At 40.3% G+C, this 52,922-nt stretch carries 26 protein-coding genes; all 26 read right to left on the bottom strand.

The features are described 5' to 3' along the window. Window positions 1–526, bottom strand: a 526-nt coding sequence (locus tag ABZB17_RS00130) for a RagB/SusD family nutrient uptake outer membrane protein (RefSeq protein WP_372647273.1), incomplete at its 3' end; no start/stop codon positions are given. A 12-nt stretch (window positions 527–538) separates the two neighbouring features. Continuing rightward, the gene (locus ABZB17_RS00125; RefSeq protein WP_372647272.1) at window positions 539–3,562 is read right to left on the bottom strand and encodes a SusC/RagA family TonB-linked outer membrane protein; all 3,024 of its coding nucleotides are present in this window, start codon (window positions 3,560–3,562) and stop codon (window positions 539–541) included. Between the two features lie 39 nt (window positions 3,563–3,601). Then, entirely contained in the window at window positions 3,602–5,473 is a 1,872-nt protein-coding gene (locus tag ABZB17_RS00120) for a RagB/SusD family nutrient uptake outer membrane protein (protein WP_372647271.1), read from the bottom strand. A gap of 18 nt (window positions 5,474–5,491) precedes the next feature. Beyond that, the gene (locus tag ABZB17_RS00115; RefSeq protein WP_372647270.1) at window positions 5,492–8,692 is read right to left on the bottom strand and encodes a SusC/RagA family TonB-linked outer membrane protein; all 3,201 of its coding nucleotides are present in this window, start codon (window positions 8,690–8,692) and stop codon (window positions 5,492–5,494) included. 213 nt (window positions 8,693–8,905) lie between these two features. Further along, a complete protein-coding gene (locus ABZB17_RS00110) occupies window positions 8,906–10,330 on the bottom strand; it encodes a glycoside hydrolase family 27 protein (RefSeq protein ID WP_372647269.1) in 1,425 nt (474 codons plus the stop codon). Window positions 10,331–10,743: 413 nt separating this feature from the next. After that, window positions 10,744–12,171, bottom strand: coding sequence for a sulfatase (locus tag ABZB17_RS00105; protein WP_372647268.1), 1,428 nt, complete (start codon window positions 12,169–12,171; stop codon window positions 10,744–10,746). Window positions 12,172–12,187: 16 nt separating this feature from the next. Continuing rightward, window positions 12,188–13,657 carry an arylsulfatase gene (locus tag ABZB17_RS00100; protein ID WP_372647267.1) on the bottom strand — a complete coding sequence of 490 codons (1,470 nt, stop codon included), beginning with the start codon at window positions 13,655–13,657 and terminating at the stop codon, window positions 12,188–12,190. Window positions 13,658–13,770: 113 nt separating this feature from the next. Next, window positions 13,771–15,156, bottom strand: a complete 1,386-nt coding sequence (locus ABZB17_RS00095; protein ID WP_372647266.1) for a glycoside hydrolase family 27 protein — start codon at window positions 15,154–15,156, stop codon at window positions 13,771–13,773. 375 nt (window positions 15,157–15,531) lie between these two features. Continuing rightward, window positions 15,532–17,214 carry a sulfatase gene (locus ABZB17_RS00090; RefSeq protein ID WP_372647265.1) on the bottom strand — a complete coding sequence of 561 codons (1,683 nt, stop codon included), beginning with the start codon at window positions 17,212–17,214 and terminating at the stop codon, window positions 15,532–15,534. Window position 17,215: 1 nt separating this feature from the next. Beyond that, window positions 17,216–18,652 carry a sulfatase gene (locus ABZB17_RS00085; protein ID WP_372647264.1) on the bottom strand — a complete coding sequence of 479 codons (1,437 nt, stop codon included), beginning with the start codon at window positions 18,650–18,652 and terminating at the stop codon, window positions 17,216–17,218. 33 nt (window positions 18,653–18,685) lie between these two features. Then, entirely contained in the window at window positions 18,686–20,215 is a 1,530-nt protein-coding gene (locus ABZB17_RS00080) for a sulfatase (RefSeq protein ID WP_372647263.1), read from the bottom strand. Between the two features lie 18 nt (window positions 20,216–20,233). After that, on the bottom strand, window positions 20,234–21,622 hold the full coding sequence (locus ABZB17_RS00075) for a sulfatase (protein WP_372647262.1): 1,389 nt from the start codon (window positions 21,620–21,622) through the stop codon (window positions 20,234–20,236). 6 nt (window positions 21,623–21,628) lie between these two features. Continuing rightward, entirely contained in the window at window positions 21,629–22,951 is a 1,323-nt protein-coding gene (locus tag ABZB17_RS00070) for a family 43 glycosylhydrolase (protein ID WP_372647261.1), read from the bottom strand. A 46-nt stretch (window positions 22,952–22,997) separates the two neighbouring features. Then, on the bottom strand, window positions 22,998–25,703 hold the full coding sequence (locus ABZB17_RS00065; RefSeq protein WP_372647260.1) for a family 78 glycoside hydrolase catalytic domain: 2,706 nt from the start codon (window positions 25,701–25,703) through the stop codon (window positions 22,998–23,000). A 201-nt stretch (window positions 25,704–25,904) separates the two neighbouring features. After that, window positions 25,905–27,590, bottom strand: a complete 1,686-nt coding sequence (locus ABZB17_RS00060) for a hypothetical protein (protein WP_372647259.1) — start codon at window positions 27,588–27,590, stop codon at window positions 25,905–25,907. A gap of 24 nt (window positions 27,591–27,614) precedes the next feature. Beyond that, window positions 27,615–29,399 (bottom strand): RagB/SusD family nutrient uptake outer membrane protein, encoded by a 1,785-nt coding sequence (locus ABZB17_RS00055; protein ID WP_372647258.1) that lies wholly within the window; start codon window positions 29,397–29,399, stop codon window positions 27,615–27,617. 27 nt (window positions 29,400–29,426) lie between these two features. Then, a complete protein-coding gene (locus tag ABZB17_RS00050; protein WP_372647257.1) occupies window positions 29,427–32,291 on the bottom strand; it encodes a SusC/RagA family TonB-linked outer membrane protein in 2,865 nt (954 codons plus the stop codon). 56 nt (window positions 32,292–32,347) lie between these two features. Next, the gene (locus ABZB17_RS00045; RefSeq protein ID WP_372647256.1) at window positions 32,348–34,294 is read right to left on the bottom strand and encodes a RagB/SusD family nutrient uptake outer membrane protein; all 1,947 of its coding nucleotides are present in this window, start codon (window positions 34,292–34,294) and stop codon (window positions 32,348–32,350) included. Window positions 34,295–34,324: 30 nt separating this feature from the next. Continuing rightward, entirely contained in the window at window positions 34,325–37,441 is a 3,117-nt protein-coding gene (locus ABZB17_RS00040) for a SusC/RagA family TonB-linked outer membrane protein (protein ID WP_372647255.1), read from the bottom strand. Window positions 37,442–37,615: 174 nt separating this feature from the next. Further along, on the bottom strand, window positions 37,616–41,599 hold the full coding sequence (locus tag ABZB17_RS00035) for a two-component regulator propeller domain-containing protein (RefSeq protein WP_372647254.1): 3,984 nt from the start codon (window positions 41,597–41,599) through the stop codon (window positions 37,616–37,618). Between the two features lie 99 nt (window positions 41,600–41,698). Next, entirely contained in the window at window positions 41,699–43,177 is a 1,479-nt protein-coding gene (locus tag ABZB17_RS00030; protein WP_372647253.1) for a sulfatase, read from the bottom strand. A gap of 111 nt (window positions 43,178–43,288) precedes the next feature. Next, the gene (locus ABZB17_RS00025) at window positions 43,289–44,713 is read right to left on the bottom strand and encodes a sulfatase (protein ID WP_319503372.1); all 1,425 of its coding nucleotides are present in this window, start codon (window positions 44,711–44,713) and stop codon (window positions 43,289–43,291) included. Window positions 44,714–44,771: 58 nt separating this feature from the next. Continuing rightward, window positions 44,772–45,782 (bottom strand): NAD(P)-dependent oxidoreductase, encoded by a 1,011-nt coding sequence (locus tag ABZB17_RS00020; RefSeq protein WP_372647252.1) that lies wholly within the window; start codon window positions 45,780–45,782, stop codon window positions 44,772–44,774. A 33-nt stretch (window positions 45,783–45,815) separates the two neighbouring features. After that, entirely contained in the window at window positions 45,816–46,661 is an 846-nt protein-coding gene (locus ABZB17_RS00015; protein ID WP_372647251.1) for a hypothetical protein, read from the bottom strand. Window positions 46,662–46,670: 9 nt separating this feature from the next. Beyond that, window positions 46,671–48,611, bottom strand: a complete 1,941-nt coding sequence (locus tag ABZB17_RS00010) for a glycoside hydrolase family 97 protein (RefSeq protein WP_372647250.1) — start codon at window positions 48,609–48,611, stop codon at window positions 46,671–46,673. Window positions 48,612–48,637: 26 nt separating this feature from the next. Then, a complete protein-coding gene (locus tag ABZB17_RS00005) occupies window positions 48,638–51,883 on the bottom strand; it encodes a glycosyl hydrolase (protein ID WP_372647249.1) in 3,246 nt (1,081 codons plus the stop codon). Between the last annotated feature and the right edge of the window lie 1,039 nt (window positions 51,884–52,922).

Here is a 52,922-nt window from a genome sequence, read left to right as displayed (position 1 = left end):
CGTCCTGACTTATAACCTTGTCAACTATTGGAAAACCAAGCAATTCTCCATTGGTACCAACACCCGAATGTTTTTGCAATAACATAAAGTTATACCAGGCACGCAAAGCATGTGCTTCACTGCGCAGTTTTTTTGCAAACAATTCGTTTTGCATGGTATTCTCCCACGACCATTCAACACCATCCATACTTTCAAGGAAAGTATTTATATAAAGAATGCGCTCGTATGCACCGCCCCAGGTTCCTATTGGGTTATTCTGTGCGTTCCATCCCCCGTTTACCATCGATACAATATTCGAAGCCGGGTCATTGGTAACTGCATCATCGCTGGCTACAGCTTCATTAAAATTATAATTTGTTGGAAGCCCTTTGTAGGCCTTCATTATAAATCCTTCTGCAAACTCAGGATTAGCCAAAACTACATCGAGCGTCAATCGGTTGTCGTCATTCGGCTCTAAATATTCCTGGCACCCCGCAAATACGAGGCTAAAGAATAGTACAGCTATTAATGATATTCTTGTCTTCATAATTTTCATCTTTTAGAATTTAGTTACGAATCCGATTGAGAAACTGCGCGTTTGTGGCGCTTTATCGAAATTCACTTGAGTTAGGTCTTTGTTTTTGCTGATAGTGAGCAAATCGGCAGCACGAACAAACACTTTTGCATCTTTTAAAACTCCGCTTACATTGTCGCTTTTTATGTTGTATGCAATTTGAAGCGTAGGAATTTTAAACCAGTTGTTTTTGTATAACCAGTAACTTGAATTACGGTAGTTATTATTATTTTTTGTAGATGATAAACGTGGATATGCCGCGTTTACATCTTTATTGTTCGGACCGTAAGCCTGGTTGGCAAATTCAGGATATTTCATTTCACCGTAGAAACGATAATAGTTATTCCAACGGTTATTGTAATTACTAGTTTGTCCAATACCCAATGCATAAAAATCAAATGCTTTCACTTGTAATTTTATGTATAAACTATACTGAAAACGAGAAGTACTGTTACCTATTTCCTTTTGATCTTCGTTGTCGATAATACCATTTCCGTCCTGATCGACATATTTAATATCTCCAGGCTGAACATTGCCATACGAAGAAGTAGGCATTCCGTCTTTTAGGCTGAACACCTGATTAACGTAATCAACAGTTGTAAAATCACTTTCAGCATATAAACCATCAGCTACTAATCCCCAAATTGCATCGGTAGCTGTACCGTCTTTACTCAAATAAGTATGTGCAGCGTCGTACATAGGTTCTTCTATTTGCGTAATTTTAGGAATAGAATACACAAGGTTAGAGCCCACTGTTAAATTCCAGTCGCTACCACCTGTTGTATAACTTATACCTAAATCGAAACCGGTATTGCTTTCGGCATTGTAATTACTGTAGAAAGGAACTGCTCCCATTAAACTGGGGTAAGTGTATTCCATTTCGGTTACAATATCGCCTAATTCTGAACTGAAAACAGATGCCTCTAACCATAATTTTTTACTAAAAAGTGCTGCATCTACACCCAAAACAAACTCGGTACGTTTTTGCCAGCCAATATTACTTGAACGGGTTACAATGTTCATCTCTTCGTTCGAATTATTTCGGTTATTGTAGAAGAAATTAGCTCCACGTTGGTAAGCTGTTTCATACAAGAAATAATCAGAATAAGAACCATTGTTATTCATTGCATCTGCAGCGGTATACCAAAGGTCATTTTTCAATATACCAAAGTTGGCACGTAATTTCAGGAAGTCAAAAGTTTCATTGTCGCTCATAAAGTCTTCTTCCGAAAGAATCCAGCCCAAGCCTATTGCTGGCGTGAAAGCCATATTTTCGCTATCAGAAAGTTTTTGCGAACCCACTGCTACCAAAGCCATGTCGGCCAAATATTTACCTTTGTACGCATAATTACCTGAAACTCCAAAGGTCAGGTTTTTGAAATCCTGTAAATGGCTTCGGAATGAAATCTGGTCGCGGTAAGCCAAACCAACTATCGACAGGTCGCTGTTTTCGGTTTGTTTTTCATACGAAATGGTTCCGTAGGCACCAAAGCGACGGTGAAAAGTTGCCGAAGAAGTTTCGGTTGCAAAATTACCAACCGACTTGTCTTCGCCAATTACTTGCGCACTAATTGTACCATCTTCGTTCATTACAGGATTGTAAACAGCATATTTACTATCCTGGAAAGTTGACAGCCGATTCATAAAATCGAAAGTAAAGTATGCACTTGCTTTTAGGCCTGGTGTAATTTTATTTAAATCCCAGTCTAAACCCGTGTTAAACTGCATGTAACGATCCATTTCTTTTCGCTCGCCTCCTTTAACAAAATCCCCATAAATGTTTTGCGAGTACGTATTGTTACCACCCAAAAGCATACCGTCAATCAATTTAGCCTTCCCCATAATCTCTTCACGTTCGGCATCGTCAGTTATATAACTTGGATTCCAAAGTGCAGGATATGCGTTGGGTACAGTTGAAGAAGCACGGCTCCAATAATCGGTGATGTTTGGCATATTTCTAAAATCAATTTTAGCGATACCATCCAATTTCATCGAGATATTATCAGTAATATCAAAATCAACAGCACCCCGAAGATTCAGGTTATTTTCAGTATCATCGGCCAGTTCAAACCAACCTGATTGATGATTCCATCCCATGGTAACAAAGTATTGCGTTTTCTCGTTACCTCCCGATGCTACTCCACTAATATTCGTAAAGTTTGTACTTCCTTTCAGATAAGTATCACTGTAGAAATCTTCATCAGGATAGAATGGATTTTTACCGGCCATACCAACATCCTCTGTTGAATATTTAGCTAAACCTCCATCGTTTTCCAACGCCTGGTTATATGCTTTCATATAATCTGCAGCTCCTAAAAACTCAGGAAGTGCCTTTTCTATGCTCATACCTGTTTCTGCTCTGAAACTTAGTACACGCTTATTGGCTTTGCCGCGTTTTGTCGTGACCAGAATTACTCCCTGATCAGCTTGAGCGCCATACATTGCTCGTGAAACCGGGTCTTTTAAAACCGTAATTGATTCCACCTCATTTAAGTTGTAAGTATCAGCTTCACGAGGGATACCATCAACCACAACAATAGCTTCGCCACGCCCCCAAATATTCCATGCACCTTTTAAACCGGCAACTTTACCATCAAGCGCTGAATTTAGACCGAGGCGTTGGTCGAATTCCATTTCGTCAGCAATGTTTACCTGAGTTACAGCTCCTGTTGTTTTTCGTTTTTCAACAGTTGTAAACGGCACGTTTACCGTATTGATTTTTCCTGCAAGAATTTCAGGTTTTGTAAGCATAATATCAGTTGCATTGGCATCAACTAAAATCGGATTAAATCCTTTTGCTTCAACCAATACCTTAGTACCTTTTATCTGAATGGTATATTCACCATTCTCGTTTGCAAGAACCTGTACCGAGCCTTCGTCGCCCGAAATAAGGGCACCGGCAATGGCAGTTCCATTTTCGTCGGTTATTGTTCCTGTGCAGCTTTTTTGCGCAAAGGCAATGGTAACACTAAACAGAAGCAATGATATCATTAATATTGATCTTTTCATCTTTGTAATTTTCATTTTAAATTTCTGTCTTGTTTACTACTACCATCCAGGATTTTGTGGCCATCCTTCATACATTAAAGTCACATTGGTTTTAAATGGTAACCAGTAATGACGTGTTTCAAACAGGTATTCCTGCACTACTTCTCGCGATGTATAGGTCACATCCTTGTCAAAATCCAAGCGATACAGATTTTTATCGAGTTTATCTGCTATTTTCCAGCGGCGTATATCCCACCAGTAGTGTCCTTCAAAACATAATTCTACGTTACGTTCATTGCGAACCAGTAAGCGGAAAGGATGGTCGGAAGAAGTTTCGCCATGACCTTCCAATATTGTCTGATAAGCCACAGGATTTGCAGTAGCTGGTGGCATTCCTGCACGTTCGCGCACTTTATTTACTGCTTCAACGGCACTCATACCTACTCCGGAAACAGAAGCATTAGGATCGCCTGTTCCTTCAAATATGGCTTCAGCATAAATCAGATATACTTCAGCCAAACGAATCATTGGCGTTGAGAAATCGAATTGTCTCCAGTCTTTATTTCTATTATCTACACCCTTTGGCCAGTATTTATGTATAAAATACGGATTCAATACAACAGCACTGTTTTCTTTTCCTCCTACATGACCTTCCAGTTTAAACTTACCGAAATCGTCGCCATGTACCCAGAAAGTTTTACGGAAACGAGGGTCACGGTTTTCCCAACGCTTATCGGCATCATCGTCGTAACCACCTTCTGATGCTTTACCTGGCTTATAACGTGTTCCATCGGCCATTTCCCATTTATCCAAATAATTTTGGGTTGGCGTTTCAATAGGTGCATTTCCTCCAAACCGCACGCCACCATTACCAGTTGAGTATAAACGAGCTAATGAGTTATCAAAACGTCCTTTTCCTTTTCCTCTGTCGCGGATACGCCCTAACAGCGTTTCTTTCGCACTGTAAGGATAAGTTCCATCAACAGTAGCAAACATCTGGCGATAAGGGTCGAGGTCTTCTCCTGGAATCATTTCTTCCAGACCATAAATTCCTTTATCGGCGAGTTTAATTACTTCGCCGGCTGCTTGTGCCGCACGGTTCATATAATCGGTATCGAATGTTGCCGAACCTCCTGATTCTTCGTTGAACAATGGGCTACCTGCAAATAATAAAGCTTTTGCTTTAAGTGCCAGTGCTGCACCTTTTGTAATACGACCCAGATTTGGCTGGTTGGTTCCGGCCAATGCTTCGGGTGCATCCCAAATTTCGGGAAGTAAGCCTATTGCTACATCTAAATCATCAACAATACGTTCGTAAACTGCTTGGGTATTTTTATAGGTTTTACCGTTTTTCTGGTATTCCCAAAAACGAGGCATTTTTAAATTATCAGCCGTTAAAACGGTATCTACATACGGTATTGCACCATACGCACGCACTACTTCCCAGTGCAAAAATGCACGGAAGAAATGCAACTGCCCTTCAATAATGTTCTTTTCTTCCTGGGTGGCATCCGTTAACATATCAAGGTTAGTTAAACCAATGTTACAAATACGTGCACCGTCCCAACAAAAGTCCCAGATTCCGTTTTGATGAATCCCGTTACCTGAATTGTAACCGTTAAAAATAGAACGTTGGCCACCATCGTTTGCCAGGCTCCAGTATAAACCGTAAGAACCATGATAACCCGAAATCCAGGGTTTTGACCCCATTACCTCGCCACCAAGGTTTCCACTTACACAAATGGCGTGGGTATTATAGTCCACAATAAACTCGTAACACTGGTCTACAAATCCTTGAAACGAGTTGTAGCTGCTAAAAATATCTTCTTCCGAGATATTTGCATCGGGTGGAACATTCAGGTAATCCTCACAGCTCCATGCCCCCAAGGCAACTATCATTACAAATATGATTTGTTTATATAACTTTTTCATAATCATAAACTTTAATCGTTAAAACTGTAGGTTTAATCCCAGTGTAATCTGTTTCTTCACCGGATAATTCTTTATATCGAAATTTGCCCCTTCTCCATCGGTTGGCATATCGGTCCAAACAAACAGATTGTTTCCGTTTACAAATACCCTTAGCTGACTTAATCCAATTGGGTCCAACCATTTGTCGGGTAATGAGTATGAAAGTTCTGCCGTTTTTAAGCGTAGGAACGAAGCATCCCAAAGGTTATAAGCACCAGTACCATTGTTTTGCTTTTTATAAGCTAAATGCGGATAAGTTGGATTTTCGTTTCCGTATTCGGGAGTCCAGGTATCTTCCAACATATTCTCGTAAATGGTTGGAGAATCAAATGAGTATCGGTCTAAACGAATGTTTTTGGTAACATTGTAAACACCATAAAATTGTACATTCAAACTAAAACCTTTATACGACAAACCACCAGAAAAGCCATAGGTATTTTGCGGATATACCGGATAACCGTATGGCACTCCATCGTTGGGGTCAATCTCTCCGTTTGCATTAAAATCTACAAAACGGAAATCGCCAGGCAATACATCACCGTTGTTCGAATAGTCCACAACCCCGGTATAAACATCATCCCAGCTTTGCATAATTTCGCTTTCAAGCGTAGAACGGTTCTGTCCGATGGCATAACCTTCCTGCTTTTGATAATCAGGTTTTAACTCCGGGTCTTCTTTTTCTAAAATTTCGTTTTTGGCAATGGTCCAGTTTCCTGAGACATAAAAACTAAATGAATTTTTATAGCTTTTGCGTACACTGGCCTCAACTTCCATACCATTCGATTTTACTGCACCGATGTTTGCTGCTGGAGCTGTTTGGCCAAAGGTTTCAGGAATATTTCGCTGATTGGCTGCAACCAACATATTATCGCGGTCTTCCCAGAACACATCTAACGAACCTGTAAATACGTTTTTAAAGACACCCCATTCGAAACCAAGGTTTTGTTTACGGGCAGTTTCCCATTGTAGCCCAGGATTTCCAGGCGTACCTTCGTTATATTTTAATGGCCCCTGAACCAGGAATGTATCTCCAAATTTCTCCTGTGATTGTGTATTTCCACTCCACATAGAGCCTTGGTCCCAAATAGTTGCATAGCCCCACTGGATTCCACTTAAGCGGTCGTTACCTACTACACCGTCAGAATATCTAATCTTGAAAAGATTTACAAACTTTACATTTTCTTTAAAGAAGCTCTCGTTTGAAACAGTCCACCCCACTGCAACCGATGGGAAAAAGTCGAACTTATAACCGGGGCCGAATTTCTCGGAGCCGTTATACGAACCATTCAATTCTAATAAATATTTTCGGTTGAAATAATAGGTTGCACGACCTACCCAGTCTTCGCGTAACTGTGCCCAGTTGCTGCCCACTTCGGTACGCTGGCGGCTGAACAGGGCCAGACCTGTCACTTCATGCTTTCCAAAAGTTCTGTTATAGTTTAATCCCACTTCATAATAAAGGTTTCTTCTTGTGCGGTTTAAATTACCACCCGAAACATTCTCCGATTCATATCCCAAAGGATTTTCTTCCCAGTTAAAACCCGAACTTGCATTGTAACCTTCAGGATAATAATAGGTAGTATAATCTTCCACATCTAATCCATTCGGATGCTTGTAACTTTGCGAAGCTTCATCCCAATAACCTCCTGAAGTATAAAATTCTGGGTCTATGGTTTTTGTTAAAACACCGTCGTCATTGATGTTTTCACCATTGGTTACAAACGAGTTATCGTAAGCAAATTTACCTGCTGCTGATAATCCTTCGGTAATAAAATCAAGTTTCTGTTTAAGTTTGAAATCCGTATTAATCTCAGTGGTATTGAATTTGTTGTATCCTTGAAAAAGAAGGCCAGCCAGTTCATTTTCACCTACACGTTCGTATGTACCTTCACTATTTCCGTATATACCATCTTCATATACCGTAACGGGCCAATTAGGCGCATGGTTGTATAAGCCATACCACACGGTATGATAGTTGGCACCTGAGGTTTGTTGAGCTCCGTAGAAGCCACTCAAATTAACCGAAAAATCGGTAGTTTTTGTTAAGCTGAAATCCAGATTAGAACGAAAGTTAAACCTATCGTACGAATATTCAGGATTGTAGCCCTGCCCCACATCTTCGGTGGCCATAATATCTCCCACATGATTATAACTTAACGAACCAAAATATTTTACAAAGTTGGTACCCCCAGCAACGTTCATATTAAATCGGTGCGAACGTGCATAATCTTTTAGCATGGTTTCGGTTAAATCCAAACTCGGATAAGCGTATGGATAGGTATTATCGCGATAGTATCCAAGAATTTCATCAGGGACATAGTCGTTCCAACTGTCAGTATTTACCGCCGCTTCGTTAATAATTGCACGGTTACGTGACAAGATACCTGTGTAAGCATCTTCAACCTGGGCAATTTTACTTATGTTTTCCCAGGTAGTGTTGGCTTCGAAAGTAAATTTTGGTTTACTAACCGAACCTCGTTTTGTGGTAATAAGTATAACTCCGTTACCCCCTTTTACACCATAAACCGCTGTGGCCGAAGCATCTTTTAATACCGAAATATTTTCTACTTCATTAACGTCAATGTCGTCCATGCTACGCTCAATACCATCAACTAACACAAGTGGCGATGAGTTATTCCAGGTAGCTTTACCACGGATTAAAATTTCAGTTTCTTCGTAACTGTTTCCGGTTAGGTTACCACCACCACCAGGAAGCCCTGTTCCGGTCATTACAGAAACACCGGGCATGGCACCTGCCAAAGCATCGGATAAATTCGAAACATTACCTTGTTTCTTTAATTCTTCACCTTTGGTCTGGGTTATTGCCCCAACAACACTCTCCTTTTTCTGTGTACCATAACCTACAACAACTACTTCCTCGAGCTCTTCGGTATCAGCTGCCAACGTAACATTAATTACTGTTTGTTCTCCAACAGCAATTATCTGTTCGGCAAATCCAATAAACGAAAAACGAAGCTCATTTGCTGATTCTACACCGAGGGTAAAATTCCCGTCGATGTCGGTAATCGTTCCTGAAGTTGTGCCAACCACAACCACAGTAACTCCGGGCAAAGGCAGCCCGTCACTGTCGACAACAGTTCCCTTAATCGTTTTTGTTTGGCCAAAAACAGTCTGGGCGCTGATAAACAACAGAATGATTAAAAGTTTTAGTTTTTGCATCATTTTTGCTTTAGTTATTCAATTCTTTTTAGAAAGCCACTTTTTTAGGTAGTCGGTTTGAACAATGACTTTCAGAAAACTTATTTTGGTAGAATTTTGAATTGACCTTGGATAGTCATAAAATAAGAAGTTAAGGACTTCTCTTTACAGCTTTAGTGAATGATTTTTTTAAAATACTTTTTTTCATAATTCATAGTTTTTGATTAGATATTATTACTTTTTCGAAAGTCGATATAGTGCAGCCCCATGTGCAGGAAGATTTGCTTTAACTTCACCTTTTACCGTTCCAATATTTTTACGAGCCCATAAATCGCGCACATTGTAGGTATCTCTTAAATAATCCCATTCCAGGTCAAATACAACTTCTTTTTCCGTATCATTTAAGTTGAAAAGTGCAATAAACTTGTCCCCGGTTTCCTTATCGGTTGATATCCAAAAACGTTGTCCGTTACGAGCGAAAATCTGACGGGCATTGCTGCCGTTTTGGTTAACAGTAAGAACTTCAGGATTAGTGATAAGCGACAAAGTAAATTCATCCACATCCAACATATCGTTACCCAACATTAATGGCGATTGAGCAATGCTCCATAAACTCATCATTGTTATTTGTTCATCTTTTGTGAATTTGGTCATACGCTCCGGTCCATGCGGGCGGTCGTCCAACGAAATTTTTCCAATTGGAATCATATCGGCATCCGGCCAGGTGCCTGGTTCGGCGTGTGGTGCCCATACATTTAACAAATCGAAATTGTGTGCCAGGCTTTCCCATTTGTCCCAATAATCGGCAGAAATGCGCCACATGTTGGCATTTGCTTTAAGGTGGTCGGCTTGTCCAAGCGGCGCTTCTCCGCACGATAAACTAAGAACCATCGGGCGGCCACAATTTTCAATGGCCTTACGCATCATGGCAATTTCCCCTTCGTGGTACGGAGGAAACATGGTGTCGTCTGCCTTAATAAAATCGACACCCCAATCGGCATACAATTCGAAAAGCGAGTTGTAATATTCCTGAGCTCCCGGTTTGGTTGGATCTACTCCCCACATGTGGTTACACCAACCGCAAGTATCCCAGGGTTCTGCAATATCTTTTAGTGTATAATCAGTTCCTTTTATGGGTAAATCCTGAAAAGCACAATATCGATGCACTCCACGCATAATATGAATTCCGAATTTCATGCCTTTACTATGTACATAATCGGCAATTGGTTTAAATCCTTGGCCATTAGCTGAAGATGGAAATCGTTCAACTGAAGGAATCAGCCGACCATATTCATCGTGTGTAGTATACTCGGGATGTAATGGTTCACCCGGACTTTTGTATCGTAAGTTTGGATGTCCTTTTCTACGTGGAGTATCCCAGTTACCTGGTTCGGGGTGCCACCAGATATAATCAATTACGGCGTATTCCCAACCGTATTCCAACAAGTTATCGGCCATATAGTCTACTACACCACGAAACTCTTCTTCGTTAATGCGGCAATCGTAAGCATCAAAACTATTCCATCCCATTGGAGGCGTTTGAGCAACTTTTATTTCAGACGCAGAGATTTTTGATTTTACATTTTGCGAAGCGGAATCGACACAAGCATTAAATGCCAACAGAATAAAACCAATTCCCAGATATTTTAGCTTCTTCATAAGTTTGTTATTTTATCGTTTTAATGGTGTTCTTACACGAATTCAATAACAAATATATTTTCTACTCAAATAAAGCTTTTATACGGTTGTACATTTGTTTTGCTCTTTTGTATACAACACATATAACACTAACTATGTGACACTTACAAAATATTAAATTTCAAATATTTTATATAATCAAATGCAATTATTCCAATTAGGTGGTCGGAATTGGTAAGAATCAGAAGTATGATTTTAGAGTTTGTGAGTTAATAATTATTAGTCCATAGACACGATGGGCACCAAAAGTTTTTTTCAATTAACATGTACTATTTATGTTTATGCAATAACAAATAGACGAACAAAAAAGAGCCTTTCAAATAATGAAAAGCTCTTTTAAAACTAACTAATTAAACTAACTACTTTATCATAAATTAATCTTCTGAATTTTGTACTTCAGGATGATTAATCGTTGGAAGATATTTCGACATTTCATGTTTCACTGAATTATATTGTGGATCATTCGCCAGATTCTTCCACTCCAATGGATCATTTTCATGGTTGTACAATTCTTCTGCACCATCTTGATATTTTGTGTATCGCCATTTTTTATTTCGAACTGTGTGGCGATTAAATCCAAGTGTTGTTAAAGCCGGCTTATCCCAGTTTGTATTTACATTACTCAGTAACGGGACAATGCTGTTCCCCTCGTTTTCAGGATTTATCGGCAAACCACATAGTTCTGAAAGCGTTGGATATAAATCCATTAAACTTACAGGATTGTTGCAACGAGAACCAGCCTCAGTAACACCGGGAACTTTAAAAATAAGTGGCATGTTGCAAGCTTCCTCCCAAAGGGTAAATTTCTTGTAACGAAGCTTTTCGCCCAAATGCCAACCGTGGTCGCCCCAAAGTACAACAATAGTATTCTCGGCATATTTACTTTTTGCCAGTGCATCAAGAACAACTCCCACACAAGCATCAGCATAATTTATGCAGGCCAAATAAGCTTGAACAGCCGCTTGTTGCTTTTTATATTTTTTTGCAGCAAAGTAATTTTTAGATGGCCCAAGAGCTGATTTTGGAATATCGTCATAGTCATTCTCATTCACCTCGGGTAAAATCATTTTTCCCTCCGGAAACTTGTCAAAAAACTCTTGAGGGACATGCCATTTAAGGTGCGGACGAAAAATACCACAGGCCAAAAAGAAAGGCTTGTCGTAATCTTTTTCTAACTGGTCGGCTGCCCACTTTGCGGTAATGTAATCCTGAGTATCTTCAAAAGTGGCATCGGTAGGTCCCCAGTCGAAATTTTCATCGGCTTCTCCTACTGGTATTCCATTTGCCAAATAACCAGATTCTCTTTTAACAGCTCCATACCCCCCTGTGGTTCGTATCCATTTATCCCACGAAATGGTATCTGCTTTTTCGCCGTTTGCTGAATGAAAAATCTTACCTCGCGCCGTTGTAAAATAACCATATTTCGAAAACCATTGCGGAATGGTTAATGCATCTTTCAACACTTCGGAATCCCGCATTTGGGTACCATTTCCATATACACCTGTTGTTGATGGTCGATATCCACTCATTAAAGCTGCACGCGAAGGATTGCAAACCGAAGCGGCACAATAAGCATTTTCAAAAACAACACCTTGTTTGGCCAATTTATCCATATTTGGGGTTTGGGCTTGCGGATGTCCTCCTGCAAATCCAGTCCAATCGTTTAGATCGTCGATGGCTATAAAAAGGACATTATAGGGTTGTTTATTTTCTTTATGGTTGGCCACTACCTCGCCTTCACTACATGATAAAATAGTTAAACCGATAAGAAAAGTTATTATTAATGTTCTTGTGGATTCCATTTTTTAACTTTAGGTCCTAAAACGGGGTTTCTACTTCCTTACCATCTGACTCGAATAACGGCGTTACTGCGAACTCATCACGGGCAGAAAGGAATAATTCTTCAAATTCTTTTACTAACTCAGGATACTGTTCAGCCACATTGTTTGTTTCTTCTGGATCCGATTCAAGATTATATAATTCGAAAATCACTTTCTCTTTTGGCCCACGAACATTCAACTTCACAGCTTTCCAATTTCCCTTCAAAATGGCTTGTTTACCTCCCAATTCGAAAAATTCCCAATATAAATAATCGTGCTCTGCCGTTTGTTCTTCTCCAAGCAAAGTTGGAAGGAAAGAAATACCGTCTGTTTCAACAGGCTTTTCGCCTCCAACCAGATCGGCAAACGTTGGTAAGAAATCCCAGAAAGCAAAAGTTTGTTCCGATTTTGAACCAGCTTCAACTGAACCAGGCCAACGAACGATAAATGGCGTTTTAACACCACCATCATAAAAATCGCGCTTCATTCCGCGTAATTCACGATTTGAATTAAAAAATTCCATGACATGACGCCCCTCTTGGTGTGGCCCATTATCCGAACAAAAAATTACCATGGTATTTTCATCCAATCCTAGTTCTTTAACCTTATCCAATAACATTCCTACTGAATTATCTATGTTCCGAATCATCGATGCAAAACCTTTCTCGGGTTGTGGCCAATCTTTTTCAGCAAACTCATAATAATCGGGAACTTCCATTCCATCGCCTGCAAAAGGCCCTCCTTCGTTATTGGCATGCGGAACATTGTATGCCATGTATAAGAAAAATTTGTTGTCCTTATTCTTCTCAATAAAATCAATTGCTTTTTTATCAAAGAGATTGTGGACATACTCCTCGCGAACAGCAGCCACACCGGTTCCTTCGGGCATGTCGGCCCAAGGGTTTTTTCCATCAACCAAAGTAGTTTTGTTTTTTAATGGAACTTTTTCCCCGTTTTCGATTAAAAACTCAGGATAAAAGTTATGCGCATGCCACATGTTTATGTAACCGTAAAAATAATCGAAACCCTTTTTTTGTGGATCATCGTATGGAGGTGGGTGACCAATACCCCATTTACCAATTCCTCCGGTAGCATAACCAGCATTCTTAAATACTTTGGCAATGGTTAACTCATCGTCACTAAGTAATTGAGCTGGTAAATTTCCACGGACATTAGTGTGTCCGGTATGCTTTCCGGTCATTAGTGAAGCTCGCGATGGTGCACAAACTGTTGAACCGGTATACATATTAGTAAAATGCATACCCTCGGTAGCCATTTTATCAATGATTGGGGTTGAAAGCGTTTTCTGACCATAAAAACTCAGGTCGCCGTACCCCATGTCGTCCACCAATACCAGAATAACATTTGGTGATTCAGGCACTTTCTTTTCTTGCTCTTTTTGCGTTGGAGTGCAGGCCATGCTAAAAAGCATTATACCGATAAGCAATCCATTAATTAACTTTTTCATTTTATTGATATTGTTTGTTTTCTACAGAATAAGATAGAACTCGCTTGATTTTACTATTTCCGTATGTACGAAAGTTTTCACCCTTTACACTAAGTCCTATATACCACTAAATTCTATTTTTTACTTATTTTAAAAATTTGTGCACCATGCGAATTTACTTCGTGGCTAAAACTTTTACTGAAGTTGCCAACATCTTGTTTTTCCCAAAGATCGCGCACATGGCACTTTCCTTTTAATCCAAGTTCCTTGAAATCAACAGAAACAGTTTCCGTTTTTTCATTCAGATTAAAAAATGCCACATAAATATCTTCTGAATCAGGGATCTTTGAAGTCCAAACCACATGGCCGTCTTTTCGATACAACTGCCTGGCATCATAAGAATTCTGATTGGCTTCCAATACTTCATCAGCCGTTAAAAGTTTTTCAACAAATGGAGAGTTATCTGGCATATCTCCCCCCATCATGAGTGGCGATTTGGCAATACACCACAATGTCATATGTGTTATTTGCTCGTCTTTTGTAAACTGGCTTTCACGTTCCGGACCATGTGGCCCACGTCGGGAAATCCACCCCAATTGTAACATATCGGCATCAGGCCAATTTCCAGGTTCGCGGGCTGCTTCCCAATTGTTGAGTAAATCAAACTGGTTCTTAAGTAAATCCCAATCGTCCCAAAAGTCTTTTGAAATACGCCACAGATTTGAAATAGATTTTACGTGCTCCATATTTTCCAACTTCATATTTAGCGAAAGACTTAACACTATTTCTCGTCCACTATTCATAATTGCTTTGTGCATGGCTTCTGCCTCGCTACCACGATATGGATAACCTTCTTTTAAGTCGATATCATCAATTTTTATATAATCAACTCCCCATTCGGCGTACAACTCAGCTAAAGAGTTATAATACTCCTGTGCACCGGGTTTACTCATATCAACACCGTACATTTGGTTTAACCACGGACAAACTGACGTAGTGTCGGCAATCATATCGGCAGTAATTCCATCTGTACCTTTAATGGGTGTTTTTGCCCAGACTGCCTGGCGGGGAATTCCGCGCATTACGTGAATACCAAATTTCAACCCCAGGCTATGCACATAATCAGATAGCTCCTTGTAGCTACCATTTCCAAGAGTTGATGGAAATTTGCGAGGATCGGGTAAAAGTCTTCCCCATTCATCCATGGCCAACCACGGCACAGGCGCATTATCTTTGCTTAATCGAAATTGTGGCGGATTATTTTGTGTACTGTTTGGCGGATGCGGGTACGACCAGCAATAGTCAATTACTACGTATTCCCAACCTAAATCCTTGAGTTTTTCAGCCATATAATCGGCATTGGCTTTTACTTCTTTTTCCTGAACAGCCGCACCATAACAGTTGTAACTGTTCCATCCCATTGGAGGTGTTTCGGCCCAAAGTTTAAAGTTGTTCGTTTGTGCTAAAGCTGCACTCCCAAATAATAGAATTGAAAACGTAACAAGAAACAATTTCTTCATGGTTTATTTAGTTTATTTTGATGTTGTACAAAACTTGAATTTTAACTACAAAACTAAACGAACCAGAATTTTCTTCTTTGTTTTATTGGACGGATGTTTTGTTCCAGGGTACAAAGTACAATTCTGTTATACTATTGTCTTGGCAATACCTCCATGACTTTTAGAAAATTGTAGAAAGAAGAACTCCTCCTTTTTATTCGCGTTGATAAAAGCAACTTATTGCTGAATTGAAAGAACTAGCTTTGTTCTCATAAGCTCCATGCATCTGCCGAATTTAAAACACGCCCGAAGCTCTATACCTAAATTATTTTGTAATGAAATTAGTTCACTTTAAGTAGGAAATTATTCTGTACTCACGTACCTCACTTCAGCATATCAATAGGCCCCCGTTAAATCAACATAAGGCTCAACGTGGGCATCATTAGACGGATCGTACTCCGGGTTTGTTTGAGGCCAATACGTTTCTTTTACATTTTTCTTTAACCAGGTCATCAATTTTACGAAAAGCTCATTGGTTTTTTCTGGTATTTGTTTGGCCAGATTATTGGTCTCCGAAAGATCTTCGGCCAGATTAAATAGTTTTAAGCGGCCATGCCAGTCAAAAATCAGCTTAAAGTCGCCTTCCATAATTGCAGAATGCGGTGTGAGAGGTAAACCATCGTAAGGATTATTGTATATTACATTAAAAGGATAATGCCAGTAGCGGGTATCTCGCATATACGTTCTTTTTTCATTTTTAACATCATATAACAGACCTAAAATACTCCGCCCATCAATGTTTTTATCATTGTAATAGAACTTTGGCTCGTATCCTGCCACTTCCACTAAGGTTGGAAAAATATCAGCACAGTCAACGGGCACCGTCGACCACTTGTTTCCCTTTAACTTGCCTTTCCAACGAAAAACAAGGGGCACCCGTACACCTCCTTCGGTTAGACAAGCCTTTCCTCCCATTAACGGAAAATTATCAGTAACATGGCCATGGGGAGTTATTTTGGAATCAATTCCACCATTGTCCGACATAAACACCACAAGTGTATTTTCCTCAAGTCCGGTTTCTTGTAATTTATCCAGAATTTTGCCTACTGAATTGTCCAACGATTTTATCATTGCTGCATAAGTAGCATCTTTATGCCCGTTCCAACCTTTTGTTTTCTTATTCTCGAAATATTCAATATCTTCTCCTGGTGCTTGCCAGGGACTATGTACTGCGAAATGACAAAAATAAAGGAAGAAAGGTTCATCTTTAATTTTTGCCCTTTTTTCAATATAACTTAAAGCTTGCTCTGTTAGGTCATCTGTTAAATACGCTTCTCCGGTTTCTTCTCCTGAGCTTCCCATCAACCATTCTTCCTGAGGAGTATTTGGAATCATTTCTTTTGAACGGTTATTCCATTTATCGCGCCAGTTAAAATATTTCGAACCACCGGCATCGAACCACACCAATGCTTCAAATCCCTGATCTTCCGGCGCATAGCCTTTTGCTCCATGTCCTCCAACATGCCATTTCCCTATAAATGCCGAATGGTAATCTGATAATGCCTCGGCAATTGTAATTTCATCCTGCCCATTATCGTAGACAGTTCCGGACGGCAAAGCTGTATTTGTTTTTCCGTTCAGCAAAGCCTGTTCAATTTCTATTTTGTCGCTATGATACAACACATCGTGGGCATAACTTCCATCTGGCACATCCAAGCCCTGATTGTAATAGGTTTTTCGGAAGGGTGTTGCGGTTGTAAAACCAAGCCGGGCTGCATTTTTTCCCGTTAATATACTTGCGCGCGTTGGCGAGCAAAGCTGGCATGCATAAGCTCGTTCAAAAGCGACTCCTTCTTCCAATAACCTATCGAGATTTGGAGTTTCATAAAACATTTTGTGTTTCTTGGTCCCAAGGGTATGTTTGGCATACTCCTGAATATCCATATACCCAAGGTCGTCGGCAAGAATAAAAATAATGTTGGGAGCATCATCCCCTTGATTTTTAAAAGCTGTTTCGCCAAATGCTGTCATTAAAAAAAGGAAGAGGAATAATCCTGTAATCCGATATTTTAGTTTCATTTTACTCTTTAAAATAATAGTCGTACCAATGCTTTTCCCTTCTTATCTCTCCGTCGGGTATACCTGGATTCTTTAGTTCTGCCCCCCATTTAACGAGCTCCTTTTTCATTTTATCTGCTTTTTCGGGATACTGAAAAATCAGGTTTTCTGATTCAGGTTCTTCTGAATTTAAATCGAACAAGAACTCGCGATTACCTGCTTTTAAAAACTTCCAGTTGTCCATTCTAATTGCACTCTGATCCCAAAAGCGCCAATAAAGCTGCTCGTGAGGCTGGCCTTTTCTTTCTCCTGTTAAATACGGAATCAGGTTTGTGCCGTCAAACGCTTTGGGCTTCTTTCTGCCGGCCACTTCAACTGCCGTTGCAGCCATATCAAGCGATACAACAGGTTTGTTATACACTTCGCCTTTGGGCAATACTGCCGGCCACGAAACAATGTAAGGTACGCGGATACCACCTTCAGAAATCATTCCTTTTTCGCCAACAAAAGGTTTATTTAACGAGCCGTCCCAGGCACCACCTTTGTGTGTTAAAGGAATATCTTCTTTATATATTTTTAAGGGAGCTCCATTATCGCTCATAAAAAATATAAGCGTGTTTTCATAAACCCCATGTTCTTTGAGCTTATTAATAATCTTCCCTACACCATCGTCAACTGCCGACATCATAGCCAAACAATACCGCCTACGTTCGGGCATTTTGCCGGGGAAACGGCTTAAATACTTTTCGGTTGCTTCCAAAGGAACATGCGGGGCATAATAGCCGAGGTAAAAGAAAAATGGTTTTTCGTAATTACGGTCGATAAAAGTTGTTGCGGCATTGGTTTGGTTATCCAGGCGATAACCATCGGCATTTATCCATTGTGGTTCAATCGAATTCCCGCACAAGTCGTAGTTTGCCCAAATATTATACATTGTACCATAATAATATTCCTGAAACCCTCGCACATGGGGATAATATTTCATCGTTAATTCCAGGGGAACATCCTTAGGCGAGTAACGCGCCTTATCCGGAATACCGGGTACATTTTGGCGAACCCAATTGGTTTGCACATACAATGGCTGTAAATGCCATTTTCCGGTCATCCCGGTAACATAACCTGCATTTGACATGTGTTCGGCAATTAGTGTTTCATCCAGCGGAACCGGTTGAACACCATTATCATCGGAACCAAAACGCTGCTGGTAGCGTCCGGTTAGCAAACCTGCCCGCGATGGGGCACATTGTGGCGCAGTAACATAACCAGATGTCATGCGTATCCCATTTTCTGCCAGTTTATCAATATTCGGAGTTTTTATATCGGGAACCATCCCATTTGCACCGATATCGGCATACCCCAGGTCGTCGGTAAAAATTACAATAATATTGGGACGTTGCTGTGCAAAAATGAAATTGATTGCACAAAACGCCATAACAAATGTTGCTACTATTTTTTGCATGATTAACGTTAATTCTGAATTTTATTTTTAAACCTATTGGGGAATTATATCATTGGCTGTTTTCGGCTCGGGCTTCTTAAAAAGTGTCTTTGTATCAGGATGCTGCTTCCAAAGTTTTCTTTTTTTTTCATCAAAGTCGTGATTTTTTACAGGCAACGCGGCGCCGGTGTTTGTCTGCCAGGCTTTCAGTTCTGTTTTCAATTCCTTTAGCCTGGCAATATTTACTTCGGCCAAATTATTTGTTTCTGAAATATCTTCTTTCAGGTTATACAATTCAAAAGAACCGTCAACCAAATTTTCTATCAGTTTCCAATCGCCTTTTCGAATAACACTTTTGGGCACATCGTGATGGTACACCGGGTAGTGCCAAAACAACGCCCGTTCAGGTTCTCTGTTATTTCCCATTAGTTCAGGAAGAATGTTTTTTCCGTCGAACACCTGTATTTCGGGCATGTTGGCTTCTGCCAGTGCCATAAAGGTGGGGTAAAAATCAACGCTGCTTATTAATGCATCAGAAACCAAACCTGAGCCTATTTTACCGGGCCAGCGTACAATAAAAGGTTCGCGAATACCTCCTTCGTAAACCGTACCCTTTTCGGCCCGCAACGGAGTATTCGATGACGCAATGTATAACAACGAATCGTTTTCGTAAATATGTTGTTTGGATTTATCGATTAGTGGAATCTCATCGAAACGGCTCTTTAACCCTCCATTATCGGAGAAAAAGAGAACAATTGTATTCTCGGCCAAGCCCAGTTCATCCAACTTATCGAGTACCCGGCCAACACTTTTATCAACACTTTCAACCATAGCCGCATAAATGGCATTACACGGATAATTATCAACTTTCTCTTTTTTCAGGTACTTGTCGATTAAGGCCGAATCGGCGTCTAATTGCACATGCACATCGTAATGCGAAAGGAAAAGAAAAAATGAAGAATCCTTATTTTCTTCCAAAAAATTAACACTCATATCTGTAAGAACATCAGAAAGCGGTTGTTTAGGGTTATTCACTTCGTAATGAGGGCTAAACTTCGAATTAAAAAAGCCGCCGCCCTTGTATTCGTAAGCACTATCATAACCACGTTTCGAGGGGTGATGCTCGTCCCAGAATCCCAGGTGCCATTTTCCGAAATACCCTGTTCTATAACCGGCAGTTTTCATAGCTTCGCCCAAAGAAGTTATGTCTGTTGGCAAGTGCTGCGTTCGGTTTTTGGGTACAACAACTTCCTCAAAAGGCCTCCAGTGCCCCGGTATAAAATCGATTACCCCAACTCTTGCCGGGTACTGCCCCGATTGTATACTGGCACGCGTTGGCGAACAAACCGGACAAGCAGCATAAGCATTGGTAAATCGAGTTCCCTCTTCGGCAAGTTTGGCTAAACGTGGTGCTTCGTTAAAGCGGTTTCCGTAAACCGGCAAATCAGCCCAGCCCATATCGTCGGCCAGAATAAAAACAATGTTGGGCTTTTTTGTTTTTTGTTTCTCTGTTTTTTGCAACGAACAGGAAAACAGTAATCCTGCCACGCCAATTATAAGTATCCAACAAACTTGTTTCTTCATTTCAGCTTTATGTTTTGTTTACTTTAAAATACCTTCCGATTTCATTAACAAGTGAAGTTTTTCGGTTACAGATTCATTTTCATCTGCAATGTTTTTATTCTCGTCCTTGTCTGTATTATGGTTGTAAAGCATTTGTGAAATTCGTTCTCCCTTAACCCGGTATTCGGTATAAAGGTAGTCTTTGGTTTTTACCGATTCGCCATTTTTAAAGCGTGAGAATACAGCTTCTTTCCATTCTGTATCAGGATTTTCGAGCAATGGTTTCATACTTTTCCCCTGCAGATGTTTGGGTATTTCAATACCTGCCAGTTCGCAAATACTCGGGAACAAATCAACAAATTCAACCAAAGCCTCAACCTTTGCATTTTTAGCAAAACCCGGAGCCCGAATGATTAAGGGCACTTGTAATGAGGTATTAAAATTACTGTGCTTACACCATAAACCATGCTCGCCCAGTTGCCAGCCATGGTCGCCACACAAAATAACTACTGTATTTTTATCGAGTTCCAGTTGCACCAGTTCGTCTAAAATCCGACCAATCATGGCATCGGAAAAACTTACGCATGCATTATAGCCATGAATAAGATTACGTGCCACTTCGTCTGACACTGGTCCGGTTTGTGGGATTCCGGTGTATTGTTTTCGTAACTCTCCCCAATTGTGAAGTGCTTCTTTCGGGCATTTTTCGGGAGCAAAAGGATTTTTTGCCAATTCAATTTTGTTGTGGTCGTACATGTCCCAATATTTTTCGGGAGCAATAAATGGCAAGTGGGGTTTTGTAAAACCGGCTGTTAAAAAAAAGGGGTTCCCGCTTTTTTTCAGGTTTCGCAGGTCGGCAATAACCTTATTGGCAATTTTTCCCCCCTGAAGCGAATCATCAGGAACCGGGGCAATTTCCCAGGCAGCGGCCATCCCTTTTGTCTTCATCAGCTCAAAATTTTCAGGCGTTTTATAATCTCTGAAATCTTTGGGCTTGTAATTGTCATCCCACGAAGCTGCATTATCAAACTGATGATGATATATTTTTCCGTTACTTATGGTTTTGTATCCGTTTTGTTTTAAATAACCCGGAATATCAACTAAATCCGGAACATCTTTCTCGGCCCAGGTAGCGGCATTGGTAAAACGTCTTGCAGTTGGTCTTGTGCCCGTTAATAAACTGGCTCGTGATGCCCCGCAAACCGGAACATTACAATAGGCGTTGCAGAACAACAATCCTTCTTCGGCCAGCCTGTCGATATTGGGACTCAATGTTTCAGCATTCCCGTAACATCCCAATTGTGGCCTCAAATCATCAACAATAATGAACAAAAAATTAGTCTTCGGTGGTTGAGCTTCCTGCCCAGGAGAAACAATGCAAAACAACTGCAGGGCAATAAAACCTATAATTCCTAAAATATTCTTCATGGTAACCTACTTATTTAAAGGTAAAACACGAAATGAATCAATACGAATAAGTTCCCTTTCAGAACTACTATCAAACACAAGCGATACAGAATATTGGCCCTCGGGGGTGTGATTTAAAGGAACAATAACTGTTTTGTATGTTTCCCACGACCCGGTTGTTCCGAAGGTTGCCCTGCCAATTTCAGGCCCATTTGGGTTAAAGGCTTTTACAACAATATCGCCTCCGTTGATATTATCGCAAGCGTAGGTAAATTCAATCTGAGCACTGTAGGGCATGTTTCTTATGTTTGTAAAATTCAGGTAATCGCCATTTTTAAGGTTACGAATAACAAACTGGTTTTCTTTAAACTCATACTTTTCGGGGCCATCGGGCATTCCCATAAACCATTCGGCCTGAATTGCCGGCCAGTTGGCATCAAATTGTCCTACCCCGTTTTCGGCAATAATATCTTCCATTGGAGCAATTGTACCGTCTTTTTTATAATGCACATAGGCCAGCGAACAAAAGCGATAACGCCTGCGCATATCTTCTTTCAAAGCAGTATAATTTACAAAATTCTGGTTGTTAAAGTCGAAATAGCCCAGATGACCTTTTGCACTGGCTTCGCCAATGTACGTGTAGGGGCCATAAATGTTTTTTGAAATGGCGTAAGGGCTTCTCCACGAAAGGTAGTAATAATCGCCGTGTTTATGAATAAAAGAGGCATCAACAGGAATTACGCCTTTTGAATAATCGCCGATAACCTCAAGCTTACGCGGCTCTTCTTTTAACGAAACCATATCATCGTTAAGCGCAACAATGTAGTAATTTATTTTTTTGTTTTTATGATTACCAAATGACATGTAGGCTTGTCCATCGTCGTCAATAAACACGCAATTGTCATATTCGTGCGCATCGGTAAGTTCTTCAGGCAGCAGGGGTGTTCCCAAAGCATCTTTCCATGGCCCCCGGGGCGAATCGGCAATAGCAACGCCCGTGTTTTTATTAAAATTACTGAAATACCAATACCACTTTCCGTTTCTTTCAATACCGTGACCGGCAAAACATTTATCACTCTCGCCCATGTATAAATCTTTGGGGTCGAGCATACTTTCAAACTCCCAGTGTACCAAATCGGTTGACGAAAAGCAACGCCAATAAGGCATAATAAAGGTTTGTATGTCGAAATTATAGGGTTCTACATCGGTGCCGCCAAAAGCATAAGCCCTTTCGCCCACTTGTACAATGTTTAAATCTGGCCAGGCAAATGGCGGATTAATTTGCCCCTGAACGTTTACTACCTGCATAAATAGTAACAAAATAGCGATAGGAAGAAATCTGATTTGCATTTTACTTATCTTAATTTTTATATAAACTTAGTTGATTATTTCAGTATTATTTAGCTTGGTTGTACGCATTTTTATTCTTCTGAACCAAATTTGCAGAAGCTACTTCGATAGAATAAGCGCCGGAAAGCTGGTTCTGCAAAACAAAATACCTGTTGCCATCTTTCGAAGTTTTAACATCGTGAAATTTTAGAATTGAACCATTCACCAGTATCTCGCCCGCCGAAGCATTTACCGGAATATAAAAATCTGCCACACTGTTTGGAGGAACAGAAATACTCCACCGAAATTTTTGGTCGGTATTTTCCCAGCTGCTTTTTATAACTCCAAATGGTGAATTATAATTGGCCCCGGCATTTTTCAGAAAATTGAACATTCCAGGCTTAAATGTAATTCGTTTAAACCCCGGTTCTTCTTCAACGGGCCTTATTCCGGCAATTCCATAAAAAAACCATGCATCGAAACCAAACTGAATGCTGTGGTTGAACGAACGGCGTTGGTCATTCTTTTCAGGATTGTCGTAATAATCATCCACAGGGAGTACTTCCCACATGGTAGTTGCATCGTAATGTTCCCACATGTACGGAAAACTGTTATAACCTGATTTGCTGAAAATAAAATCGGCAGCCTCTTCGTTACCATATTCGCACAAAGCACTAAAAATCCGTCCGGTACCAAACATTCCGGTATGTATAAAACCGTCGTATTTCGTATTTATATTTTCGACAATTGCATTCGACACCTCTTTTTCAAGTCCCTCCGGAACCAGCCCAAACTCCAAAGCCAGTGCATTGGCAGTCTGGCTGCCGTAACTTCTCGAATTTTCAGCAAAAAAATGTTGATTAAAACTTTGCTTCACTTCATTTTTCATTTTCCTGTAGAAAATTGCATCATCTTGTTTTCCTACAATTTTTGCAGTTTTAGAAAGAATGTCGATATCGAGGTAGTGAAATGCTGTTGAGGTCACAGGAATCGGGGTATCGACTGCTTTATGTGCTCCCGGCGGACACCAATCGCCCAAACCGTATTTAATTATTCCCTCCTCACCTTGCTCATGAATATAGTCAACCCATTGTTTCATCAGCGGATAAAAATCATTCAGTACACGGGTGTCGGCATAATAAACGTACAAAAGCCAGGGGAGCTGAACCACCGCTGTTCCCCAGTCTGCTGAAGCCATTCCGCTATTACGTTTACCCGGAGCAATCATAAAAGGAATTCCTGCGGGCTTTTCTTCAACCACACGGTCGTGAAAATTGGTTTTAAATGCTATTGTTGATTTGTTGATGTTTGCAGAGGAGCGAATATCGTATAAGTATTTTTTCAGAAAGGCATGGCTGTTGAAATTCTGAATTAATGTTGGGGCAACAACATGTGCATCGCCCAGCCACCCGCACTTCTCACGATGCGGGCAATCGGTTGGGATGCCATGGAGGTTACTTCTAAGCGACCACAAACTCATTTTATGCAAGCGATTTATGGTTTCCGAAGAACAGGAGAAACTGCCACTTTGCTCCAAATCGGTATGCAGCACTTTCCCTGTCAATACCCCTTTCGATGGATTTTCAATACCTTCCAATTCAACATACCTAAAACCATGATAAGTAAATCGGGGCATCCAATTTTCGGTTGAATTTCCACTGCAGATATACGAATCGCACTGTTCCTGATTTGTGGCAAAAACACCGGTGCTTCTTATATCGAGCGTACTATCAGGATACAACTTTTCGGCATAACGCAAGGTAATTTTAGTTCCGGCCAAAGCTGATACATTTAGTTCAACCACACCGGCAAAGTTTTGGCCAAAATCAAATATTGTTTTATTCCCGTTTCTGATGATTTTTTGTGCCTGTATGGTTTCCGTAACCCGAATGGGTTTAATGGTTTGAGGAATTACTTTGGGAGGATACGATTTTGCCAGGCTGACCGGCAACCAATTCCCGTCCATTGAATTTTTTAAAACCGATTCTTTGCTTGCATTATAATGTTCACCTGCATAAATGTTGCTTCTTTCAATCGGTCCGTTTGTCCACATCCAGTTCTCACCGGTATCAATTACCTTCAAAGTTCCATCATTGAATGTTAGCTGTAATGAGGCCACAACTTTTGGTTTTCCGTACGACATTGCCGGTGTCCACACCAGGTTTTGATTGTAAAAACCATCGCCTAGTAATATTTTAATTTCGTTGTCTTCATTGAACGATTCTGCCGGTACCGGATAATGCACATAAAATGCATATTCGTTGTAGTTTGTTTGAGCCGGATCAAGAACATGGTCACCAATCTTTTCGCCATTAATACACACTTCGTAATATCCAAGACCCGCCACCAGCAGTTGTGCATTTTTTATCTTTTCGCTATTTTCAATCTTAAAAGTTTTTCCAAACACCGGTTGTGCATTTGCTATATCTGCCTGATAAGTAATCCATTTAGCATTCGTGTGTTTCGAAAGCTCATCCAGAAAACAGAAGTGTTCATACTCACTCCATTCCGATGTTTGGCCTTTATTGCCAATTACCCTTACTCTCCACTTGTAATGTTTTCCCGGAGTTAGTTCTTCCCCGGAATATTTAATTCCGAATTGCTTGTCTGAATTTTCACTTTTCAAGTGCCAGTTAAAGCCCGATTCTTCTTCGGCTTCAACCATTTCTATTTCAAAGGCTGATTGTACGAAACTATCTATTTCGGACCGTGTCTTCCAACTAAATACAACTTCGGTATCCGTTAAATTGAAAGGATTCAAACTAACTTGCAAATCTATTATTTTAAAATTTTTTGCCGGATTACAAGCAACAAAAACACTAATACACAATATTATCAATATACTAATACGCATTCTTTAATATTAAAAATAACGAAACACAGAAAACTTTATACGGCAGGGAAGTTTCAACTTCCCTGCGTATAAATGGTTAAATCATTTTTTCGAACAGCTGTTAACAATTCTCCTTTGGTTTTATAAAGGCAAAGTCATGTCTGCTATTGTTTCGTAATTAAAACCTTTGAGGTATGGTCTTGGATTTTCATTAATTTCGGGAACCGTTCTGATTTCCCAAATCTCGTCACTCATTTCGGGGAAATTGGCCAAATCATCCCACTGAGCAGTAGGGAATCCAACTGCCTCCATTCCCGGCTCCAGATAATTCGCTTCCGAATCGTAATAAACACCTGAAAACTGTAGAGTGGCTCCCGCATTAGCGGCAAGTATAACCTTTATATTCTTCCCTTCTTTTCCGGGTGCAGGTACAAGAGAGCCCGCCATTAGCACATTGTTCAGGTTTATTGCTCCGGTAATTAAACCAATAATGCCACCATTGTGATTATTGGGAGGATTGCCAATTCCATCGACATACGAAACACAATTTATTAAATCGCCACCGTCAATACGCCCCGTAAAACATCCTGACTGACCGCTTTGCATGTGTGTTTTTCCGGCAACAAAGCAATTTTCAATTCTGCAAGCCGCTCCTAATCCAACGATAACACCTGCGTGATTAACGCCTGAAGCTGTAACAAAATCGACATTTACCAAACCGAGGTTTTTTACCGTCCCTCCGCTTAGTTGTGCAATAAAAGCTGTTTTTGGATTGGCCTGTTCGTTTATATAAAGCCCCGAAATAAAATGATAATTACCATCTAAAATTCCGGCATAATCACTTATAGGCATAAACCCAGCACCACCATTCCAGCGACGTGTTTCCGCAGCATCAATATCGGCAACAAGTTTCCACTCACCTCCCCATGCTGAGGCTTCTGTGCTCAGCCACTTTAATTCTGCAATTGTAGCAATTTCACCAGCAACAGCAGGCATTTTAGCATCAGAAATATAGCCGTTATCAACATAACTGACGAATTCTTCTACAGCAGCCTGAAACACCAGGATTGGCGCATCAGCTGCAATTATCTCATCATCTGCAAGTAAAGCTTCAATTTCGTCAATATCAGTTTGTAACAATGCATAAACCTCTCTCTGCACTTTGGTAAATTCAGGTTTTACTATTTCCGACTCCAGCCAGGTATAGTATTCTTTTGTAGTGCTAAACCGCTCTGTAATTCCATTAATATATGCATTTACCTCATCACTTGTGAGCTCGTTAAATTCTAATAATTCCTTTACATTATCAACCTGTGCAATAATCGATAAGGCATTATAATCTCCGTCTTCTCCTGTTCCACATAACCAATCGTAAATTGCGGCAACTTCGCCGGCAGTATTAGCATAAAGTTTGGCTTTCAATCGCTGTATTCCCGGATTTGTTGACCCTATCGTACTAAAATCGTCACCTACATACATTCCCCAAACAGAATCGATTGTAAATTGAAGCTGTGTAAGCTGTTCCTGAATGAAAGCACCTGTCAGCTCTTCATCGTCGATTCCATACTCATCGCCATCATAATCTCCCTGATAACCGTTGTTACCAAAATAACTCTGTACTCCCTTTAACCTCACGTTGTGTTCGCGCAATAAAACAAGTGCTTCGTTCCATTCATTTTCAGAAACAATAACAGGAATGGCTTCTTTTGTAACGTTGCCTATTCCAATAAGCATTGAATCGATGGGCTTAAACTCTTCTTTGCTGCAACTACCAAGAATGCTTGCTATAGCAAAAATAAAAAGCAGATATCTGTATTTTCGTTTCATTTCTAAAAGTTTTATATGATTAGTTTAATAATACTCCGAAGGCTGGCCAATTCCCGTTAAGCGTCGTGCCTCCTCAACAGACAATGGCAGGTAATAATACTTTTCGCTTCCGGCCTCTCTGGGGAGGTTAATTTTCACACGTTCATAGGAGAACTCACCATCATCGTTATTGTTGCTGCTGGTTATTTTCATTCCGGTAACAATGTTAATCCCGCTTAAATCTTTCCACCTTCGCTGGTCGTAGAAACGATGCCCTTCAAAACATAATTCCACCCGGCGTTCGTTCCGAATACGGGCCTTAACAAAGGCCTTGGTATTTTGAAAACCCGGAACATCTTTTAATCCGGGCTGGCCGGCACGATTGCGAATTACATCAAGGGCATTAATGGCATCGTCTAAATTACCCAACTCACATTCAGCCTCAGCCAGGTTTAAATAAAGCTCTGCCATTCTGAAATAAATTTTTCGAGCCTGGGTATTTCCCACTGTGCTTCCCCAGTAGGCCGCCTGCTTGAATTTTCGTCCGTAATATCCGGTAACCGAACGTCTTTTATCCGCCTCTTCCTGAGATAGAGGATTAGCATTAAATCCTGTAAACTCTTTGCCCTCGTATGTGTATATTACAATATTGGGGTCACCTTGCGGCATACTTTTATACCTTCCATAATCGCAACCGTTAAATACAACTGCATAATTTAACCGGGCATCTCTGTTTTTGTATATTTCATTACCTGCATTCTCGCTATATCCATTCGAAAAAGTGGGATTAACATGCTCTGAGTCATACTGACTTACGGGCAATGTACCATCCAGCATCTCAAAACAATCCACGAGTTCCTGTGATGGTACTGCTCCGCAGTTATTTGTACGGTCGTTGGTTAAGAAACCATATAAGTCGACACCATCGGATTTGTTGATTGCCTCCTGGTTATTCCCGCGGAAGAGAACTTCGATATTTTTTACATCAATGTTTTCGGTAAACAAATTCTGATAATCCTCAATGGAAATTAGCCCGTATTCTCCCTGCAAATTTGTTATTGCACCGGAACTATACTGTTTTGCAAGTTCCCACCAGTATGTATCGTTGTTCGGATTATTTAGAGCACTTGCAGCATATAATGCAACCCTAGATTTTAATGCATGGGCAACTGCCAGATTAATTTTACTGTATTCGCTCGGATATGCCGAACGTACCGGCAATATTTCATTGTTGATAACCTCATCCAGTTCTGCAATAATTTCTGCTGCTATCTCACCAAATTCCGGTCTAACGATGTCCTGAAATCCGTCATAATCATCATATATTACTTCACGGATAAACGGTAGTGGACCAAAATTCCGGATTAATTCGAAATGATACCACGCCCGCAGTACTTTTACTTCGTCCATCCATCGCTCAATATCAGCCGGACTAATTTTATCTTCGGGTACTTGCGATTGCGGCATGTATTCAAGAGCAAGGTTACATTTTCGTATTCCGCCCCAGTAACGGCTCCAAAGCCCGTTTGCAAATATGGTATTATCAGCCGACAAATTACCTGAATGCCAGTTGTAACAAGCTCCGCTACCGGCTCTTACAGCATCGTCGGTGTATACTTCCAGCATTTCGCCTGAATGATGCGAAGTAAAATCATTGTCAAGATAACTATAAGCCTGGTCGCGAAAACCGTTGATTCCGCTTTCGCTTTTCAACAAGCGTTCGGTACTTAATTTATCTGAAGGAGTTTCGTCCAGAATATCCTGGCATGAAACCAATGCTCCAAACGCCAGGAGAACGAAGTAATATTTTTTTGTAAGAAAATTTTTCATGTCTAATTTGTCTAAAATTTTTCCAAATTAAAATTTCAAAGTAAGGCCGGCATTAAAATCTTTCATTATTGGGTAATTGGTCCCGTTAGAGTTGGCCATCTCAGCATCAAAATCGGTTGTAGGAAGATTGTCGGTTACAAAAAGGTTTGTAGCATTTATATACAATCGTAAAGAACTCGCATGAATGGCTTTTACTACCTTTTCGGGTAGTGTATAACCAAGCTCGGCATTCTTTAAACGAAAAAGATTTCCATTCGCCATCCAATAATCGCTTCGAACAAAATTTTGCGATTCGTTACCTAAGCGCGGATATGTTGCAGAAGTGTTTGTTTCCGACCACGCTCCTTTCATATATTCGGTAAAATTGTCGTTGTTCGACCAGCGCCCAAAACCATGTAAGTACACCTGGCGGTTAGCCATTCCGTTGAAAAACAAACGTACATCGAAACCTTTGAAGGCTGTTTCAAGCTGGATTCCGTAATTAATGTGTGGTATTTGTTCGTCGCCAAGCGGAGCTTTATCTTTATCATTAATTACACCATCCTCGTTTAAATCTTTATACTTAATATCTCCGGGAATTGGGTTGTGTCCGAATATTGAGTAATCAACTCCGTAGTCGATAATTTCCTGTTCCGACTGAAACAAGCCATCGGTAAGGTAGCCCCATTGCTCCTGAACCGCATAACCGGCCATACGGTACATATAGGCATAAGTGTCGTCGTAGGGCATCTCCCCCATTTCAATTTGTTTGTTTTTATTGTATGCAACGTTACCGGCAACAGTAAACATTAAGCCATTATTTAGCACCTTATTATAACTAGCAAACAACTCAAAGCCCTTGTTTTCAATTTCACCCAAATTTCGTGGAGGTGTAATCCCTGAGGTTTTATCCAATCCTATAAATCCTCCGGGTGCGGTAGCTATTTTATCAATTATAATGTCTGTATTCTTATTGTAATACACATCGGCACTTAATGTTAAAGCGTTAAACAACTGTGCATCTAATCCAATATTTGTTTTTTTCGATTTTTCCCAGGTAATATCCATGTTACCCAGTTGGTCTTCATTCGAATTTTGGTGCCATGTTGTAAGGTATAAATACTGGTTTGCACCTCCATAGTTATAAACACTATTGCCAATTACTCCGAACGAAGAGCGTAGTTTCAGGTAGGTAAAAACATTGTTATCCTTCATAAAATTCTCGTTCGAAATAATCCATGCTCCTGAAACCGATGGAAACAACCCCCATCGTTTACCCGGTGCAAACTGCTCTGACCCCTGGTAGGAGGCATTTACCTCAAGTGCATATCTTTTATCGTAGGAATATGCCACACGGCCGGCCAGGTTTAAATAGTTTGTTGATAAATAACTTTGTTGCTGATTTAACTGACGCTCGAAAAACACCAAAGCGGTAACATCATGTTTATCAAATTTTCTGGCGTAATCAATCTGCCCCCGAAAATTATACATGTAGCTAAAGAATTTACCTTGTTTATCAGATAGGCCGCTATTTGAAGTACCGTCAATCTGAACATACCCTAACGAATCAATTCCGCCTGCGCCAGGTAAAGCTGCAACTTCCCATGCTTCGTACGAGCGACTTCGGTTGGCAATACTATTCGAAAATACATCGAACGACAGTTGCCCCGTAGCTTTTAATCCCGGAGTTATGTTTGATAACTTTTGTTCCAGGGTAAATGTATTCCCCAACCGGGTGCTGCTTTCGTGTACAAGCCCGGTTCGGTTTAAATAAGCATACACCGATTCTTTGGGCCGAAAACCTAATCGGTTTTGTTTTGTCAACACCTCACCACCTGGTGTCAGGTCGTTAAAGGCATTGTTGGGTGTTTCGTACAATTTGCCAATTAAATAGCCCCAGCTTTCATCTTTTTTAATGTAAGGTCGGTTATAGCTTTGCAAATACCCGCCAATGTTTACTTTAAAAACGAGTGTAGGATTTAAGGTAATATCAAGATTGGTTCTGAAATTAAACCGATTGGTACGTTCCTGATTGTTGTAATAGTATTCATCAAAATCTTGTGTTTCAAATATCCCATCTTGTGTTAAAAAACCCATTGAGGCAAAATATTTCACCTGTTGGTTTCCCCCGGTAAAATTTATGTTTGCCCGTGTGGTTTGCATAAAATCCTTTGTAAAATCTTTTATTACGTCGCGTGTTGGGTAAAACTCCTGGCTATCGCCCAGTTTATACCGTTCAATTTCGTAATCAGAATACAAAAGTCCTTTGGGAACTTCCTCGCCCAGCGCGCGATAGTCGTTTACCACTCGCTGATTATGCATATTTACGTAATCGTAGGCCTTTACCATTTCGGGCATTCGTGTTGGGGTTTCAAATGCGTGATTAACAGAAATATCGATTTTTGATTTTCCATCAAATCCGGTTTTTGTTGTAACCATTAAAACCCCGTTAGAGCCTCTCATACCATATAAAGCAACAGCAGCCGCATCTTTTAATAACGACACCCGCTCGATATCGTGAATATCAACATCAGCTACCTCTCTTTCTACTCCATCAACAATCGTTAATATTTTGTTCGATTTATCTGAATCTTTTCCACGGATATCTACATATAAATTTGTTGTTCCTCCTGCTTCTCCACATAATTGTACTATCGACAGGCCGGGAATCCGTCCTTGCAGGGCAACAAATAAATTTGATGTTGGTATTGTTCTTAATTCATCTCCGCTAATAGAAAAGATAGCTGCAGAAACCTGGTCTCTTTCCTGTATCCCGTAAGGGACATACTCTTTTTGATTCGTTTTCGACACCTTAACTGAATCCTGGTCAACATTTCCATTACTGGCGAAAACTGAACAGAATGTTAAAATGGAACAAATTGTAATCAGTAGTTTATTCTGTATTTTTTTCATTTTATTTAAGTTGTATGTTTAAAAACCCTCGGTTCGTATCCGTAATATGGAACTCGTTATTCGAACTTAAAAGGTGTTCCTCCCCAGGCAACCGGTTGTTGTATACTTCGCAAAAACTTTTTGTCGCTGTTAGGAATAGGAAGGATTTTGTGCTTTTCGTTATGGCAAACCCACAACCAGGGCATTTTATACCTTACATGCGTGAATGTACCATCGTCGTGTTTAAGCACCTCCATACCGCTTATAGTATTGTTATCTTGATTACTAATTACATCCCAGCGACGAACATCCATAAAACGGTGCATCCATTCCATCATTAATTCTACTCTGCGTTCGTTCTGAATTCGTTTCATTAACCACTCTTTGTCTCCAATTTGAGCATTGGGAACATCCTGAATTCGTGGCTGTTCGGCTCTTTCCCGGGTTTTGTTCAACGCTTCGGCTGCTTCGTTTAACCTTCCGGCTCCACATAAAGCTTCGGCATAATTCAGATAAATCTCGGCATATCGCATCCGGGCATTTCTGCACGGAACACCACTTCCGGTTCCACCGTAGTATGCCGCACCTTTATCTTTCCCGCCGTAATAACCGGTGTAAGTGCGCTTTTTGTCGCCCGAAACCGAGTTCCCATTCGAACCCGTACCGTTTGCTCTTTTATTTCCATCGGCCGAAATCCATGTCATCACGTAAATACTGTCGGTTGGTGCTCCACCTGCAATTGACGGAATATTAAATCCAAGTCCGTAAAAACCTCCGTTATGAATAATATCGCGGTAAAAACGTTTGTCTCGTTTGGGCGAAATTCCATATTGTCCGTAAGGGTCGTTATAGTCGTCGTATCCTGCTGCCAGGGCTTCATTTGTAAAAACCGGATTTTCATGTACTTCATCATAACGGTCGATTAGCAATGCCCCGTTTTCAAGTTCGTAACAATCAACAATTTCCTGCGTTGGGCACTCGCCTGCCTTATTCCCCATCTTAACAGCCTGTTTTCCGAATTCGGTTGCAGTAAGGTTCATTCCATGAACATTATGACCAGCTCCGCCATAGCCCCAGATTAATTCTTTCTCCTCCAATCTTTCCGATACTTGTGAGATATACAGTTTTCTGGAATCAGCTCTGTTGTCCCAGTCCCATGAATCGAGTTCGTAGGCATTCAGATTTAAGAATTGTTCGCAGGCATTGGCTGCTGCCTCATACTTATCAGCACGATTACCCGGGTTATTTAAAGGACTGGCATTGTACAACAAAACCCTTGTTTTTAAACCGTATACAAATCCAAGACTTATTCTTTCTTTATCGTCATTCGATTCGAAGTTCCGTTTCATTGGCAGTGCCCCCGAACTGATAACCTCATCAAGCTGGGTAATAATAGAATCGGTTAATGCCTGATAAGAAGGGCGCTCCATATCCTGCCATTCCGAAAAATTCACATCGATGTTTTTCCCCATAAAAGGTACTGGCCCGTAAATACATCCCAACATAAAGTGATAATAGGCACGCAATGCTTTTGCTTCGGCTACCATCAGGTTAATCTCCTCCTGTGACATTTCCGACTTTGAAACGGTTATATTTTTAGCATTTTCCATTAGCGTATTACAATGCCGGATTGCGCCCCAATAGGCACCCCACCAGCCGCCATCCCACCAGCCGGTTGCGCTTGACTGGCCGGTACTCCTGTTAAACCAAACAGGGCTGTAATCGGGAGATAATTTTCCGGAGCGCCAATCGCCACTCGATTGCCCTTGCGCATCGAATGCATTATCAGTTAACGATTCATCGGTACACCAGAAGCGATGCGGATTCCTATCAGCTTCCATTCCGGCGTAACTTGCCGAAAGTAAACCCCTCACTTTATTGGCATCGTCTAACACACCATCAAGTGTTTCGCGCGAATTTGCTTCTCGGTTAAGTGCGTCTTCAAATACGTCTTCGCAGCCTGTAAGCATAATAGCCAGAAGACAAACAAGTGATAAGTAATATGAGTATTTTATATTTTTCATTATTCTCAATTTTTTGCGTTGTCCATAGAATTAAAAAGTAACATTCAGTCCTACGTTTACAGTTGAAAGCACAGGATGAGCCAATGAATTGGTTACCTCGGGATCGAAATACTTAAAAGGCATATTATCGAGTGTGAAAATATTTTGGCCATTTACAAATACACGAGCCTTACTTATTTTCATACTATTACATGCACGCTCCGGAATAGAATAACCAAATTCGATGTTCCGCAGCCGGGCAAACCACATTTCTTTCATCCAATAAGAGCTTGGATTTTTACTGATTGTTATTCCGTCGTGATGCAACCTGGGGTATTCAATTCTCTCTCCATTTTCATAGCGCTCGGGTGTCCAGGCGTATTTATGAAGTTCGAAATAGTTTTTGTAGCTTCCAATTTCCTGGTTCTCCCAATCCAATACGCCTCTTCCGTAGAAATTATACATATAGTTGGTGGCCACATCAATCAAAACCGAGAAATCGAAATTTTTGTAACCAGCAGAAAACGTATACGAATAATTCCACTCCGGAATGTTCGGATAATCCATTGGTATCAAGTCTTTCGAGTCGATATATCCATCGCCGTTAACATCGCGGTATTTTAAATCGCCCGGTAAAACGTTTGTGGATAATGCCGACATATCAGCCCAATTCTGGATTTCCTCCGTACTCTCGAAATAGCCTAAACAATCGTAGCCCCACATTACACCACGGCTGAATCCCTCTGTAGTGTATGGATAAGCATAAGAGTCGTCCAGTGGAGTTTCATTCATTTTTACAATTTTATTACGGGCAAAAGTTGCACTAAACCTGGTGTTTATCCACAAATCGTTTTTAAACGACTTTGAATAGCCAAGCGTTACTTCAAATCCTTTGTTACTCATTACTCCGGCATTGGTTGGAGGCAAATTAGATTGCCCGTACATGTATTCAGGAATAAGCGACACGCCGGTTAATATCGACGAACGTTTTTCATAAAACACATCAACATCTAGTTTTATGTAATCAAAAACACGGGTTTCAATAGCTGCATTATATTTATTGGCAACTTCCCAGGTAATATCCATGTTGGGCATTGTACTTTCGTAGGTAGCACTGGGCATACCATTGGGTCTCCACATGCCGGAAAAATATCCGTTCTGGGCCTGTGTCCAGTTGGGTAAATATAAAAACCGCTGACCTCCCATTCTGTCGTTTCCAACCTGGCCAAAAGAAGTACGTATTTTCAGATAATCGAGGAAACCAACATTACTCATAAATTCTTCCTCGGTAAGTGTCCATCCCAGTGATACAGATGGAAAGAATCCAAACCGTTTCCCTGGAGCAAACTGTTCAGAACCGTTCATCCCAAAGTTGAATTCTGTCATATACTTCCGGGCATAGCTGTAGGTAAGCCTTCCTACAATACCAACATAATTTCGGGGAATATCAATGTTATTAACTGACTGACTTTGTTTATACAGCAACATTCCGGTAATATTATGCTGCTCAAACTTACGCGCATAATTTAATGCCCCTTCAAGATCGAAATTTGTTGAAAAGCTTTGTGTTAGTGCCGATGATAAATCAGAATCGGGATCGCCATTGTTCGAAACATATTCAACTACCTGTTCTCCATCCACTTCATCAAGTACTGCAATATATGTAGCATAGGTTCTTCGGTACCCTCTAATGTGGGTAGCCCTGCTATCGTACGATACCTGCGCCCTTGCACTTAAACCTTTTGTAATGAATGGTAAATCCATATTTAATCCCACAGTAGTTTGAAGGGTATTTGTGGTAGCTGTACGGTAACCTGTTCGGTTTAATGATCCAAAAGGTACCCGATCTTTACGCCCCGGAGCTGATAATACCTGATCATATTCATTAACATCGGCAAATGAAATTGATGGAATATCGGTGAACTGGGCCATTAAGGTTGAATAATTGGCTCCATAAGTATTAATTGATCCGGAAGAGCTTCCGTTTACTGTTGGATCATGTTTATCCTGTAAATATCCTGAAAGGTTCAAATAAACTTTCAATAAATCATTAATCTGTAAATCAACATTAGCCCGGTAGTTAAAACGATCCAGGCGCTGACTGTTTTTGAAGTTATATTCGTCCCATCCTTCGGTTTTAAATGGTCCGGTTTGCCCGGTATAGCCCATACTTGCAAAATATTTGGTTTTTTTGGTCCCACCTCTCATGTTTACACTTGTCTTTAACATTGGAGTATAGTCTTTCATGTACTCTCCGTAAAAGTCACGATCGACATAATAGGTTGGGAATCTAGCCATGTAATCAGTGTAATTATCAACTAGTTCCTGTTCAAAGGCTAATGGAGAATTGCCACCGGTGGCCTGATTATGCATTTCGATTGCGCTGTTTCGCACGGTCATGTAATCGACAGCATTTAAAGGTTGGGGCAAACGTTCAACGTACTGCATTGAATAGTTGGCGTTGGCGGTAACAATGGGTTTACCAACCTGCCCTTTCTTTGTTGTTACCAAAATAACACCGTTGGCCCCTCTTACTCCATAAACAGCTGTAGCTGACGCATCTTTTAAAACATTTACTGATTCAACATCATACGCATCTACGGTTGTAAGTTCACGCTCGATACCATCGACCAATACCAGCGGCTGTGTATTGTTGATTGTTGCCTGGCCGCGAATGTACATGTTAATGTCCTCGTTACCCAGCTCACCACCTTTGAGCATTACAGTTAAACCCGGCATTTTACCAGCCAAACCGGTTGCCAGGTTAGAGGTTGGTGTACGCACAATTTCGTCGGCACCAATGGAAGAAATGGCCGCAACTACACTTGCTTTTTCTTGCTGACCATATCCAACTACCACGACCTCTTCCAGTCCGAGAACATCTTGTTTTAAGGTTACATCGATAACTGACTTTCCGTTTACAGGAACAACCAGTGTTTTCATTCCAATAAACGAGAACCGGACTAATGCCTCTGAATTATTAACAGACAATTGAAACTTGCCATCCATATCTGTTAATGTACCATTAGTAGTCCCCTCTACAAGAACAGTTACGCCAGGTATCGGCTTTTTTTCTTCATCGACTACCGTACCTGAAATCTTTTGTACTTGCGCCCATCCGCATACTGATATAAGGAATAGGAGAAGCATCAAAAATGTTTTCTTCATAAGTCTATAAAATTGATTTTGAATTATTTTAACGGTTTGAACCTAGACAAATTGAAGTGATATTTTGTCTGTAATAAGTTCAACTATTTACGTTATTGTCTCAAATAACAAGGGAGTTCTAAAATTGTGTCTTTTTTCTAAAATTGCGTCAAATAAAAATGAACGGCAGGCTGCTTACACGTTTTTCTTTACAAACTCGCTGGGGGTTAATCCCATTTCATTTTTAAAGGTAGTAGAAAAGTAGCCTTGTGTAGCAAAGCCGGCCAGTTCGCTGGTTTCAGCAATGGAATAACTTTTGGTTTTTAATAACTCAACGGCCTTGTTCACTTTAAACTTCTTAACATAATCGTTGGGAGTAACGTTGGTAAGCCCAATAAACTTGCGGTAGAAAGTAGAGCGGCTCATATTCATTAATTGAGCCAAATCGGCCACATTAAATGCTGTGTTCCGGTAATTTTCTTCAATTAGTTTATTTACTTTTTTCAAAAAGAGAATGTCGTTTTGATTGAGCTCATCTTTTTCGAATTTAGGCATTGCCCCATTCATAAAAATCTGATGAATTTTTTCGCGATTACTCATTTGACTGTCTACTACTGCAAGCAGGTAATTCATCTCAAATGGTTTTGTAATGTACAAATCGGCTCCAGTGTTTAAACCCGAAATCTGGGTCTCGATATCGGTTTTTGCCGACAATAAAATAAAAGGAATGTGCGCCCATTTTTCACTTGTTTTCACTTGTTCACAAAACTCAAAGCCATTTACGCTGGGCATCATTACATCGCTCACAATTAAATCAATTGCTTTATTTTCGATAAGTTCGAGTGCTTCACTTCCATCAAACGACGACAATACTGAATAATACTCCTTCAAACTTTCGGTAAGCAACTGATTGAGTTCAGCATCATCTTCAACAACCAGTACTGTTTTATGCTTTCTTTTTATAATTTCTTTTGTTTGACTTGTTACTGAAACCGCCCCGCCATTTTCGACCACCGCCTCAGTAAGACTGGTTGCCATATTATTTTGATTTACGGGCAATACAAAAGAAAAAACTGCGCCTCGCTCTTTCGCATTTTCGGCCTTGATATATCCATTGTGTAGGGCAATTAGTTTTTGACAAAAATCCAGGCCAATTCCGGTTCCTGAATAATCGGCTTGTTCTGAATCAAATTTTTTATACCGCTGAAAAATGGTCTTCAAATTAGCGGATTCAATTCCCGGCCCGTTATCTGCAATTTGTATCTGTATAAAACTTTCTGTTTCCTGAAGCGTGGCTGTTTCGTAAGCACTTTTAACCTGGTTGGCATTTAAAATCTGCGAACTTATTTTAATGTTTCCACCGGTTGGCGTAAATTTTACTGCATTCGCTATTAAATTACTCAACACCTTGTCTACTTTATCATCGTCAAGCGCCAGGTTGTAACTGTCAACGTTTGAATAATGAATTGCAATATCCTTTTTCGCTGCATAAAATTCAAAGGGCTTAACAGCATCGGCCACTAAAACTGCAATATTTTGCGTTTTCAGTTTTAATTCCAGGGTATCGTTCTCCAACTCACGAAATACCAAAATTTGGTTCACCAGTTTTAGCAAGCGTTTAATGTTAAGTTGCAGGCTTTGTATTACCTGGCTTTTTTGCTGTTCGCTTTTGTTACTATCGGTTAACTGTTTGGCCAGCCCCGATATGATGGTTAATGGCGTACGAAACTCGTGCGAAATATTCGTAAAAAAACGCAGTTTCATTTCTTGGATATCTTTTTCGCGCTGATGCTCGTACTGTTCCATTTCAAGTTTATGGCGGTATAATTTCAGCCTGAACAAGAACCGGAAAACACCCCATGTTGTTAACGCAATAATAAGGACATACAAACTTAATGCCCACCAGGCAAACCAGGGAGCTGGCCTTATTTCAATTTCCAACGGTTTTGATGGTTTAGACCAGTCGCCATCGGTTGATTTTGCTTTAAACTGAAATGTATAGGTACCGGGTTTTAAATAAGCAAAAGATACCAGGCGACGTGTCCCTATTTCAATCCAGTTTTTATCTAAACCTTTTAGCCTGTATGCATATTGCACTTGTTCTGAAGAGAGAAAGTCGAATGCAGTTAATTTTAAACTGAACTCTTTTTCTTTATGCGACAAGGTAATTTTTGAAGCAAATGAAACGGATTCCTTCAGAATGCGACTATCAGAAGAAGGCATAACCCTGTTGTTTAAGACTTGTAACTCTTCCAGTATTAAGCGTGGCGGAGCAACATTGGGCAGAACCAACTGCTCGGGATAAAAACATGTTACCCCGTAATTTCCGCCAAAATAAATCATTCCATCATCGCTCCGAAAAGCCGATTTTTCGTGAAACTGCGTATTATTAACGCCTTCGTTTATGAAATAATTTTTTATGGTGCCCGTAATTTTGTTCAGCCGCGACAATCCATACGAGGTACTTAACCACAACTGGTTGTATTCATCTTCTACAATACCGATTACATCGTTACTGGGCAAACCTGTACCTTTATCGAAGCTCGATATTGTTCCGTTTTTAGGGTCGACACAATACATTCCCCACAAGTAACTTCCTAACCAAAAATCACCTGTTTTGTCAATATGTGCCGTAACAATTCTGTTTAAGCCCTCAACTTCGGGAAATTTTTCATGAAGGGGAATAGCGTTTTTAGTATTTTTATCATACAAATAAACACCTCTGCCAAAGCTGGTTAACAACAATTCATTTTCATTAACTTCTACAATCTTTGTAATATTGGGGCCACACTTTTCAATGTGGTAGATTAAGCTTCTGTCTTTGTCAAAAACCATCAATCCAAGCCCGGGAATTCCCAAATAAATCCACTCTTTATCGCAAAAAATAGTGGAGTACCCAATTTTAATTTCAGGAGATAGGTTATAGAATGTTTGAGTTGAAAGATTAAAAACCTGTACTCCAGACAAACTTCCAATCCACACCTGGTTGCTATTATCGAGGCAGGTATTTTTTAAAAAGTTGCTCCCCAAATCGCTATTCCCGCTTGTATAATGACAACTGTTACCGCTTGTTTTATTGTAGGTGTAAAAACCATCCCCACGTGTAGAAATAAGTAATGAACTATTTCCAAATGAACTGATACTGGTAATGAACTTATTTTTTGTCAGGCGATTTAGATTGGCATCGGGATTAAAGTTTTTAAAATATTTGAAATTAACGGCCAAACCATTGTCGAAAGTCCCCAGCCAGGTATTACCACAATTATCGACCAACACTGATGAAAAACTTTTAGAATTTAAGCCTGAAATAACATTATCGGAGTTTAACAAACCTAGTTTTCCTGTAGATACATTGTATTCGTACAACCCCGAATTATAGGTGCCTATCCAAATTATTCCGGCAGTTTTCTCAATAATAAATTCAATTTTACACCCCGGAAGCATACCATCAGGCGTTGTTCCGTTCAAGTTCTTTGCTGCATTCATTGTTGCGGTACCGAACAGGGTAATTCCGTTATTGGTTCCAAGCCATATTTGATTTCGCTGGTAATCCTCGTAAATTGAATTTATAATGTTTGGACCATGCAGAAAAGCTTCATTTCCGGTAAAAGCATGTACAACCGAATTATTTTCTACAAATAACAATTCCCGGTTGCTGCCACACCACAGGCGCTTCTTTCTGTCAACAAACAATACATTAATTCGAATCCGTTCGGAGATAAGAGTTTCTTCGCCTGATTGCAATACTTTATACAAACCACTATCTGTTGCAACATACAACTCTCCTTTCCATTTTTTTATGTCCAGTATGTATCTTGCTCCAATTTCAGTAAAACGCCTGATAAATTTTTGCTCCCGAATATTGTAGCAACTAAGTCCATTGTTGGTGCCCACAAATAAGTAATCATCCGAGTCGCAATAAAGTGCCGTAATTAAATCAGAACTTAGTCCCAGCGAATCGTTTCTATCGAAATAATATTGTTGAAATTCGTAGCCATTAAAACGGTTAAGCCCCCGTTGCGTGCCAATCCAAATGTACCCCTGATTATCCTGGCAAAGTGTATTAATGTTCAGATTTGATAAACCGTGTTCGATAGAAATGTTCTGGAAATGTGCATTCGTGCCCAAAGCACTTAAAACACTAACATAAAAACAAAGAAGTATTACTGCTATTTTCATCACCTTTTTCATCCAGTAAGCACACGCTATCTTAAAACAATCATCACTATTTATTGCACATATTAATTATCATTATGCTGATACGCAACAACAGCACCACTATTCAGGCCTGATATAATGCGGATTGGGAACGGGAATCAAAGCCCCTGTTTCGTTGAGCCAGTTCGCCAATTTTGATTTAAGGTTAGTGGCAATCTCAGGCAAATACCCTATCGAGTCACGTGTTTCACCTAAATCAGAACAAACATTATAAAGCTCGTAAGCATCAGTAGCATCCTCATTTAAACCATACAATCGGTACAATTTGTAATCTCCCTCACGAATATACGAACCACCAACATCAGCGCCAATCTGCTTTTTACGCGGAAAATGACAAAACAATGGCCGCTTTTCCAGCACTCCGTTGTTTGTTAGTAAAGGCATAATACTTTTCCCATCGCAAACATCCTTTTCTTTCGAAATCTCAATTCCTGCGATATTACAAAATGTTGGATAAAAATCGATAATATGTACAGGCGTATTTTCGGTAGTTCCGGCAGTTTCCTTCCCCGGATATTTGATAAGCAGTGGTACCCGTACTCCTCCTTCGTAAAAACAGCATTTACCGGCTCGCAAAGGCTCATTCGATGTAACGGGTATGTCCGGATTATTTTTATCGTTTGTCCAGTGCACACCTCCATTATCGCCCATTACAACTACCATTGTATTTCCTTCAATCCCCAGTTCCTCCAGCTTATTCATTACCTTACCCACACTTTCATCCAAGGCTTCTATCATGGCAGCCATTACCGGATTTTTATGCTTCCCCAAAGAACCTTTCGCCAGTTTTTGCCTGTATTTTTCAACCACATCAGCTTTTGCCTCATAAGGAGAATGAACATTGAAGTGCGCGAAATAGATAAAGAATTTTTCGTCTTTTACATTTTCAATTGTTTTGCACACTTCATCGGTAATCCTTTCGGTAATATATTCACCTTCGGGGCCCTGTGGTAAACTACCAAGCCCGTTATACGGAGCAAAATAGCCACCCCTTCCAGGTCCCGCACCTCCAACTGCAAATTCATGGTCGAATCCTTGTTTTGTGGGATAAAAGTCCGGGTTTCCTAAATGCCATTTGCCAAATTGAAAGGTTTTATAACCAGCACTTTTAAGTTCTTCGGCTATGGTAATTTCCTCCAGCGGTAAATGGTTTTTCGATTCGGGGAAGCAAGTTTTTGTATCTGCGCCTGCCGAACCGGGCAGAACCGGATACGATGTGCTGGCTCCCGTTATTGCAGCGTGCATGTGCAATCTGGCTCCAGGATATTTTCCGGTAAGAAAAGCCGCACGCGAAGGCGAACAAAGCGGATGTGCATATGCCTGCGAAAAGAATGTTCCCTGGCTTGCCAATTTATCGAGGTTAGGCGTTTCGTAAAACGCGGAACCCTCGTTACGCCCGTTCATCTGCCAGTCGGTCCAGCCCCAGTCGTCGGCAAGAATAAAAATAATATTTAAAGGTTCGTGTGCCTTTGTATTTTGGGCAAACGAAGTATACAAAAATACAATTTGTAAAAGGCAACTTAAAACAATTGTTCTCATCGAAGTTTTATTATTTCTTATTAAACCGTGAAATAACAAAAGTTTCAAAACAAGAGCGTGCTGATTTGTGTCAACGATTTGCTGATATGTCCTATTTTAAGCGAAGTGTGGTTATTTCACTTCGTTGCCCATTACTTCCAGGTATTTTCTGAACTCTTGTACTGCATCTGCATACTTTTCCTCCCCAACCAAATTTACTTTTTCAAGAGAATCGTTTTCCAGGTCGTAAAATTCTTCAAAAGGAGTACTCAGGTCAGCGTATTTTATGTATTTGTATTTTTTCGAAATCACGGCCTCTGAATTGGGTATTGTCGGAATATCAAGGTTGTGCTCGTAAAAAAACATTTCCCTTTCGGGTGTTTTATGTGAGAGCAAATCCAGTGCATTTATTCCCTGCATTGTTTCAGGTATTTCAACACCTGCCAGCGATAAAATGGTGGGTGCCACATCAATATTCAATGCAAATTCATCAACTCTTTTTCCTCTTTGGCTTTCATCAGCTCTGGGGTCGAAAACAAAAAACGGTACTTTAACCGACTCGCGGTGCGCATACCATTTTCCGGCCAATCCGTGTTCGCCCAGGTAAAAACCGTTGTCGCCCATAAAAACTATTATTGTATTTTCGGCTTTACCTATTTCCTCCAACTTCTTTCTGAGTATTCCAATGGCATCGTCAACTCCGCTTATTAAACGATAATACGAACGCACCGATTCCTGGAACTTTTCTTTATCGGGGAAACGTATTTCCCAACGTTTACGAGCCTCATTTTGTCGTTCTACGCCATTAAATACCGGTATCCTGAAATCTTGTGGGAAGAAGGAATAATACGACGAACCGGCAGTTTCGGGCAAGGCAAATTCTACATTAGCATACAATTTTTTATAACGCTCAGCGTAAATAAACTGGCGAGGGTCGCCATCCTGGCAGTGTGGAGCCTTAAAACTTACCGACAAACAAAAAGGTTTTTCGTCTTTCCCGAACCTTTCCAGAAATTCGTTGATACGGCTACTTACAATATCTGTGTAGTGAATAAAGTTCCCCTCTCCATCTTCGTTCTCATAGTTAGGTTGGTGCAAGGCATCGCAGCCCCAGTAATGGTACAACGAATCGGGAAAATCCTGCGGATTTCCCACACCGTATTTGCCGATAAAACCAATGGAATAACCATTGTTTTTTAATAACATGGGGTAAGTTTGCTGAAGTGCCGCCGGCGAAAACGGAGTACGAAAACCTTCTATTCCGTGCCTTGAAACGTACTGCCCGGAGAGAATACTTGCGCGGCTACTGCAACAAATTGAGGTGGTCACGTGGGCATTGGTAAACAACACGCCATTATTTGCCAGGTCGTCCATATTAGGCGTTTGAATTATTTTATTTCCCATGGCTCCCATGGCGTCCCAGCGCTGGTCGTCGGTTAACAGAAAAATAATGTTAGGCTGCTTTTCAGTATGCCCGGAAAAGGAGCATCCAAAAGTGCCTAACAACGCCAGTATAAACACATTTAATTTCATCCAACACAAAAATCTACAAAACATCGTTATTTATATTTAATTATCCACTCCTTCTGTTGTTTACCGTTCATCCAAAACTATTTTAACACGACAAAACAGTTTCAATTTTGTGCACCCCGTAATGCACCGCCGACACGATATTAACTAAAGCACCGTTTACCATACTTTGAACTGCCGCATCGGTATAGAATGCAATATGCTGGGTTGTAATTACATTGGGGAATTGCCTGATATATGCCATTTCGCGATTACTAATGATGTCGTTTTTCCGGTCGTGATGGTAAATACCGCTTTCATTCTCAAAAACATCCATTGCCAACGCTCCTATTCTTTGATTTTCGATACCTTCAATAAGGTCATTAATATTCATAATTTCACCTCTGGCGCAGTTAATTAAAGCCACTCCATCTTTCATTGATTGAATGCTGTTACGATTTACCATCTGGCTGGTTTTATCGGTAAGAGGAACATGAAAACTAATCACATCGGCCAAAGCGTACAGTTCTTCCAACGACACATACCTCGCAATATCCTTTACATCCTCAGCTTCGTGTCTGCTACAGGCAATTAACTCGCAGCCAAATCCCGCCAGATTTTTAAGCACCTGTTTCCCAATACTTCCGGTACCAACAACTCCAATGGTGAGGTCTTTCATTTCTTTTCCACGTAAACCTGATAATGAATAATCATTAACATTAATACGAAACAAAGCTTGCTTGTATTTCCGCAGGCTCATAAGAATTAACATCACGGTATAATCGGCCACACCATTGGGAGCATAATTTACACTACTAACATGAATATCCAGTGCTTTGGCTGCATTAACATCGATATGGTTTACCCCAACAGTTCGTGTAGCCACGCATTGGATACCCATTTGCTTAATACAGGTTAGTAGTGCTTTATCAATCCGGCTTTGCCCCAGCGTTGTAACGGCTATGCTATTCCCGGCAAGAGCAAGTGTTTTTCGATTTAAAGTTTCAGAAGTATAAATAATTTCCAGATTCAGGAGCTTTGCCTGTTCTTCAAAAAAAATCCTTTCATCTTCACGCACCTCATAGGCAGTAAGCTTTATCTTCTTCCTATTCTCCATCTACTGATTTTTTGTGACACCAATATGCCCCGATTATTGATTATCTCTTAAATAAATAAGCCGCTTCACGCTCGCTTCAACTGAATTACGCTCACCCAGCATGGTGGTATTTTTATCTTCTCTCAACCGGTTATAGGCTGCTACAACAATATGAAAATCAGAATGCCGGAGTAAATTCGATTCTTTATCCAGGTATTTGAATGTTGTCTCCATATGGTCTTCATATCTGTAGTTGTTATCCGCGCCGCCATCGGGGGGAAGCAATAAAAAGGCAAGTTTGTTTCTGTCCAAAGCCAATTGCAGGCCTACAATTATTTTAAAATCAACAATTTCTTTGGTATGTGTAACATGTGCTTCAAAACAAACCCCGCCAACGTTTTCATTATTTAGTGCCCTTAGCAATTCGTTTTTCCAATTTGGTATGCTATAACTGCGCGACAAAACAATTACCTTTTTACCGCTAGCATGCGCTACACTGTCAATAATCTCATCAAACACAATCGTTGTTGGATGGGGGTCGTTGGCCACCACCTTTGGTTCGGCGTAAATGCACACCATTTCAATATTATCCTGTCCAATAATCTCTTTTGTTGGAGTAAATGCTTTCTTTGGAAATCGTTCAAAGTATTCTTCTGTAAACACAACGCCCGGCCCCATTTTGTTAAAACCGGCTTTCCACTCTGTTAAAGGAATAGCTCCAGAATTTCCGGGAAGCGACCATACGCCATCGCTTTTAATACGTTCGGCCGAAGGCAGTTCGTTTCTCCAAATTTGATTAATGTCGGTTAATATTTTAAAATTATAGTTTTGAGCCTGAACAGTTACTGGGGTGGTAACCATTAAAAACAATAGTAATATAGAATGATTAAGTGATTTCATGCTGAACAATTATTTTGAAATAATACCCACAAAACCGCCACCAGGGGCACACTCGATTTTAAGTTTTTCTGCCCGGTGCAATTTCAACTTCATTTTTTCAAGTTTCGTTGCATCAAGTTTTGTTGCTTCCCCGTCTTTATACAAATCAATGGTATACGAATCATCGGGAAGGAAATCCAAATCTACTTCCAGCGTGCGGGCATCGCTGTTGGTCATTCCTGCAATAAACCATTGGTTGCCGCTTTTTCGCGCCATTACAATATATTCACCTATCGCGCCTTGCAATACTTTTGTCTCATCCCAAACAGCTTTTACCTGCTGTAAAAAATCCATACCCGGTTGGTTTTTATAGTTTTCAGGGTGGTCGCATAACGTAGTAACCGGACTGTCGAACACTACAAATTTTGCCAGTTCGTGACAGCGGGTTCCCATAACCATTGTATTTTTTTGTGGCTTAAATTCGCCTTTTAACGCGTTAACAAATCCTCCGGGAGTGTAATCCATCGGTCCGGCCAACATTCGGGTAAATGGCAAAGTTACATTGTGTTCCGGTGTAACATTGTAAGTGAATTTATTGTACTCGTTGCCCAATACGCCTTCACGAGTCATCAGGTTAGGCCATGTACGCCTTATTCCTGTTGGTTTATACGCTCCATGAAAATTTACCATTAAATGGTGTTGGGCTGCCAGTTTAACGGTATTGTGATACCACTCTACCATTTCATATCCATCCAGTGCCATAAAATCGATTTTTACACCAGCTATTCCCCAGCTTTCATAAAGGTTAAAGGCTTCTTCCATGTTACGGTTCACATCTGTCCAATACAACCACAACCAAAGTTTTACGTTTTTTTGTTTAGCGTAACTAATAAGCATTGGCATATCCAATTGCTCTGCTAACGTTGTAACATCGGCTTCGGGTTTGTTATACTCGCCATACCACTGCCAGTCAATGAGCATGTAAGGGTATTCATTCTCGGCTGCCAGGTCTATAAATTTCTTTATTTCGTCGTTCTCCATATTAACATTGCGGCTCCACCAGCTGTCCCAGGTGCAAATACCAGGTTTAATCCACGAAGTATCTTCTATTTTGCAGGGCGGATTGAGGTTCGACACCATTTCAGATTCTATCAAATCTCCGGGTTTTTCGCCGAGCATTATCACTCTCCACGGTGATTTGTGTGGTAATTCCAATGTACAAATAAACCTATCTTCCGCTCCATTATTTTTTATATTAGACAGGACAGTTCTCAGCTCTTTTGGATGCTGCGAGGTTCGTAAATACATTCCCGCCCACTTATCCAGGTGAGCCTCTGTAATTGCGGCATAACAATTTTCTGAAACTTTCAGAGTTAAAGGCAGGCCGTAATATCCCCGTGGCGATAATCCACTTAATGGTTGTTTATTAAAATGTCCTTCCTGGTGCGACTTAAAACCCTTATAATCGGCAGCCCAACAAGTAACATCGCTTTCAAAATTAAACGTAGTAAGCTCATTTTCAAGGTTGCACTTTTGGCGGTCGGCACCTTGCGGAACCATATATCGAAAAGCAACTCCATCGTTGTAAGCCCTTACAATAACCTGAAATTTTCGGCCTGGAAATTTTAATTCTTCAAAATCTACCGTTAGTTCGTTGTAGTGGTTCAAAATAGTTTCGTTCGGGTTATGAACAGGTTTCCACATTTCGTTAACCTCCTGAACTGCGCTTTCGGCAACTTCAAGATTTAAACCCAAAACAGGGCCACTTTTTATCTTCAATCCCATATTTCCATCCAGAATAACCTTTTCTCCTCTGTATAAAACGGAATAGGTTAACTTTTCACCAACGTTTAAAACACATTCAGTTTCTCCGTTGGGCGATTTTACAGAAACCGTTTTTGAAAAAGCGCTCACACCCAAAATGGTGAGCAAAATAACAATCAGGCCAGTTGATTTAAGCAATGTTTGCATATCGTTCTATTTTATGTATAATTTTCTTATAAAAATTCGATTTGTACAGGCCCTAAAAGACCTGAAGAATGGGATTTTTCGTCAACTTTAATATCGTCAATAACGTTCCATGTATACCTTTCGTCAGGAGAAAGGCCTTTATCGCGTATCATTCTGTTGCGCCAGAGGTTAACCACCTCAATTTCAAGTTTATTCTCTCCTCGTTTTACAAACTCAGAAATATTCAACCGATAAGGATGAATCCAAACTCCCCCGGCCAGCTTCCCATTTATTTTAAGCTCTGCCATAACAGCCACTTCTCCAAGGTTAATGAACAGGTCTTTCCCTTCGGGCAGTTCATTAATCGTGAAATTTGTTTTGTAAACTGCACGCCCCGAGTAATATTTAATCTCTTCATTTTCCGAAACCGACCAATCTTTTAACACCTCAAATGTTTGCTTCTCTTTTGGGCCAATCTCTTTGTTCAAAAAATCGACATCAAACGGACCGTCAACAGTTGCAAGCACTTCCGGTTCTGAGAAATTAGTTTGCTTTGCCGGCTGAATCACTGAATTGCCAGCATTGGTAAATACCACGTACCAGCTTCTTTTTCCCTCAAGTTTTAAAGGAACTCGGGTTCTTCCATTTTTTACCGAATATTCCTGCAATTGACGGATTTCTCCGGTCATTGCATCCCACAACTGGGGCTTTAATCCTTCTGTGCGAAACGATGGATTAATTTCAACTTCATCGTCGCTTTGGTTCGTGATGAAATAAATCTCCATTCCCGGCATGGTTCTGTGCGTCCAAAGAACAGATGCATCAGTACAATCTACGTCTTTTTCAATTCCGACAATTTTAAATACCTGTTCCAGCGAGTAGCCATCAAATACTTTTCCTTGCCCATAGTTATTTTGCATCTTTCCTGCAGTATAGTCACTTCCCCACAATTTGGCCGCCAGCCCGTTAAGCTCCTTGTCGCACTCGGGATAATTCTGTAAACTGGGCGATTTCTCAGGTTTCGGGCCAAGTACAACACCTCCTTCGGCAACCAATTCTTGTATTTTTGCAAGCACCTCCGGACGCATAGTTTTCAGGGGAGGAAGCACCATTACGTTATAGCACATTCCGTCGACCAACACAAATTTTCCATCTTTAACCGACAAGCGGTTTAAAATTACCTCGGCATTAATATAATCGTAAGAATAGCCATCGGGTATTTCAGGTGTGCGAACGCCAGTCATTACCGGTGCATTTTCGCCAATAAAATAGCATACATCGGCAACGTATTTTCCCTGTTGCAACAAATGCTGGTTACGGCGCAAATAATCGAAGTAATAATTTGCCTGACCAAACCAGGTATTATGCCGGTTAAACTCGGTACTAAACCAAGCATTCATCCCGGGTTTCCGGCTATCATCGGGCTGGTGAATATACAGGTGCAGAATAAAATGGTTAATCCCCTCGGTATACGACCAGTCGCCGCGCTTTTTAAGCTCTGCCGGATGGCGTAAATAAGCCTTGTTTGCTGCAGTAAATGCCTCGGCCGAAGTTCTTCCTTTTCCGTAAGCATGCGAGGTCGAAGAAGAAGCTTTACATTCGATATTTCCGAGTGCGCCTTCATTCCAGAATTCACCCGATATTAAATCCGATTGCCCTCCATACATCATAAATTCGGAAGGAAAACCCCAGTGTCCGTAATTTTCGAGCCAGATTTGCAGGTTATGTGTATTACTTGCCTTTTTTAATCCTCCAACGTATTCATAGGCCACATCATCAGCTACCGCACGGCGTAAATCCCACAGAAAGCGTTCCGACTCGTCAACGCTGCCCACAACGCGTCCGGAAAGCACGGGTAAGTATTTCACGGGATCGTACCCATATTTTTCATAAAATTTAGCACCAAAACCATCGGTCCAGTTTTGAGACCCCATTTCATAACTGTCGGCTATTACATATTTAAATGCAGGTTTGCTTTCTTCGGGAATACGTTTTAGCAATTCGCCAATAAAATTATCGAAATGAACCTGCACCAACGCACTACTCATTTTATCTACCTCGTAACCCAATCCCTGCGGAGCTGTTGGATGGTTTTTTGCACCTGTAGGAGCCATTCCAATGCGCATTACAGTCCAGTTTCCTTCAGGAACATCCCAATCAAGCCTTCCCTCGTCATCAACATTTTCAGAAATATCCAAAACTTCATTTATCGCCAATTTATTGTTTTCAATTTCATCCTGGGCAGCCCATTGGTAGCTGTACCAGTCGGGCGTTGGGGTTGGATACATTTTCCCCAGTTGTTTCTCGATATAATGGTCGATTACAGGAGTTTCCGAAATATTTATCTCAGAGAAACCAACAGTGGCGTGACGTCCATCAAAATCAGAACATTTTAAAATGAACTTATCTGAAACAATATCCGGCAATGAAATGGCCAGTTTACCAAGAACTATGGGCCCCACTTTTTCAGCCAAATTACTTCTATCAAATTTAAAAGTGCTTATCAACTCTATCTTCCCTTCTACTTCGGCAAATAACTTGCACATACATTTTACCCTATCAGAAGGAGTAATTGTAAACTGCCGGGCGGTTATTTTCTTTTTAAGATTAATTTCAAATTCTACTTCCGGCATCTCTTTCACATTCATTTCAACCGATGTTTGAAAACTGCCATCAATAATATTTGGTATTTCACTCAAGGCAGGACGGGCAACAATTTTATTCACCAAATCAGCCATCTCAGCAGTTTCGCTATCAGCAAGTTTAAATGCCAGCGTATGTGTATCCTGAAATTCTTCGGCGGGTTGAACCAATTGAACCCTTGTTTTACCGGGGCCGGTAATTTTTGTTTCGCTAAAGGTTAAATATCGCATTGCCATTTGAGATTTTACCCACGGGCCACCCGACTGGCTCCAGCCGGGACAGTTAAATACACCTATATCAACGCCAATTCGATGGCCTTCGGTTACCGCATGTACCATACATTCCCACCATTCGTCGGAAAACAAAGGAACTTTCCCGTCAACCCCTGCAGGATTGATGTTGCCAATTAACGCTGCCCCAATACCGGCCTCTTTCATTGCTTCCAAATCTTTGGTAATGCCTTCTTTCGAGATATCATCGTTTATCCAATACCAATAGCACCAAACGGTATTGTTATCAGAAGATGTTTGAAAGCCGGCAACAACAGAATCAAATTGCGACTGTTCAATTTTTGTTTTTTTGGAACAAGCCTGGCTTAGTAACGCTATAAACAACATTACCACTATTAGTCTTCGGTGTAGTTTCATCATCTGTTTATTTTTTCTACTTAGGAAATTAATGCCAAAGAAATATAAATGGTTATGGAACTATTTCTTTTATTGATTCAAAGTTTTTTGATTTTGTTCCAAACAAAGGCAGTAGACTAAACCCCTTCACGTAATACACTAATTTTCAATCCCAAGCGAATCAGTTTTAAATACAAAATAGTGGTGAACTGTTATCTCAAAACAGTTTTCAGAATCAATCCACATACCTTGAGGTAGAATATTTTCATTAGATTATTCCCCTTAATTATATCAGGCGCCTATTATGACCGGAAAAAGAATTGAATAAATTATTGTAAGGTTTACTTTTAACCAATTAACTTGTATAGGCGTACTTTTCATACTTATCGAACGTATTCTCACAATTAAAAACATGTAAGCATTGGTAATGAAAAATACAATATTGATGATATCATCTAATATACTTCCTAACAAAAAATATACATATTGAACTTCCATTATATCTCACCCCAAAATTTGATATACTGACAGCAATATCATAGAATAGCCCCATTATTTAGATTTTATAATGTACAAACCTAAACGGTCAAATCAATTCTAATCACAACTTTCTTCATCTAAATCCAATGCACATCATAGAACTATAAAACAATTCAAAACATTTATGCTAAAACTTTAAAGAACTATATTTAGAACACTTTGCTCTAACTACCAATTTAAACTATTTTTATACCAAGAAAGAAAAGTTCTTTAAATGTGAACTAAACGGTGACCCGCAAAAAATAGACTGCAGTAAATAACTGATATAAAGGCATTAATGGGATCAGGTTCGAATCCTGGTATCCCGACGAAACAAAAGCCTGTAAATTCAATAATTTACAGGCTTTTTTGTTTTTCCATTTCTAAATACATCCTGTTAAGGACGGATCTCATTGAAAATCCGGTGGAGAAGAAAAAAAGAATCTCTCTCCAGACGTTTCAGTATTGAGCCAAGTCACCTACCATAAGCAGATTACTTTTGGCTTATCAGCCGGATTCTACTCTTTGGTTTAGCCCAAAGAGT

Source organism: Draconibacterium sp. (assembly GCF_041583095.1).
Lineage (GTDB): Bacteria > Bacteroidota > Bacteroidia > Bacteroidales > Prolixibacteraceae > Draconibacterium.
Note: the sequence above shows the minus strand (reverse complement) of the source record. Positions and strands in the feature narration are given on the sequence as shown.

Coding starts and splice junctions, on each gene's coding strand:
- ABZB17_RS00045 (WP_372647256.1), bottom strand. CDS start 34,294: ATGAAAAATATAAAATACTCATATTACTTATCACTTGTTTGTCTTCTG.
- ABZB17_RS00035 (WP_372647254.1), bottom strand. CDS start 41,599: ATGAAAATAGCAGTAATACTTCTTTGTTTTTATGTTAGTGTTTTAAGT.
- ABZB17_RS00050 (WP_372647257.1), bottom strand. CDS start 32,291: ATGAAAAAAATACAGAATAAACTACTGATTACAATTTGTTCCATTTTA.
- ABZB17_RS00005 (WP_372647249.1), bottom strand. CDS start 51,883: ATGATGAAACTACACCGAAGACTAATAGTGGTAATGTTGTTTATAGCG.
- ABZB17_RS00090 (WP_372647265.1), bottom strand. CDS start 17,214: ATGAAACTAAAATATCGGATTACAGGATTATTCCTCTTCCTTTTTTTA.
- ABZB17_RS00015 (WP_372647251.1), bottom strand. CDS start 46,661: ATGAAATCACTTAATCATTCTATATTACTATTGTTTTTAATGGTTACC.
- ABZB17_RS00110 (WP_372647269.1), bottom strand. CDS start 10,330: ATGAAGAAGCTAAAATATCTGGGAATTGGTTTTATTCTGTTGGCATTT.
- ABZB17_RS00070 (WP_372647261.1), bottom strand. CDS start 22,951: ATGCAAATCAGATTTCTTCCTATCGCTATTTTGTTACTATTTATGCAG.
- ABZB17_RS00075 (WP_372647262.1), bottom strand. CDS start 21,622: ATGAAGAATATTTTAGGAATTATAGGTTTTATTGCCCTGCAGTTGTTT.
- ABZB17_RS00020 (WP_372647252.1), bottom strand. CDS start 45,782: ATGGAGAATAGGAAGAAGATAAAGCTTACTGCCTATGAGGTGCGTGAA.
- ABZB17_RS00105 (WP_372647268.1), bottom strand. CDS start 12,171: ATGGAATCCACAAGAACATTAATAATAACTTTTCTTATCGGTTTAACT.
- ABZB17_RS00095 (WP_372647266.1), bottom strand. CDS start 15,156: ATGAAGAAATTGTTTCTTGTTACGTTTTCAATTCTATTATTTGGGAGT.
- ABZB17_RS00085 (WP_372647264.1), bottom strand. CDS start 18,652: ATGCAAAAAATAGTAGCAACATTTGTTATGGCGTTTTGTGCAATCAAT.
- ABZB17_RS00025 (WP_319503372.1), bottom strand. CDS start 44,713: ATGTTTTGTAGATTTTTGTGTTGGATGAAATTAAATGTGTTTATACTG.
- ABZB17_RS00010 (WP_372647250.1), bottom strand. CDS start 48,611: ATGCAAACATTGCTTAAATCAACTGGCCTGATTGTTATTTTGCTCACC.
- ABZB17_RS00030 (WP_372647253.1), bottom strand. CDS start 43,177: ATGAGAACAATTGTTTTAAGTTGCCTTTTACAAATTGTATTTTTGTAT.
- ABZB17_RS00125 (WP_372647272.1), bottom strand. CDS start 3,562: ATGAAAAGATCAATATTAATGATATCATTGCTTCTGTTTAGTGTTACC.
- ABZB17_RS00080 (WP_372647263.1), bottom strand. CDS start 20,215: ATGAAGAAACAAGTTTGTTGGATACTTATAATTGGCGTGGCAGGATTA.
- ABZB17_RS00115 (WP_372647270.1), bottom strand. CDS start 8,692: ATGCAAAAACTAAAACTTTTAATCATTCTGTTGTTTATCAGCGCCCAG.
- ABZB17_RS00040 (WP_372647255.1), bottom strand. CDS start 37,441: ATGAAGAAAACATTTTTGATGCTTCTCCTATTCCTTATATCAGTATGC.
- ABZB17_RS00060 (WP_372647259.1), bottom strand. CDS start 27,590: ATGAAACGAAAATACAGATATCTGCTTTTTATTTTTGCTATAGCAAGC.
- ABZB17_RS00055 (WP_372647258.1), bottom strand. CDS start 29,399: ATGAAAAATTTTCTTACAAAAAAATATTACTTCGTTCTCCTGGCGTTT.
- ABZB17_RS00100 (WP_372647267.1), bottom strand. CDS start 13,657: ATGAAAAAGTTAATTAATGGATTGCTTATCGGTATAATGCTTTTTAGC.
- ABZB17_RS00120 (WP_372647271.1), bottom strand. CDS start 5,473: ATGAAAAAGTTATATAAACAAATCATATTTGTAATGATAGTTGCCTTG.